Raw genomic sequence first — 57,671 nt, forward strand, 5'->3', positions numbered from 1 at the left:
GTCCAAGTTTTTTTTCAAGTAAAAAGGACCTTATGCTTTAAGGTCCTATAACACCTATTATTTTCTTAACCTTCTCCATACAAATATAATACTAATTGCTAGGATCAGGAAAGCGAAACCAACCCACAGCACAGCTTTCGATTCTTCTACCTCAAGATTTACTATTTCATCTGGCAACTCACCTTCACCTAGAATAACCAAGTCCTCTTCGGCCTCACTTAATTGTTTGGTTCCGTCACAGTGAATCGTAACTAGTCCATTGTTTCCTCCGTACATCGAGGACGGGTGCGCATAGACCAAATAGTTGTTACCTTGCTGAAAACGATAGCCACAATCGCCACCACCAATTCCAGTTGTAATATATACTTGTGATCGAGAAACACCTTTCCACGTTTCTGTCACCTTAAATAATACCTGCTTTGAACTAGGATTTTCTGTGATTTTAACAACCTCACCAGAAAACACTGCCGTCGCTCGCTTAAACTCTGCTTCCACAGGGTTAGGATCCGCACAGGAACAAGCATAACTTGTGGATGGAATGATCGTCATGCCCATAAAACTTAAAGCAACACTTAATAAGATTGTGATACATATAATTTTTTTCACTGGCTACCTCCATCTTGAGTTGCACCTTTTACAAATAGACGTAGGCTGCCTATTAAACGTCACAAAATTTCATAGAACAAAAGCGGTTGGCGCCGGTTAGCGACGTACGGACTGGACAGAACCGGAGGAGATAAAGGAAACATGCCCCCGCAAAGGGGGTATGTCGACGTTGGACGACAAGTCCGCTTTTAGTCGACCTTCCATAAAACCTGAACCGATGTTGACTTATCGTGTCATGAGGTGAGGGAAGTCTCTCTAGTCGCTGGCTCTCGGAGCTGGCCGTGGCTAATGCTTAATGTTATCCTCAATTAGTATATTTTATAATTTCCTGCAACCAAAAAGCTCTAACAAACATTCGGAATGATTGTTAGAGCAATATTCTTAAAACTCTTCATACACCGCAGGATCCTGATCATTTATCCTACCATCTGCTTGAGTTAATCCGGAAATCAAGCTCATTTCCGCTTCATCCAGTGAAAAATCAAAGATCGATATATTGTCACGCTGTCTTTCTGGTGATGCCGATTTAGGAATAATCACTGAGCCGAGTTGATAATGCCAACGCAGCACCACTTGTGGAATCGACTTACCATGATTGCTAGCAATCTTTTTAAGCGTGTCATTGTGCAAGATGTCCTTTGCTTTGGCTAATGGACTCCATGATTGTGTTTGGATATCATTGGTTTTGTGCCACTTCACTTGCTCTGCTTGATTAAAAAATGGATGCAGTTCAATTTGATTAATGCTCGGCTTCACACCTGTTTCCTTTTCAAGACGTTCTAGGTGCTCTGGTAAAAAGTTACATACACCAATTGAGCGGATGAGCCCCTGCTTTTTGGCATCGATTAACGCTTGCCAAGCTTCCACATAATTATCCTGGATCGGATTTGGCCAATGCACGAGATACAAATCATAATAGTCCAAGTTCGCGCGATACAAAGATTCTTGCACAGTCGTAATTGCTTTATCGTATTGCTGATAACGCCCCGGTAATTTAGAGGCGATGCGTAGGTCTTCTCTCGCTACCCTACTACGCCTAATCGCTTCCCCAACTGTTCCTTCGTTTTCGTAATTGTAGGCAGAATCAATTAATCGGTATCCTGTATCATCAATTGCACTCCTGATTGATTCCGCACCTTGATTCCCTTTCAGTTGATACGTACCCAAGCCCAAAACAGGCAAAGTAGTACCATCATTCAATGTTATTTCCGGAACTGGTTTTACCATAGCAAATCACTCCTTTTTGTTACTTTTAGGTTAGCATAATTGTGGGTATTTTTCATAAATTTGGATTTACGCATTCCTATTTATAATGACATACTCATCGTAATTGTTCTATTTTCAAACCCCAAACTTTCATATATGCTAATTGCTTGATTTCCTGCAAATACATTTAAACGAACTTCGGTATATCCCGCTTGTTTTAGTTGGTCAACACCTGTTTTAATTAATTGTCTTGAGATACCTTTACCTCTATATTCATCTAACACAAATAATTCATATATAAATCCGATTTTCTTATCTGAAAACTGGTCTTTACTACCTCCTATAAGAATCCAACCCGCTAATACATTGTTTTCTGTCGATATCAAATAATAACTGCCCTTCTCTAAAAGTGGTCTTACCAGTTGTTTGGCTTTCTGGGATGTTGGTTCTACTTCACCTAAAGTTCCCTCAAAGATCGCTTGCGGGGAATGTGTTAATATTTGTTCAATTTCTAACTGATTTGGTTTTCTTATTTCCATATTAGTAAATCAATCCTTCCAATAACATTCCATACACTTTAATTAAGTAAGTATAAAATCCATTTTTGTACTACCTCGTTCACAAAATTCCCATCTTCATAGCAATCATCATGTTGATAATAGTTGTCATTATATCACTTAGGTCGTGATTTTTAAGCTTATAAAAGATAAAAAAAAGACCAAATCATATGCGATTTAGTCTGCTAATTAGAATGCTATTTCTTTAAGCTAAACGGCACTACTTAATCTAAAAAGGATGGAGCTCATTTTTCTAGGCTCTCTGCCTCCGCGTCATAACGTCAAAGATAACCGCTAGTGCTAGTACTCCACCACGAATCATATATTGGGGAGCGATCCCAACACCCATCAAGTTCATCCCATTTGTTAAAGTCGCCATAACGACCGCACCAATGACAGCACCAGTTACTTTACCAACACCACCAGCAGCGGATACACCACCAACGAAGGCCGCGGCAATCGCGTCAAGTTCGAATAATGTACCTGCAGTTGTTGTTGCTGATTGCAAACGCGCTGTAAACAAAATACCGGATAGTCCGGAGAGCATCCCCATCGAACCGAATACGAGGAAGGTTATTTTACTCACACTGATTCCACTTAAATGGGCTGCTTCGGGATTACTACCGACGGCGTAGATGTGTCTTCCTATTACTGTCTTCGTAGTAACAAAATGATAAATCATAACAACTAAAAGAATAATCACCACTGTCCATGACAACCCATTATAACCAGCCAGTAGCCAAGTAACATAAGCAATAATAACGGAGACAAAAATTAATTGAATCACAAACATCGGTGTGGAAACGACTTTAAAATTATATTTTATTTTATTTCTACGATTAGATAGTGCACTAATAATGTAAAATAAAATACCTACTGCTCCAACAAGCAAAGAAAGCAAATGTAATCCACCAATTTCCATGATTGAAGGAATGTATCCATTACCTATCGCATTAAAAGCTTCATTGTCTACATTAATAGTTCCTGATTTTTCGGTTACTAAGAGGATTGCACCTCGGTAAATCAGCCATCCAGCTAGTGTCGCCACAAAGGCTGGGATTCCAACTTTAGCTACTAAGAAACCTGTAATTGAACCAGCAAGCATGCCTAGTATAAGTACAATCGGAATCACAATATATACCGGTATCCCCTGCAAAAGTAAGATTGCCGCAATCGCACCAAGAAAACCAGCTAAAAATCCAATCGATAAGTCAATATGACGGATAACGATAACGAGCATGACCCCGACAGCCAGCACTGCAATATAACCAGCTGAATCTAGTAAATTACTTATATTTCGTGACGTCATAAATAATCCATCTGTTAGAATTGTAAATGTGATCATAATGATAATTAAAGCAATATACATCCCATAGTCACGAATGTTATGCTTGATTACGCCCAGCGCTTCCCTTAACAATTTCATACGTTCTACCTCCTATTGCGTCGCAAGCTGCATTATCTTTTCTTGACTCGCATCTTCTGATGACAATTCCCCTTGCATCTCACCTTCTGCCATCACATAAATACGGTCGCTCATCCCCAGAATCTCACCAAGCTCTGATGAAATCATAATAATGCTCATACCTTTATCTATTAATTCATTCATAACGTTATAAATTTCAAATTTAGCACCAACATCAATACCACGAGTCGGTTCATCTAAGATCAATAATTTCGGACTTACAAAAAGCCACTTTCCTAAGGAAACTTTCTGTTGATTACCACCACTCAAATTACCTACGAGTTGCTGAATCGATGGTGATTTGATACCTAATGATTGTCGATATTCTTCCGCGACTATAATCTCTTCGTTTTCATTCAATATTCCTCTGGAGGAAATACCATTTAAATTCCCAGCAGAAATATTACTTTTTATATCCTGTAATAAAAATAAACCGTTACCTTTCCTGTCTTCTGTTACATAGGCAATTCCAGCCTTAATTGCATAACTGGTATGTTTTAAAATGACAGGCATACCATCAACAAACAAATCACCTTGCAATTTGTATTTTCTTGCATTGCCAAAAATACTTTGCGCAAGCTCCGTCCTTCCGGCACCCATTAAGCCGGCTATTCCGACGATTTCACCTTGTCGCACATAAAGGTCGACATTTTTCGCAACTTGGCGACCTAACTGTGCATCATATGCAGACCAGTTTGATAGTTCAAGAATCTTATCACCAATTTTTTTATTCGGCCTTTTCGGATAAATATCATTTATTTCTCGACCAACCATATTTTTAATAATCGCAGCCTCGGTAACTTCCCCTTTAGAAGCTTCCAATGTACAAATCGTCTCACCATCCCGGAGTACCGTCGCCTTATCTGCAATCGCAATGATTTCTTTTAGCTTGTGAGAAATCATTATGCAGGTGATTCCTTGCTTTCTTAACTCGCGTAATAATTCCAATAGATTTTCACTATCATTCTCGTTAAGAGCAGCGGTCGGTTCGTCCAAAATGAGTAGCTTTACGTCCTTGCTTAACGCCTTTGCAATTTCGACTAATTGCTGTTTACCCACGCCTAATTCTTTTATTAACGTTTCTGGATTTACTTTCAACTTTACTTTTTCGAGTAATTGCTTTGATTCGACAATTGCTTTATTCCAATCTAAAACTCCACCATTCTGAATCTCATTATTTATGAATATATTTTCATAAACAGCAAGATCAGGGAATAATGCCAACTCCTGATAAATAATTGCGATACCAACTTCTACACTGTCTTTTATTTTATTAAACCTTTGGACCTCGCCATTGTATACGATATCGCCTTGATAATTTCCATAAGGATAAACACCGCTAAGCACCTTCATAAGTGTCGACTTACCAGCGCCATTTTCTCCAACTAAACAGTGAATTTCTCCTCTTTCGACTTTGAAATTGACATTAGAGAGCGCCTTCACACCTGTAAACTCTTTCGATATTTGGTTCATCTCTAAAATATAATCGCTCATCGTTATGCCTCCTTAACCAGACAACTTAACAATTACGGAATAGTGATAGATAAATCTATCACTATTCCGTTGAAAAATTATTACTTATTCTAAGCCAGTAAATTCACTAGCTTCATAGTAGCCAGAATCAACAATTTCTGCTTTTACATTAGCTTTATCTACGCTAATAACATCCGATTGTTTTGCTGGTACTTCAATCGATCCGTTATCGTAAGAACCAGTTGTTTCAGGTGTTTCTTCGTCTAGAATTGTAAGTGCCATACCCATTGCATCAGAAACTAAAGTACGAACATCTTTAAACACTGTCATCGATTGTTTATCATCGATAATATATTGTATTGAAGCTTTTGTAGCATCTTGACCAGAGATCACATAGCTAGTAATTGCACTATCTTGAGAGAAAACGTCAGCAATTGCACGAGCAGTGTCATCATTTGGACCAAGTATCGCGATATCACCCTTCATGTCAGCACCTGCTGCAGTTAAGTGTGTTTCCGCTTTGTTTTTAGCTTCTGCTGGATCCCAGCTCGTTGTAATTTGACTAATAATGCCACTCATTTCCTCACGTGTTAATTCCGCTTTATCTTGTAAAGCTTCAGCTTCGCTTGAGTTAGCAATTACAAATGTTCCATCTGCGATTTTAGGTTGAAGCACATTCCATGCACCTTCGAAGAACAAGAACGCATTGTTATCAGTTGCTGCACCAGCATACAAGTATAACGGTATGTCAGATCCTTCTGAATGATCGACTAAATATTGTGCTTGTGCCGCACCTACTGCAACACTGTCAAATGTTACATAATAATCAACAGCTTCTGAATTTGTAATGAGACGGTCATAAGAAATAACTTTAATTCCTTCTTCTTTAGCAGCTTCAACTGCACCACCAGCTGAATCACCATCAACAGGGGTTATAATTAGCACATCAATACCTTTACTAATTAATGTTTCTACGTTTTCTTTTTCCTTAGCAGAAGAGCCTTGACTGAACAAAATTTCAGCAGAGTAATCGGATTCGTCGATTGCTGCTTTAAATCTTTCTTCATCTTGTACCCATCTTTGTTCATCTTTTGTAGGTAATACAATCCCTACACTCACTCCACCATCATTGTTACAACCAGAAACAATAAGTACGATAAAAATTGCAAGTAATAAAACCGGAATAAACTTAAACTTTTCTCTCATCTTGAAACCCCTTTCAAATTTAAAAATCCATATACGTTTTCTGCTAACAAGTTAAATATAGCACCCGTATCCGGCAGTGAAAACGCTTTATAATAGTACTATTTTGGTATTACCTGTACTTTTTTATCCTTTGTGAAAAGTTATCAAAAAAAATCTACCCAATCCCGTTATGGAGACTAGATAGCATTTGTGATTTAACAATAATAACTGTTATAGATCAACTATATGGGATGTGAATTACTGAAAATAAGTATTATGAAATTGTCTAAATTGAGTGATTTTGTTAAGTTGAGTATCTATGTTTCTCAACATTGAATGGACAAATACGTTAATATAATATTAGAAAATAAAGTACGTTGACAATGGTGTTAAGTAAAAAGTTAACACGATGTGATAAACAGGAGAGAGTTGTAGTACATATAGAAAGGTGGACAATTAATGATATTAGAAGCTGTCATGTTACAAGTTAAACAAGGTATGGAAGTCGAATATGAAAAAGCATTTCGCGCGGTATCAGAAATTATCTCTTCCATGAAAGGGTACATATGTCATGAATTGCAGCGTTGTATCGAGGTTGAGGGAAAATACTTACTATTAGTAAAGTGGGAAACCCTAGAGGACCATACAGTTGGATTTAGACAATCTAGCGAGTATCAAGAATGGAAAAGGCAACTACATCATTTTTATGACCCCTTTCCAATAGTAGAACATTTTGAGCATGTCGATTTATCTTAGTTGTGTGGGTCCGTGCATTTGAAACTGTGTTAGGAAAATAGCTGAAAAATATTCAAGAGAAAAGGAGAGCTGAATATCATGAAAAAGACGAGCTTCATCTCAGGGCTAGTGATGATCGGATTAAGTGGGATAATATTTACTTGGGAAAGATTTTTATCATTATATTTATTTGGAATTATCATTTCCGACGACAAAAGAGGTTCTTATCCGAGCGAACCTTCGATGCCGAATATTTTTGAAAATATTTTTGTTTGTCTTTTACTAGTGATCGGCATTGTTTTAGTTTTATTTTCTCTTAGCAAATTCAGAAAGAGTGCCTAACATGCTCTCTTTTTCAAGGACTTCAACCAATACTTACTGGAGGGATCGATAATGATATTTCGTTTTATCGATATTATAGCAGGGACAATCTATGACACGATAAATTTCTTTGCAAAGCCTTTTAGCTATCTGATCGCAGGGGGAATTATTGTAGCCATTCCAGTTTATCTGATTGTTTGGATCTTTGGATTATTTCAGTGATTGATTACGCGGACAAGAAAACCTTATTTATGGAATTTAGGCGATTTTTTCATCTAGCCGGACACGAGATCCCTATTCCCCTCTTACCATGATATAGGCAATACCATGTCCGCTTCACTGTTAAACATTATTTCATAAGACCTGTATCCACAAAACTCTACAACATCCATACTATTCACCCATGTACACCTCTTGCTCCGAATGAAAGCCATCTGCAATGATTGTGTCATCAATATTCGATTTCTCAACGGCAATTGGGGACAGTAGCACAGATGGTACTTCGACTTTCCCATTGTTAACTTCTCGTAAGACATCGATACTTTTCCCTTTTGCAAGCTCAACCGCTAACGTAGCTGCTTTCTCGGTTAGCGCTTGGATCGGTTTGTACACGGTCATCGTCTGTGTTCCTTAAACAATTCTTTGCACAGCAGCAAGCTCAGCATCTTGGCCAGCTACTGGTATTTTTCCTGCCAATCCTTGTGCTTTAAGCGCTTGAATGACAGCACCTGCCGTCGCATCATTAGCCGCAATAACTGCATCAATTTGATTGTTGTTCGCTTGTAATGCGATGTCCATGTTGGCTTTAGCATTTTCCGGCACCCAGTCCTTCGTCCATTGATCAAATACAACAGTAATGTCACCTCGGTCGATCAATGGCTGTAACACGTTGAATACTCCTTTTTTAAACAAATGCGCATTGTTATCGGTAACCGCACCTCCGATGTAAACATATTTGCCTTTTGGCACCAGTCTTGTAATTGCCTTCGCTTGGAGCTCACCTACCTTTTCGTTGTCATAGGAAACGTACAAATCAATTTCAGAATTTTTGACGAGACGATCGTAGGAAAGCACCTTGACATCGGCTGAGTGTGCCTTCTTCACGATTGCTGCCGTAGATTCTGCGTTGTGCGGAACGACTACAAGAACGTCAATACCTCGACCAATCAGCGTTTCCGCTTGTGAAATCTGCACTCCATCATCACCATTTGCAGCCATAATATCAACTTCGGCCCCTAAAGCTTCAACCGCTTGTTTGAATAAATCTCTGTCACGTAGCCAGCGCTCTTCTTCTAATGTATCCATCGAAAAACCAATTTTAATTTTATCATCAGCATCGACTTCCCCCCCACCCCGCTCAGGCTTATTAGGAGACGATGTTGTATCACTAGAAGAAGCTGTCTGCTCACATGCTGACACAAGCACAAGAGCGAGCATCAGTATACATACTTGTAAAAATAACCGCTTCATAAGTCCCGCTCCAATTCCGGTTAAGTTTTAAAGCTTATAATTCCTTTGTTAGTTAACAAGTTCTTGCGATACTTTGTTGGTGATTCTCCACACATTCGCTTAAATACTTTACTAAAATAGTTGGGATCATGATAACCTACTTCAAAAGTAATTTCCTTTAAACTTCGATCAGGGTCCATCATCAACTTCTTCGCTTTATCAATACGACATTCGGTTAAAAAATTAATATAATTGATGCCAAGCTGCTCTTTAAACATTTTACTTATATAAATGGGACTTAAGCCCACCTTCTTAGCAATCATATCGAGTGAGATATCTTGATTGGAATTGTCAATGATATATTGCTTGATCTGATGAATGATGTCATCCTCTAATTGGTCATAATATGCTGCAGATGACTGTTTCAATTTCTCCAACAAATGACTTGTCTCTGCACGTAGCTGTCTATAATTCATAATTTGATAAGGATATATTGGTGTGTCCGACTCAATCCCCATCTCGCCCAACACCCTTGAAGCGATCCAGAGAAACTCGAGCGCGTGCTGCTGTGCTTGATTGATGTTTACGTCTGCACTTTCATAGCGCTTGATTAAATCCATCAAGTTAGCATAAACAAGCTCCCATTGACCGCTGTGGATTTGATCAAAAAAATCCTTTTCCCGCTCTTTCATTAGCTGCTCATCAGATTGGGGATCGATGGCAGGCAGGTCGGAATAAAAGCGATATTTAACCGGAAGCATTGTATCCTTTGTCGCGATCAGCGATTCCTGATATGATTTCCGAATATCATTCAACGTGCTATAAACATTACCAATACCAATAAAGCAGCCTTTACTAACGTCATCGTTCACTACTGAAAGAATTTCCCGTGCGAGGAAAATTGCTTGCGATCGAAATGTTGTATCAGGCTTTCGGAACATGATGATGGGAAGCTGACGACCATACAACGCACCAACCCAACCACTTCCCGACTCCCTCACTTTATTTTTGACAGCTGGATAGCAATTTTCTGAACCTATCGGCACCACAAGGCTCATCACAAATACTTCATTTGTCGACCGAACATCTAGCAAACGAACTAACTCATCTAATTGAAGTTCGTGAACATGATCAAACAACAGTTGCGTAACAACATCTGTTTCGACTACAGACATTGCTTTTTCTAGCTTTTCCTGCTGATCTAGGTTCGTCTCTAACGACTTGTGCTCTTCTTCAATCGATTGCAAAACCTTACCAACTGTTTCGACAATTTCACTCGCTTTGCTCGGCTTCAGAATATAATCGATCACACCATGTTTCATCGCTAGCTTTGCATAATCGAATTTGGCATAAGCGGTTACCATGACGAATTTGCTGTTAGCATTTGTTGCTTTGACTTGTTCCACAACATCAAAGCCATTCATACCCGGCATCTTAATATCTACTAAAATCAAATCTGGCAGGAATTTTTGTGCCATTTCAACAGCAATTCTTCCATTTTTAGCTTGCTCTATGGCCAGAGTTGGAAAAGCTTTCTGCAAAATTGCTTGCAATCCTTCCCGCTCGATTTGCTCATCATCAACGATTAGTAGTTTTATCATACGTGTCGACTCCTTTTTGTTTAGGAATATTCAAGACAACTTTTGTGCCATGCCCGATCCGACTCTCAATATGAATAACATCATCATAGTTGTAAAATAAACGCAGACGCTTAACGACATTGCTGATGCCAATACCCGTTGAACGTCCTTCTGTTTCATCAGGAGCCTCCTCGAGAATTCGCTTAATTTTCTCGTTTGTCATGCCGGGGCCATTATCTTCAATTTCAATTGTAACCTGCTCTATTCCATCAATCACCCGAAACCAAACGGTACCGCCATCCTCCTCCGGTTCAACAGCATAGATCACAGCATTTTCTACAATTGGCTGTAGTGTTAATCCTGGAATCTGCACATCAAGACACGCTTCCTCTACTTCCATCTGAAAATGTAATCGATCGGTAAACCTAGCTTTTTGAATATTTATATACTGCTGCAGCACACGAACTTCTTCAGCAAGTGTAATCGATTTATCTAGACGTCTTAGATTGTGACGAAGCAAACCTGCCACACTTACGAGTAAATCACTCGTTTCTTCTGAACCCTCTAAATACGCCTTTTTCGATAGCGTGTTTAGTGTATTAAACAAAAAATGCGGATTAATCTGGCTTTGCAGACTTCGAAGCTGACTTTCCTGCAAAAGTAGCTTATTTTGCTGCAGCTCATTTTCAAGCTGTGCATTATAATGAATTTCGGATATCAAATTATTAATATTAATGCGCATCCGGTCAAACATCTTCGCTAAAAAGGCAATTTCATCATTAGAATCTACCTCTATTTTTAAATCAAATCTTCCTTTGGAAAGCTCATTCGCTGCTTGTGATAGCTTTAGCACTGGTTTAGTAATTCTTAGCGAAAACCAATAGGCAAATAACAATAACAGCAATGTAATTAATAAAAACAACCAAATTCCCAGCTTGTTTAATTCAACTGATTGATCAATAATCCCTCGATAAAAACGGTCGTATGTGCGTAATTCTGTATCAATCAACGTTAACGTCATGTCAGAGATATAGTTAGAAATCCTAGTCGCTTCAGCAAACGCTTTCATCGCATTTGCTGTTTCTCGCTCTGTATGAAACATTAGTGATCGATCGGTAGTTTCAGTTAAACTGTCTACTAGATTGACATAGTTTGTTAATGCAAATTGATTTTCCTTATTCATAAATTCAGAAACGTCAGATTTTAATTTCTGGATTTTATCTTTATCCGTATACAACACATCAAGTGTGTCCGGAGAAGGCTCAAGTAAATAATTGTTCAGTGCCGTAATCATTTCCTGACTCGCACTTGACACTTCATTCATAAGCAAATAACGCTCCAAAATGTTGTTATATTGGTTTTGCATTTTATGATTATAGTAGGTGAGTGAAATCCAAATCACCGCCATAATCGACAAGACAACCATTACGAGAATCCATATTTTCTTTTGAATGCTACTGTTCATTGGACATCCATCGCCTTTACCATTCGAATGTCAGTGAGGTAACCATCCATATCAAGCGGCACATGATCATTTCTCAGCCAATTGTTCATCAGGTTCACACTCGTCTCCCCCATCATCCTCGGGGATTGCTCAATCATACCGTCGAGTTTTCCTTCTTCTAATAGTGATAATGATTCTGGATCGTCGTCAAATGAATATATATGATAAGGATCTATTTGGGAGCGGCTACCTATTTCTTGAATCATATCTCCTGCGAAATTAGCATTAATCGCGATGAAAGCATCCAACTCAGGAATCTGATTGAGAATTTGTTTTGTTGTAGCGGTTACCTGTTCCCTCGTATCTTGGGTTTCTGCATCAATAGTTTGGATGTTTGGATAGTCCTTAAGTACATCTTTTATGCCGTCCAACCGTTGTCTTTGATAATATTCTTGCCGGCTATCAAATAATAGCACAACTTCTCCAGTCTCCCCCATATCAGCAAGCAACTCGTTCGCAATTAACTCCCCTGCTCGGTACTGATTAGATCCGACATACGTTCGTCGGAGACTCTCTTCCATCGGCACATCATTGGCCACAGTAATAATTGGGATCCCGTAAGAAGCAGCTTTAATCTTCGTTAAATCCTTAAACTCATCGGTATCCAAGCCTTGAACGATAATACCGTCCACTTTCGAATAAATGGCAATTTCAATTTTTTTCAAAAAATCCTCTTGGTTGTTGCCATAACTTCCCCATACTTCTAACTCTACCCCGCTTTTCTGGGCTTGTTCAATTGCACCGGCGCTCACTTGATCCCAGAAAGGTGTTTCTAGTTCTTGGGTAATCAGCACAATTCTATATTTCATCTGTTCATGCTCCGTTGCCCGAGGCAATTGCCAATCGGCACTAAACACCTTTACGGTCGATTCGAAAGTCAAATAAAAAAGGAAGATACATATGATAACGGTTACAATTGTGGCGATTTTTCGCAAGGGCGCTAACTCCTTTTTCGCTAGTAAACTAGGTTCATTATAGCATACACTGCTTTCTATCAACTACCTGAATTTGGTAGATACATAAGTCCTTTTTTAATTACCTTACACAACCATCTGCCACATATCATTTGGAATGGGGAATAGGTCGCGATATGAATGGCTAAAAATAAGGATGAAAGTCGACGAACATAGATTGGGGTTGATTTTATTTTTACCTAATGAATATAATTAAGCTAACAATGTAAGCGCTTCTAAATATTATGTTTGTGCAGGGGGAAAACATGAAAAAGCTTAATAAACGATTCCTTATTATTAGTTTAGTTAGTATTCTAGTGATTGCGATTTTAGTAATTGGAATTCCAAAGCTATTGTCTCCAGCAGAAGGGATACTATCGATTGAAGAGATAGATGGACAACAAACAATCGTGGATGATCACGGCGATATCGTCCAATTACGTGGGATGAGTACACACGGTTTGCAATGGTACTCTAGCATTTTAAATAACAATGCATTCGCAGCTCTTAAAAATGACTGGCAGGCAAATGTCGTGCGTCTCGCTGTTTATGTAAATGAAAACGGATATAACAAGCACCCAGAAGCAATGATGGAAAAAGTAACAAGAGGAATTGATCTTGCCATTGCTAATGATCTATATGTGATCGTCGATTGGCACGTGCATTATCCAGGTGATCCAAACGATGAAACATATGCAGGAGCGATGGATTTTTTCAATGAAGTTTCCTCCCTTTATCCGAACAATAAACATATCATTTATGAGATCGCCAACGAACCAAATGACCGCGATGAAGAAGGTATTACGAACGATATGGATGGCTGGAGAAGAGTTAAGGCATATGCCGAGCCCATCATTGCGATGCTTCGGGAAACTGACAATGAAAACCTAGTAATAGTTGGTACACCAAGCTGGAGTCAGCGGCCTGATTTAGCTGCCGAGGAACCAATTGAAGATAACAATACTGCTTATACCGTGCACTTTTACAGTGGCACACATAACGATGGATATGTGATGGGTAACGCCAAGAAAGCATTGAAAAATGACGTTGCTATCTTTGTAACCGAATTTGGAACGAGTGAGGCCGGTGGCTATAATGGGCCATATTTAGAGGAAACAGATGAATGGTTAAACTTCTTGGATGAAAACCATGTGAGCTGGGTAAACTGGTCAGCGTCTATTAAACAGGAAGCTTCTGCTGCATTTATCCCTTATACTAATCTCGACCCAGGTGAAAGCCAGGCATGGGGCGAAGATGTGTTAACAGAGTCCGGCATGTATATTCGTGATCGGCTTAGAAGTTATAAGTAGAGGGGGAAATTCTATACTATAAGTAAGTAGCGTGTAGGGCATCTATTCTCTACACGCTTTTTCATTTCCTCGCTCACATTCCACTTGCTCTTCAATAAACACACTAATTGAATTACACACTTGTTCAAGCAGAAGCGATGATTCATTGAATAATGCATGTCTGCCGTTGTTAATATGCACCACTTTTAAGAACGGAAATTTTTGTTTGATAAAGTTAATATTGTATTTCCAATCTACGGTCGTATCTTGATTTCCTTGGATAATACACGTTTGTGTGTGCACTGCCGGAAATGTTTGAATAGCTTCGTTCCACTGAATAAGCACCGTCAGCCAATCGATTGGAATTTCTTCTGACTGCAATGGATCTTGACGGGTAAACGTCAAATAACGCTTGTTAGAAGAATTATTGCGAAACTTCCGCTTCACCTTGCGAATAATTGGAAACATGTTATTGATGAAAAAACCGATCTTCGTTAGAAACCAAAACCTAGACCGAATAACCGGCGCTACTAATACTACCTTATCAAAAGCGTGATCCGGAAATCTAAGCACATAATCCATTACAATCGCTGCCCCTGTACTATGACCAACAGCAAAATACGGACCTGGCAACTCGTGCTTAGCTATCTCAATCAGCTTTTCCAATGTGATAACATAGTCGCTAAACTGCTGAATGGAGGCCGTCTTCCCTTCCGATAGCCCATGCCCCTGTAAATCATAGGTAAGCACTGTATAGCTATGTTCATTAAGATGGCGAATGATATGATTCAAATGCCCCACATGATCCAAATAGCCGTGCAGAAGCACAACGGTCCCTCTGCTTCGCTTGGGCTTAAAAACTTGGACAACAATCGCCGTATTGTTGATTGTCAGCTTGCCGAAATGAAATTCAAGACCACTCTGGTTTAAGCCATAATAGTCGAGGTATTTGCTAATATCACCACCAATTTCAATTGGTTTATGAAAATCTAACAGATCATTGGTGTTTGTTAATCGTTCAAGCACGCTTTTTATATCCGCTGTCTTTTCCATCACACATGCCCCTTATTCTTTAATCGCGATATTCATGATGATCATCGAGTTCAAATTCCAAGCTGTATAGTATTCAAATTTTCTTTCCTCATGATGCCTTTCTCCATAACCCCATATTACATCGTTGTCTGCTTTTCTTTCATCGTAATTATTTTCCAACGACCGGCTAGTCTAACGTGGTTGGATACGATGATAAAATCTCATTTTTTTCAACTGTTCATCATGTCGCATTATTTCATCTGGGTCGTATACCGAATGTTCTAACGTCATATTGTTAACAGAAAGCCGAGAAGTTATCCTGTCCTTAGCTGAGCTTACAAAATCATTTCTAATATCTCGCTTACGTTTTTTTTCAATTTTCGTCTTTACCTTTTTAAATTCCACACTTAGTTTTGTATGATCTTCCTTTACATGCTGGATTTGCTGCTTGCAGTGTAAGCTAAAAAAATGACTGATAGCAGTGATCAATCCGATCCATAACAAAGGTTGGATTGGGATTATGGTCATGGTCATGCTCCTGTACCTATCCAACTAAACAACAGAAATAATTGGGCGTTTGCTCTTCTCCTTTCCCATGTTAATTTGCCATCCAAACACTGGTTAAGGCCTGCAAGCAGTTGCTGTTCGGTAACTTTATAGCTATCTATTTTTTTCATTGTTCATGCACGATTACTAACTCCATTGTTGTATGTAGCATTGCACGTCCTCCAGAATTCATTAAATAAGCATATTTCCCTCTATTATAATTATAGCATTATCACAATAAGTCGGTGTCTATACCAAAACAATGCTTACATTTGGTGAAGCGTCCTATGCTATAATTTTCCTATCTAATACAGATGAGGAGTTACCAGAATGATACACTTACAGGATGTTCTCGAACTCGATTTTGCCTTTTTAGAAACCTTTACAAAACGTATCAACACACCTTGGGGTGCACTCTTTTTCAATAATGAGCAGCCTACCCATTACGATTCCAACCATGCTCACATCAGTGAATCCAGTGAAGACCCAGCAGTCGTCATAGATGAAGTAATTAATTTTTATCAGTCAAGAAAAGTCATTCCAAGATTTTATATTTACAATATAGATAAGCAGCAAAAACTGCTTACTGCACTTTCGAAAACAGGCTTCCAATATGAAGAATTAATTAGTCCGGTTCAGTTATGGAATAACCAAATCGCGAAACGCCTGAGTAGTGACGATATAACCATAGAAAAAGTGACATCAGAGAACTATCAAGCAGCTTTTGAGATCGAATGCAGCATCACAGAATTCGGCGGTAAGGAAGCAGGTGAGCAAGTTTTTGAAACACAATTCCATCATCCAGCTTTCACTCATTATTTGCTAAAATACAAGGGTGTTGCCAGTTCCACAGCGTGTGTTTTCACAGATGGTAACCAAGCACGGTTAGAAAGTGTTGCTACACTAGAGGCTTTTCGAGGAAAAGGCTTAGTTGGAGAATTGATCCACTATATCCAAAACGAAGTGTCTAAACAAGGTGTTAGCAAACTTTGGGTGTTTCCGATTAACGAATCGATTGAAAAAGTTTATCAAAAATATGGATTCGAAACGGTTCAAAAATTAACGATGGGCCACGCCTTTTTAGGCGGAAAGAGTATTAAAGAAATCCAAGGCAAATAGTTCTGTAATGCACTCCTACATCTTCCCTTAAGACGATTATATAGATGAATCGATACTAGTCTTCGTATACGAAAACAATACCGAAAAAGAGGAGATGAATGGAATGAGTAAAGTACTAGTTGCTTTTCTTGACGATGGTCACGGAGAAGAAACAGCAGGGAAACGGACTCCTTACATGAAAGCCTTAGGTCGTAGCATAAAGGAAAATGAGTTTAACAAACCGGTCGTTGCGTTACTTCAAACAGAATTAGAGCGATGTGGTGTTAACGTCGTTCTGGTAGCACCGGAAGATCGTGATACACCGCTCAAAACTCGTACTGATCGCGCAAACAAAACGAAAGCAGCATATGATAAAAAGTACGGAAAGAATCAAGTTGACTTTATTTATGTTTCGATTCATTTTAATGCTTATGATGGATCGTTTACTGGTGCGAATCCTAGTGGCATTAGCCTACACGTCTATCTAGGCAATAAAAAGTATCGAAGTGGTGAGCTTGCAGGATCGATTGCCAAATACGTAAAGCAGGGAACAAAACAAGAATATCGCGGCGTGAAAGAAAATAATTTTCATGTGTTAAGAGAAACGAAAAATATTCCAGCTGTGTTATCAGAAAACGGCTTTATGGACAACCCAGCAGAAGCGAATCTGATGCTAAATAAAAAGTTCCAAAAAGAAGTAGCCGTCGAGCATGCCAAAGGGATTTGTGATTATTTCGGCATAGCTTATCAAGGTGGAACAAACGAAGATAATGCGGGCGACATCCACCGAATTTTCGTAGATGAAAAACAAGTGATTGCCCTTCGTAACGATGATAGCGTGTTGCAGCAAGTCGAAAAATACTTAGCTAATGCTAAGGAAATTAAAATACAAAAGGTTTAGACTGATAAGTAACATTGCCAGGCTTCTAATGTGGAAGCATATCCACGGATAGGGACCTGGCACTTTCATTTATAAGTAACAACTATTCCAGTCTATACAATGTTAAAATATTGGTATATTAGCATTTTCATTACAAATATAACACCAAACCAATTTAATGCAATTAATGATCACGTATTTAGTGTAGATTGTTCAGATCAAGTTAACAATACAGATGATACTTGGGGTTATGAATGTCCCGTTGAGATTACTGATCAAACAACATTGGAAAGTCAGAGCGGAAATAAATTGGATATTGACAACTTTCGTAAAGGTAGCGTCGTAAAGGTAACCCTGGTTTCTACCACAGACCTTATTAATGATAGCAAACCATTTCGAGCAGAAAAAGTTATAAAAGCAACTGAAAGTGAGTAGCAGCGCGTTAGATCAGAGGCTAACAGTAGAGTTCAAGAATATGCTCTGTTACACTCATACTAAATCAAAATTCATATTGGAGTGAACGCAATGTTAGTCGGTCATATAAAAGAAATTGTTCGTCACCCGGTAAAATCTTTTCGAGGAGAAAGTATTCCTCAAACTAAAATAATGGATTATGGGCTATATGGGGACCGTAGCCATGCTTATGTAGACGAATCAAAAAATGGAAATTTCTTAACGATCTCACAATTCCAAGATATGGTTCGATATCAAGCAAGGTTTGTGGGAGAAGAATCAATGGAAACCTATCCTAAAGTCGAGGTAATTACGCCTGAAGGTAAGACTTGTGATTGGGAAGATCCAGCATTAATTAAAGAGATGGAAACCAAATCGAAACGAACTATTTCTACTAAACAATACGCTCCCGCACATGTACCTATTGGACCAATTGCAGTAGAACATGTTTTACTTGCAACAGATGCTTCATTAGATAAGTTGACCGAGCTATGGGATAAAGACGACGTAGATTTGAGACGGTTTCGTCCTAACTTATTTATTTCATTAAAGGACAAGCAACCTTTTGTAGAAGAAGAATGGATGGGGCGACGGATAAGAATAGGAAATCAAGTAGAAATGGAATTTGTAGGACATTGTGTAAGATGCATGATTATCACTGTCGATCCTGAAAATGCCGAACGAGATTCGAGTTTACATAAAACGATTATAAAAGAAAATAACAATAATTTTGGTGTCTATGCTTCTGTGATAAAAACAGGAGACGTTCATGTAGATGATGAAGTTCATTTGCTTGATTGAGTTTTTTTATAATTTTTAGACGTTTCTTCCAAAACACAAATTTCCAAGCATCAATGTTGTCATATATACATATTTTTCAACCTTCAGGTTAAAATCATCTTACTAAAATTGTTTATATATAAGACGCTCAGATTTTTTAAAAATCTGAGCGTCTTTATCAAATGCAGTGTTAATCAATTTAATAATCGTCTTGATATTCGCTATCTAAATACTATTTGCAACTCAAAGCTGACCTACTTAAACATCATTCCTCAACAGGATGTGTCGCTTCAAATAATAGTTGATCTAACTCCTCTGTATACTCTTGTACTTGTTCATCTGTCCAGCCAAATACGTTGGCCATGTAGCGAATGACTGGTGTTTTATGCGCATGAACCCAGTCAATCGCAAAGAACATTGCTCCTGTTCGTCGAATGAAAAAGTCTACCGGTTTATAAGTTAGCTCATACTCGATCGCATACTGCAATCGCGCATAGACAAGTAAATCGAGCCCTGCATCTTTTGCGGTTGTTTCACCAGTCCTATAAATGGTTAGCAGTTTGTCGATATTGGATCCGTAAGTTTGGACGAGTTGTTTTGCATTTTCTAAGGATATTCCGATTTGTACAGCTTCCTCTACTTTATCATTGCTAAATTGCACAAAACCTTTTGATCCCCCAACGTCTCCACCAGATAGTGGCATATGCTTCGTATCAGCATCAGAATAAATAATACCCTCTTCTTTAAGCTTACTAGTGACCGTATTCACAACACTTTCAGCCATTTTTCTGTAACCAGTTAATTTGCCACCTGCAATCGAAATTAGGTTCGAATCTGAAATGAAAATCTCATCCTTACGTGAAATCTCTGATGGATCCTTGCCTTCTTCATGAATTAACGGTCGTAACCCTGCCCAGCTAGACTCAACATCAGCAGCAGAAATGTTTACATCTGGGAACATAAAATCAATCGCGCTAAGCACATAGTCTCTATCCGCCGTTGTCATCGTTGGATGAGCAATATCTCCTGTATAAACAGTGTCCGTTGTACCGACATACGTTTTTCCATCTCGGGGAATCGCAAATACCATTCGTCCATCTGGCGTATCAAAATAAATCGCCTGTTGCAGCGGAAATCTTTCACCGTCAAAGACGAGGTGAATCCCTTTCGTTAATTGCAGCGTTTTTCCTTTTTTAGAATTGTCTTTTTCTCTTATTGTATCCACCCATGGTCCAGCTGCATTGACGATTGTTTTGGCATAAATATCATGCTGCGTACCATCAATTTGATCCTCTACTTTAACACCAATCACTTTACCATCAGCGTAGAGTAAATCAATTACCTTCGTATAGTTAAGCGCTTGTGCACCTTTTTCAACTGCTTTTTTTATGACTTCAATCGTTAAGCGCGCATCATCTGTTTTATACTCAACATAGTAGCCCGCCCCTTTGATTCCCTCTTTCTTGAGTAACGGCTCTCGTTTCAGCGCCTCATCAACACCGAACATTTTCCTTCGTTCACTCTTTTTCACTCCAGCCAGAAAATCGTAAACTCTTAGCCCAACGTTAGTCGTGAACGGGCCAAATGTTCCACCCTGATAAAACGGAAGTAACATCCATTCCGGAGTTGTGACATGTGGGGCATTTTCATAAACAATCGCTCGCTCTTTGCCTACCTCTGCGACTACGCCAATTTCGAATTGTTTCAAATAACGAAGGCCGCCATGCACTAATTTGGTTGACCGGCTTGATGTTCCAGCGGCAAAATCTTGCATTTCAACAACAGCTACATTCAGTCCCCTAGCTACCGCATCAAGCGCAATACCTGCACCAGTTATGCCTCCCCCGATTACGAGAACATCATTTGAAGTGTTTTTTATTTTTGTAAATGTATCATTTCGCTTTAAACTAGAAAATAACATCCCTACTCGCTCCTCTATATATATCGATTCAACTTAGACGGAAGTACAAAAAAAGACCACAAATCTACTTAAGCATAGGCTTAAGTCATTTGCGGTCTCTCGAATTCTCCGTCCTAGCTATTAACTTGTGATTATTATAACACATTTCTAACTAAATTACTTAAAAACTCGCGTTGCTTCGACTGCTTTTTTCCAACCTGCATACAATTTCTCACGGTCGTTTTCAGCCATTTTAGGCTTAAACGTTTCTTGAACCTTCCACTGTTTGGCAATCTGCTCGGTGCTTTCCCAGAACCCAACGGCCAATCCAGCCAAATAAGCGGCTCCTAATGCTGTTGTTTCCTTAATGACAGGTAAATCAACCGTATCTCCGATCATATCGCTTTGGAATTGGACGAGAAAATTGTTGTTTGTTGCACCACCATCAACCCGCAGCGTTTTCAAATCTAGACCAGAATCGGTAATCATTGCTTCTAATACATCTCTCGTTTGATAAGCGAGCGACTCTAGTGTAGCTCGAATAAAGTGTTCCTTAGTCGTGCCGCGGGTAATCCCAAACATCGCACCACGTGCATCACTGTCCCAGTACGGTGTCCCAAGGCCGACAAAGGCAGGTACCATATACATACCTTCCGTAGAAGCTACTCTGTTTGCATATCTCTCCGTTTCAGATGCATCTTTAATCATGCGTAAGCCATCACGAAGCCATTGCAGTGCGGAGCCGGCAACGAAAATACTACCTTCAAGTGCATATTCAACCTTGCCATCAATTCCCCATGCAATCGTCGTTAAGAGCCCATGATCCGATGTTACAGCCTTACCCGTATTCATCAGCATAAAGCAACCAGTGCCATACGTATTTTTCGCCATCCCTTTTTCAAAGCATGCCTGACCAAACAGCGCAGCTTGCTGATCACCGGCAATACCAGCGATTGGAATTTGTTGACCGAAGAAGTGATAGTCGACTGTTTTTGCATACACTTCTGAAGAAGGACGAACTTCTGGAAGCATGCTTTTCGGCACCGTTAAAATATCTAACAGTTCATCATCCCATTTTAATTCATGAATGTTATACATTAGCGTACGGGATGCATTGGAATAGTCTGTCACATGTGTCTTTTTACCTGATAATTTATAGACGAGCCATGCATCAATCGTTCCAAATAACAGATCACCATTTTCCGCTTGCTCACGCGCACCTTCGACATTGTCCAAGATCCACTTTACTTTTGTACCACTAAAATATGGATCAATCAAAAGCCCAGTTTTTTGCCTGAATAGCTCGTTATGGCCTTGCTCGCGTAGCCCTTTACAAATCTCTTCTGTTTGACGAGATTGCCAGACGATTGCTTTGTAAATTGGCTTACCTGTATGCTTGTTCCAAACTACTGCTGTTTCCCGTTGATTGGTAATGCCAATTCCGGCAATCTGGTAGGCTTCAATGTCGGATTTGCGCAGCACCTCAGCAATACACGCTAAAACAGATGTCCATATTTCATTTGCATCATGTTCCACCCATCCTGGCTTTTGAAAAAACTGCTCAAATTCATGGTGCGCCGTCTCGACAATCTCACCATTTTCATTAAAAATAATCGCACGAGAACTCGTTGTTCCCTGATCAATAGAAAGAATAAATGTTTCGCTCACTTTTGCTCCCCATCCTCTTATAAAAAAATTAACACATGCTGCAGATAGCACAGCATGTGTTTTTTAAAATTACATATGCATAACTTGACCTGCAACAATATACCAAGTGATTAAGATTGCATTTACGAATGCTCCCGCCCAAATCGTTCCTGTTTTGCGGAACAGATACGTGGACACTAGTGCCGCAATAAAGTTAACAACGACAAATTGGAAAGCAATAATCGTAATCAATGCTTTATCCCATAATAACGCACCACTGCCAAACAATACACTATATTGAATCACAAGCAACACGATAATTCCAAGTGCATTGATTAGGAAGTTCGCTCCAAACCACTTGAATGCAGTCTTCGTTTCTGTACTTGACTCTTTCATACGAAGTTGACCATGTAAAACGATGCCATTGACAATAAAGAACAATAGGAATGGAAGCACATACGTTAATACAAGGTAAAACTGTGATGCATTGATTGCTTTAAATGCCATTACCCATATACGGAAATCGACATTAAATAATCCACCAACCGCAACCGTTACAGCGTACATCACACCTACGGAGGCAAGTGCAAGTAAGATAGTTCTACCGATTACTTTAAGATCAAATGTTACTCCGTAATTAGCAATAGTTGCGCCATTTTTCTTGTTCGTATAGTGGAATATAACTAAAAGCACTGCTGCGATTACCGCATTTAGAACTGCCCACACCGCGAGTCCTGTCGTTATATTCTGACGAAGGAATGATCCTGCTGGGAACCATGCCTGGCCCCATTCCTGGAATTTGATAAATGTAGCAGCTGGAATTGCTGTTGCAACTAAACTACTAACAATCCACACCCATTTATTCGATACCGCTTTTGATTCCGGTAATTCTCTTACAACACTTGAAAAGTAATTTGTACTTAATAAATTACCCAATACAGCAATTAATAACATAATTGCACCAATGAAACCGACAAATGTGGCAATTTCTTTTGTTTTCCATGACTGTTGATCTGCGTCAATTGGATTCGGTGCTGGAATTGCATCATTTAAGAAATCAACAACTGTTCCGATTGATTCTGTTGACCAGTGTGTGCCTGGATGAATTACAGGCGGAGAAAAGTACACACGCGCTGATTGTTCCTCAAAGGAACCATATAACTTCCCTTCTTCTACAGGCTCATCTGTACCAAATACTTTCATCATTTTTTCTGATTCATTTGCATTAACTGCTTTCTCTACTCCCCACATAAGTGGAGCAAATTCATCATATTTACTGAAGACGATACCATAGTTAAAAGGTGTTTCCGCTGTTACTTCACCAGAACCGTAAGTCTCTGTGGATGATGAAACCTGAATGACGGTGTTAACTAAATCTGGATTGTCCGTAGCTGCCTTCAGGACAGACCAACCACCCATAGAGTGACCTTCAACCGCAACTTGGTCGTCATCAATAAACGGTAAATTATGAATATAGTTTAACCCTGATGTGACACCGCGGCTTAAATCAGCTGGGAATTGTTCCGAATATCCGTGGCCAGTCATGTCCATAGAAAGTACAACGTAGCCACGCTTTGCAAATTCAATACTAAACGGCTCTTGTACTTCTCTAGAGTTAATATAGCCGTGCATCGAAACAACTGCTGGATGTTGTTCTTCTAAATTCATATCACTCGGCATGTACATTAAAGCACTGTGCACAATCCCATTATCCCCAACAAAGCGGATATCCTTAACTTCTACATCTCCACCACTAGTTTGCACATTGTGTGCAATGATACTACTAATTAAAATAACGACTAAAGAAACAATAATTGCTAACGGTCTAGAAAAAAAGCGTTTGTTATTGCTACTCATTTTCATTTCCCCCTTTGTTATTCCTGCTCGGAAACAAGTTAGACCCCGTGATCCACTTAAATTAACCCACAGAAAAAGACCTCACTAATAAATCACACTTTCCCCAAAGTAGATTCATAGTGAAGGTCTCCAATCTCCCATCACGTGCTTTAACTTGTTATTTTATAATTTAAACCTTTTTGTAAGCGTTGTCAATACTTTTCGTACAATTAAATTTTGAAAGTAAGCACAATTGCTAATCCAACATTAGAGTTCCCACAATTCCGCTCTCGATGTGGTGATCGCTACGGCACCACCATCTAATGCTTGTTGGACATCTTCCTTCGTTTTAATTAATCCACCAGCAATTACCGGCAGGCTTGTTGTTTCAGCAACCTCTTGGATAACAGCTGGAACGACACCTGGCAACACCTCAATATAATCCGGCCTTACCTTATTAATCATTTTAAGATTATGATTTAAAGCATGGCTATCCAAAGCGAATAACCGCTGAATCGCGATGATTTTATTCTTTTTGGCGATTGAAATTGCTGCTCCTCGTGTACTAATGATTCCATCCACATGGACGTTGCGAATTAAAAATTCAACACCATACTCGTCTGCTTTTAATCCTTGAATTAAATCCGCATGCACGAGTACTTTTTTATTTGCACGTTTCGCGTAGGCTACTAAATCTCCTATTTGTGATAACCTTGACTCTAAAAACACAATGTATTCGTGTTCACTTTTTAAAAGCTTTTCAAAATTTTTCATATTTTTAACTGCAGGTAATATTCCGTTAAGCATCCAGATCGACCTCTCTTATTGTTACACCTACTATACCAACATTTGCAGAAGGAAAACAATGATATAGAAAACATGCCATGTACTAACTGCGTTTTTTACGACAGTTAGTACATGGCACGTTGATTCCATCTATTTAGCTTTTACAATCGTTATTTTTCTTACAAACAGGAAGGTAAACGCATATAACACAAGCCCGATAACAAATAGCTGCAAGAAGTAGGTGATGTTAATATCTGTGAACAGATTTGATAAGAAATCAAACACCCAACCCTTCGCAATTCCAAGTAACAGGGCGAGCACGATTACTCCAGCCACAATACCTCCACCAGCTAAGCCAGTTTGATAAAATAATAAGCCGAAGAAAAATAACAAAACGAGCAGGACAAACGTAATAGCAGCATCAATCGCTACCCTATTTAACCATGTATCCTCAAGAAAACTTGAGAGATGCAAAAAATTAAACGTTGTTATATCAGTTGCTTCTGTAAAGCTCAAGGTTAGTGAATGCAATGTATTACCTATTAAAGATTGAACTATTGCTAAACCTAGAAAAAGTAATCCGATGCCTAAGAATAAGTTTTTTCTCGTCGCTCCTATTTTGATCGAAAATGGGATAGCCTCTTTCACTGTCTTAAAGCCATAAATTGCGCTATAAATGTAGATTGGGAAACTTAACGAAAAATAAAATGAGCCCTCTTCGACACTAAGTAAAAAATAAGCAAAGCAAAGGGAAACGACAAGCACCCCTAATAAAATACTCCAGAAAATCATAAATGAATAACGCATATCTGTTACAAAGAAATACAATAATCCTTTTAGCTGTCTCGCCATCTGTTATGCCCCCTTCTTTCGTTCCGTTAGATGAATCATTAATTCTTGGATTGGTACTCCTTCAACACGGAGCCCACTTTTACGCGCTTCCTCCACACTTCCGTATAGATAAGCGGTCATCATTCCAGCTAATTGTTTTTTCTGAATCACTTCTTTGCCTTGAATGAAGCTTTCTACATCCTCGATTCTTCCCGATACAGCACATGTGGTGTCGCGAAGTACTTCCGCATCTTGCTTCATGACCAATGCACCGTCACTTAGAATCATCACTTCCTCAAACAACAAGCTCACTTCATCTATAAGGTGCGTCGATAAAATAATCGTACGTTTTTCTTCTTCATAACTTTCAAGTAAAAGCTCATAGAATTTTTTTCTCGAAGGTGCATCAAGTCCAATGTACGGTTCATCAAAGATGGTAATTGGTGCTTTACTCGCTAACCCAACGATAATCCCTAAAGCTGATTCCATCCCTTTTGACAATGTTTTTACTCTGGCATTGCGATCAAGATTATATTCGACAACCAGTTCATCCGCTAATTGCCAGTCCCATGATGGATAAAAATACGAATAAATCTTTAATACGTTTTTCACCTTTAAATCTCTTTTAAAATTATCGCCTTCTTTAATTAAGCAAACTGACTCTGTTAATCGTTGATTATCGAAAGGCTCTTCACCATCGATTAAAATTTGCCCACTACTCGCTAAAATATGGCCAGCCAAAATATTCATGAACGTCGTTTTACCTGCACCATTTCGTCCGAGCAAGCCATAAATTTTCGGTTCCTCTAAGGTAAATGAAATATTGTTCAATGCAGCTTTATTTTTGTACCGCTTCGATAGATTCTTCACTTCAATTTTCATCGATATCCTCCCTTTGCACCATTTCAATTAAATGATCCTTATGAATACGAAGCTTCTCCGCTTCCTTCTTTAAAGGAAGCATATAACTTTCATAAAATGATTTCTTCCGCTTTTCAATTAAAATCTCTCTCGCATCCTCCGCTACAAACATCCCGACACCTCTTCGTTTATAAAGTATCTGTTCCGAAACGAGCTCATTAATCCCTTTTGCGGCTGTGGCTGGATTAATTTTATAATAATTAGCTATCTCATTAGTTGATGGGGCTCGCTCTCCTGCATTTAGATTTTCATTAAGGATCGAATCCTCAATCTGTTCCTTAATTTGCAAGAATATTGGTTTACTTTCATCCAGATTATCTTTCATATTGGTTCCCTTCCGTTATATGGTTAACTACTTATGTAACTAACCATATAACAATGCGTTTTTAAAGTCAACTCTTTTTGGAAAAAATTAATTTCAAACACGAATGATTTGATAAATTATCAATCGTGTTATCTTCGTTACTTTTGCGTGATACAATACAAGTAGATATTTTAAGATTTAAAAGCAGGATCTTCTTGAACGAATCAGTAGAGTACGAATAAAACGAAATGCTAAAAGGAGGAAAATAATATGGCAAAGAATAGTAGAGAGTGGTCTCTAGACCAACGTGAAGAACTATTGAAAACTTTGGAATTACGATTTGAGAAAAACACGAACAGACATAAGGGCCTTGCATGGGATAAAGTACAAGCTAAACTTGAGGCTAATCCTGAAAAACTGTGGTCGCTCCATGAGATGGAAGCTTCTCTCGGTGAACCGGATGTTGTTGGTTACGATGATCAGACAGACGAATACATATTTTATGATTGTTCAGCGGAAAGTCCTAAAGGCCGCAGAAGTATTTGTTATGACCGCGAAGCGCTAGAATCAAGGAAAAAACACAAGCCTGAAAATAGCGCCATGGATATGGCAGCAAATATGGGCATTGAAATTTTAACGGAAGAACAGTACCGCGAGTTGCAGACACTTGGAACTTTTGATCTAAAGACGTCAAGCTGGATCCAAACACCTGAAAATATTAGAAAACTTGGTGGAGCAATCTTTTGTGATCGTCGCTATGATACTGTGTTTGTGTACCATAATGGAGCAGATTCATACTATGGTGCGCGGGGTTTCCGTGGATCATTAAGGGTATAAGTAACAGTTTAATAAGTAACTAACAGAAAGCTCTTTTATGAAAATTAAGTCTGGGAATTAGATACTAACTAAAGCATACCAATTTTCCCCGTTTATTTTCGCATCATAAATTACCACAATATGGATATTTATGTTAAAATAGTATTTTGTAACCATACAACTAAATTTATAAAGCGATTAGGGGAGGAATACTATGATATCAAAAAACTATGCGGGTTTTGGAAAAAGATTATTAGCGACCTTTTTAGACGTTAGCATTATTACTATTTTTATTGGTTTGTTAACCTACATCTTTGTAGGCGAATATTCTACTAATTGGACAAGTGGATATACATGGGACATCGTTTACACCATATACTTAGTTATTACACCTGTGCTTTGGGCGGGTTACATTATTGGCAAACGCATCTGCAAAATTAAATTAATTCGAACAGACGGCAACGATGTTAAATTTTCCAATACTATTTTAAGAGAGTTTGTCGGGTTCCACCTTATAGGAATTATTACGCTCGGCATTTCCTTAATCATAAGTGTTTTTATGGTAATATTTCGCGAAGATAAAAGAGCAATTCACGATATTATAGGTGGAACTTATGTTGTTGAAAAGTGATTACTAAGGAGAAGGCCAGATGAATATGGATGAATTCATCACACAATTCCATAAAAGATACCCTGAAGTTGACCGGTTTAATGTTGCGACAGATGATATGGTCAAAAGATATGAAAAAAAATTGGGATACCGACTGCCCTTTTCGTTTGTGGAATTTCTAAAGAAATTTTCCAATGGGATTTTCCTATTAGATTATGAACCTATTGGCGGTGTAAGCGAAGATTCTCCATGTAGTGATATTCAAAATGTTAATACTATACTCCCTAACATTCCAGATGAGGTCTTTATCGTTGAAACGAACGAGCATATAGCGTCTAGTCGGCTTATCTCCTTTACAATGTTTGATGCTGGTGACCATTCAGGCAATCACTGGGTATTTTTATGCGAAGATGGCGTATCAGATTATCGTGTTGGGTTTGTCAGTCAATCCTCATTAAAAATTGTAAAAGTTTTAAATAGTTTCGAAGAGTGGTTAACGATTTTATGGAAAAATGATGATGAGGATGTGCCTGCAAGTCCCGTATTCAACATTCTTTTTCCTTCATATGAAAAGAGAGATAATATTCTTTTTGACTAGTGGATTTAATATTATTGCAACAATGTCAATCATCATTTCTCTTCTCCAATAGATAGCTGGACACATCTGCACTTATTTAAATAGAATCAGCAAAATATAGTTGTCCTTGCACGTTAAATTTGAAAGTCCACAATCGTTAATAAGCGCACTGGTGACCAGCATCCATACACTGTTAATCCTTCTCCAAAGCCGGTCCCTTCTTAGCAATGGTAGCTTTTTACCAAACATAACCGAAATAACAACAATCACTGCTATCACAACTGTTAAAAATGTAATTGACTCGTCTAGGAAAACTGTTGCGAACAGTATCATCAAAAATGGTTGTAAATATTGAATCTGACTCACTCTTGCTATTCCTCCCATAGCCATTCCACTGTACCATGCAACATAAGCTAGAAATTGGCTAACAATTGCGAGGTACAGGAAGCTGATCCATGCATATATTGGGGCATCTAGCATGTCAGTTGAGAGATTTAACGCAACTGGAATAATAAAAAATGGAGCGCCGATTATAATTGCCCATGCGATCACTTGCCAGCTTCCTAATTCTTTCGATAATTTCCCTCCCTCTGCGTAACTTAATCCGAGTATGAGCACCGCTGCCAGTAATGCTAAATCAGCAAATTGCAATTGACCGAAACCAAGATGAAGTGCATACACAACCACAGCGAGTGAACCGATTATGCTTGAAATCCAAAATTTGAATGAAGGAATTTCACCTGCTCTTACCATTGCAAATCCAGCTGTTGCTAATGGTAGCAACGCTAATTCCACCGCCCCATGGGAGACAGGCAAAGATTCCATTGCCCAAGATGTTAGCAGTGGAAATCCTAACACTGCACCAACCGCAACAATAAGTAAACTCCTGAATTGCTGAAGAGAAGGTAGTTTTTCTTTTCGAACAATCAAAATTACAGCTACCAAAATAGCGGCAACAACCGTTCTCCCTAAACCAACGATTGTAGTGCCAAAATACGCTACCGCAATGCTTGTTGCAGGGAGTGTTAAGCTAAAACAAATCACACCTATGAATCCCAATATTAATCCAAGTTTCTCTCTGCCTTCACTTTGCACGTTAAACCCTCCTCTATCTGTACCATTTTTACTTTTCATAAAAAACGATTCTGCTATAATCAACATAATAATAGGTACACTTGGTCAGTTAAACCCTTTTTATAGCCATCTGTCATGGTACAGATAAAGGAGAATCTACAAATGAGCACTAAATATAATAAGATCATGGAAGCAATTAAGCGGCAGCTAGAAGATGGGACGCTTGTTGCCGGGAGCAAACTACCTTCCGTTCGGCAGCTGTCTGAGCGTTTTTCATGTAGCAAAAATACGGTGATCAAAGCCTACGAGGAACTAGAAAAACAGCATCTGATCTATGCTGTTCCTAAAAGTGGCTACTTTGTTGTGCATGAATTTCAAAAGGTGACGCATGAAAATGATGTGATTGACTTTTTGTCTGCTGGTCCAGATAAAAGCGTTATGCCATATATTGAATTTCAGCATTGCATTAACCAAGCAATTGAATTATACAAAGAAGCGCTTTTTACATACGCTGATCAGCAGGGGCTTTCTTCATTACGAGTACAAGTAGTGAAGTATTTGCAAAATTTACAAGTATTCACGCAACCTGAACGAGTAGTCGTTGTCTCTGGTTCGCAGCAAGCTCTAAATTTATTCGTATCTATGCCGTTTCCAAATGGCAAAAAAACTATTCTAATTGAGCAGCCTACTTATTTCGGCTTCATTGAATCTATTAATCTACAACAAGCGAATGTACTTGGAATCGAGTTAACGATGGAAGGAATTGACCTTGATCGTCTGGAATACCTGTTTCGGAATAATGATATAAAATTTTTCTACATGATCCCTAGATTTCATAATCCACTTGGCCACAGTTACTCTAACAGTGAAAAGAAAAAAATCGTTGAGTTAGCAGAAAAATACGATGTATATATCGTCGAGGATGATTTTTTAGGAGATCTTGATTCGGATGCAAAATCAGACCCTTTATTTTCATTTGATCCATCTGGGAGAGTCATTTATATCAAAAGCTTTTCGAAAATTTTCCTTCCAGGCTTAAGGATTGCGACAGTAATTCTGCCAACAATAATGATAAGCAACTTTTTACGTTATAAATTCAGTTCAGATTTTAACAGTTCAGCACTTTCTCAAGGTGCACTTGAAATCTATTTAAAAAGCGGGATGTTTGATAGTCATCTCAAAAAAATAAAAGAGATATACCATAATAAAATGCAACTGCTGCAAGAATCCTGTGAACGTTTGCTACCAGCTAATACTGATTTTTCAAAACCAACTTCAGGATTTTATCTGTCGATCAGTCTGCCAGAGCATGTATCAGCAAAACAAATCGTACACTTACTGAATGAACAAAACGTCTTCGTCGATGATGCCTCTAGAATGTTTTTGCCAGCATATAAAAAAGACAATCTGATTCGATTGAGCATTTCTCAAGTCGATGAAAGCAAAATTAAACTAGGAGTAGAGCGGTTGGCAGAATGTATTGCTAGCATTGATAGTCGAAGGAATAAATTTGCTTCACACAACTTTTTACGTTTTTAGCCTAGGTGTTGGATTATTTCCAACTATATAAACACCCCTCTCTGGCCCATGTTGGAGAGGGGTGTTTATGCTGATTACGTCTTCTCATCAGTAACAAAAAATGGCGTAAAAAATGATCCTATAATTGAACAAACTACCTATTCCAAAGTTCTTTTACACAATCATAGACAACACTCAAAAACAGATAAATAGTTAACAGCAACAATAAATCCATTACAATGAACTCATATATGTATTGAATGTGCACACCAATGTATGGTAATTCATGTAGAATAGGTAATTGATAATTCCCTATTTCGTTGACACTGAATACTAAGATGATAATGATGACCAATTTGACTAGATTCTCGTACAACGTATTCATCATAATCCCCCCTCGTCTGTTATTCTATATTAATACCAATTTATGTTTCCTATTTTCAACAAAAAAGCCCTCACAGCTGTAAAGACTACTTTTATTTAAACGGCATTTTCCGGAGTTGCTGCTTACTTTTCGGACAAGTGGTACAACATTTTCCCTCCTCGTTTGCCGCGTAGTAAAAACAACACGTACGGCGGCGTCGAACTTCATCTGGTTGTTGCTCTGATTTATAATATTGTCCGAGTGGATTGCGTGTCTGGCCAAACGCAGAAGCCGGTGCAGTTTCAATTAAATAGTGGAAATCCTCTGCTCGATTCGGTACCGCAGCTTCGATTCTTGTTTCATATAACCAGTACACGTACACCGCAACATTTTCCCATAAAATCGGCTTTGGCACGCCTATAGCTGATGACACTGTTACAATGATGTCAGCGACAGATGCAAACAAATCGTTAACTACTTGCTCTCGCCATGCCTCTCTATCTAGGTCACCCTTCTGACCAACGGACCGATCATGCAACAACAACTCTGGCAACCAAAGGTCACCTCTAAATTTGCTCACGATTGCACCGTTCGATAAATGCAGATTGAGCTGTTTATCATACATCGTCATTGCATAAAGAGCCGGGACGGTAAGCATAAAACCAAGCCGCTTCATCAACAGTGACGCTGCTGCAAATTGATAGTCTGTACCTAAAACTGATTTTGTCTGCTCTACATAAGCTTGAACAAATTCAACGTCTAGTAATTGCGTTAGTTCAGTAACATCTTCATCCCTCGCACTAACTGCTAGACGGAAATTTTCGATTAAAAATTGCTGCTCACTGCTCGTTAGCTTGGTCATCGCTCTACCTCCTTCGTCATGTTACATGTTTCGATTTTTGTATAATAAATAAATGAAAAACGGTGCCCCGATACCTGATGTGAACACACCTGCGGGGATATCCATAGGTAAAAACGCTGTGCGCGCGACAACATCTGCAACCATGACGATCACACCACCGATCATTGCTGTGATTAAAATCAATCCAGCAAACGAACGACCAACGAGCATTCTCGCGATATGTGGTGCAATCAATCCAACGAATCCGATTCCACCAGCAAATGCAACCGCTGATCCAGCTAGCGCGACACTGATAAATAATAGCATCATCCGATACAGCTGTACTTTTACCCCTAAAGCTGTGGCAACCTCATCACCTAGCTCCTTTGCATTAACGACGTTAGAAAATAAAAATGTAAGCGGAATGAAGATGATTAGCCACGGTAGCATCGACAATACATCCTGCCATTTAGCTGCATAAAGACTACCCGTTAACCATAAGTAAGCAGCACTTGTTGAATATGTATCACTAAGAACAATCATCAGCGTCGTAAATGCTTTCATCGCCGCCGCAATACCGATACCAATCAGTACGAGCCGTATTGGTGTCACACCATTTTTCCATGATAATCCGTAGGTTATGATTGCAACAATTCCCGCGCCTAATAATGCAGCAAACGGTAGCCATTGAATATTAACTGCCCCCATAAAGCTAACGATAAAAATAATTGCACCAACCGAAGCCCCACCTGTAATTCCAATAATATCAGGGGACGCAAGCGGATTGCGAATAATCCCTTGTAAAATTAAACCGGAGACACCAAGTGCCGCTCCAACCATAAATCCAAGTAACACGCGTGGCAAGCGCAGCGTATTAATGACGAATTCCTGTTCCGCTGACATGCCAAAGATATGTTGGATAACGGTTATTGGATCAATAAAATCACTACCAATCGATAAGCACAGCATAAATACGAGCAACGTCACAAGCAGGAGCACGAGAAATACAATGATTGTTTTTATATTGACCTGCATCGAAAAACTATCAGATTTATTGCGATATGAGTATTGTTTAGCCATTTTTTACAAGCCCCCTACGTGCAATGTAGATAAAAAACGGCACACCTAATAGTGCAGTAACTACACCGATTGGAACTTCCTGTGGCATAATTACTAATCTCGCAACAACGTCCGCTAAAAGTAGAAGACTCGCGCCAATTAATGCACTAAGCGGGATTATCCATCGGTAATCTGAACCAACAATGCCCCGCACCATATGTGGCACGATTAAGCCAACAAAACCAACTGAACCAGCAATCGCTACCGAACCACCCGCGAGCAATACCACAATTACACCCATTGTGATTTTAATCAGTACTGTTTTCTGCCCTAAGCTTTTGGCAACATCTTCCCCGGACATAAAAATATTAATTGATCCTCCAAGGAATAAAGCAACAAGTATTGCCGGAACAATGAACGGAAGGACCGGCAATAACATATCAAGGGAACGACCCGCAACAGAGCCGGCTAGCCAAAACAACACACTTTGTAGTCCCTGTTCATCGACTACCAACAGACCTTGTGTAAACGATACAAACAGTGCAGAAATTGCTGCACCTGCGAGCACAATTTTCAGTGGCGATAAGCCATCTCTTCCTAAAGAACCAAGAAAATAAACGAGCGCCGCCGAAATAGCCGCACCGATAAACGCAATCCACATGTAGTGCGTGAGCGAGCTAACCGAGAAAAAAGTAGAAGCGACAACGATAAAAAAGATTGCACCTGCATTAATACCGAGAATATCGGGCGCTGCTAATGGATTTTTCGTTAACGCCTGCATAAATGCACCCGCTACCGCTAAACTCGCACCGATTACAGCCGCAATTAGTGCCCGTGAAAGCCTGGAAGTCATAATAATCATATGCTCAGTCACTTCAGCATCATAGTGAAAAAAAGCATTATATGTAGTTTGAAATGGAATCGAGGTTTGACCAAGACTTACACTTAATACAAAGGAGAATATGCATAATAGTAAACTAGCTATGATTGCAACAATTCGGTAAGTTGTCCTCGAAATTGAGAGTTTCATATACGTCCTCTTTCGTCACTTTTTATATAGATTACAGATAATCGTCAATTTTCATAATCCTGTTTTTTAGCCATTCATTCACCAACCACATGCAGTAGTGTATTAAGAAGTTCCTATTTAAATGTGAATGCAAGGTAATTATGAGGTTGATTCACAAAGGAAAAAGGAGAAGAAACTATCCTTCTCCGCATCCCTTTCTATAATTATACTATTGTTCTAATCCAAAGCGGTCATAAATATCGTCAAGCATTAAATTTGCTGCAAGGATTCCGCCAGCCATATTCCAAGTAACTTCATCTACCATATACACCTGGTCATTTTTAACAGCATCAAGGTTTGCCCAAAGCGGATGACTCTGCCACTCTTCAAACGTTTTTGCTACAGCTGGATCATCCTCATTAAAGATATAAAAAACATCTGCGTTCATGCTAGGAATTGCTTCTTTATCAGGCAACTGTATGCCCCACTCATCACTTTGCTGACTTTCTGGTCTTGTAAAACCAAGCTCCGCTAAAATTGAACCAGCAAAACCAGTGTAATAAATACGTGCATGATCAGCTCTGAAATTTAAGACGGATACATTCACTGGCCATTCATCGCCAAGCTCTGCTGCAACCTTTTCTTTAAAATCAGCTACTCGCTCATCCCAAGCTGTTAATAGCTCAGTTGCCTTGTCTTCTTGATTCATCGCTTGCCCCATTAATTCTACTGTTCCTTTGAAATCAAAGACTGTTTCATGTGCTACTGTTGGCGCAATTTGCGCTAGCTGATCATAAATTTCTTCATGACGCATTTTGGAAGCAATGATTAAATCTGGATCAAGCTTCGCAATTTCCTCTAAATTCGGTTGTGTTTCCGTCCCTACAATAGTGACACCTTCTAAATCATCACGCAAATACTCATATGTAGGCTGCTGCACCCAAGACTCTACCGCACCAACTGGTGTCACGCCAAATGCGACTATCGCATCAGTTGCACCTTGATAAAGCGTAACAATTTTCATTGGTGTACCTTCTATCGGCGTTGTACCCATCGCGTGCGTAACTTCACGAGCATCGGACGTGGCATTCTCATCTGTTTCTTCGTCGGCACCATTTTGATCCTGCTGTTCTTGATCTTCCTCTGTATCTTCAGACGTTCCTTCCTGTCCACCACAAGCAGCTAAAAGTACGAGTGATGCAAGGATTAACGTAATCATCCACACTAATTTACGATTTGCAAATACTGACATAAAACTAACCTCCACTTAATTGATAATGATTCTCATTATTACTATCAATAGCATATATGGACTAAGTTAAAAATGCAAGCGTTTTTTGAAACTGCCATAAAAAAAAGCTTAGCCAATTTCATATACTGATTTTCAGCTATCCACAGTTGAATTAACCGTCTCCTAACTATATATAGATACAGATAGCTGTATAAGGTTGTTATGAAATTGACTCCGCTATTTAATGATTGGTAAATTATACATCTATGAATCAATCATTATACTAAACACATCAAATCCCTTATAATACAATACAATGGTTAAGGTGGTGATTTTTATGAAACAAGATAAACAAGATTCAATCGTACATAGTCCAACAGGTAAACAGCGCCTTGGGTTAGCCCTGCTTCTCGGTATGCTGTGTGCTTTAGGACCATTCAATATTGATATGTATTTACCAAGTTTGCCGCAAATTGCGGATGATTTTGAAACTCACGCCTCATTCGTACAGCTAAGCTTAACTGCTTGCTTATTCGGCCTTGCGATTGGGCAAATCATCGTTGGCCCGATTAGTGATGCAGTGGGGAGAAGAAAACCGATATTAATATTCATTTCCTTATTCGCGTTAGCATCGCTGCTTTGTGCATTCGCACCAAATATTATCGTATTAGTAATAGCTCGATTTTTACAAGGCTTCACGGCATCCGCAGGTATTGTACTGTCTCGTGCTGTTGTGCGAGATGTTTTTAATGGAAAAGAATTAACGAAGTTTTTTGCCCTCTTAATGGTAATTAATGCAACAGGTCCGATGATTGCACCAATATCAGGTGGCGCAATTTTGCTGTTGCCATTTGCGACGTGGCATACTATTTTTATGTTTCTATTTTTATTCGGCATCATCATTGTGACAATTGTTGCTTTTAAATTGAAAGAAACATTGCCTGAAAGTAAACGAGTCCCGGCCTCGATTGGTCAGTCCATACGTACGATGGGAAGCCTGTTGAAAGATCGTACCTTTATCGGTTACGCGATCGTCGTTGGCTTCGTGCAGGGTGGTACGTTTGCCTATGTTGCCGGCACGCCTTTTGTATACCAGGATATTTATAACGTATCTCCGCAGATGTTCAGTATTTTATTTGGTATTAATGGTTTAGCAATTATTTCGGGTAGTTTCTTAGTAGGACGATTAAGTGGCATTATCCACGAAAGAACGTTGCTTCGCACAGGCGTGATCGTTTCCTTATGTGCGAACACAACGTTACTTGTGATGACGATTATCCAAGGACCAATAGCAATGCTAGTAATCCCAATCTTCATCCACTTGCTTTCGATCGGAATCATCTTAACGAGTAGCTTTTCTCTAGCAATGGAACACCAGAGCAAACGCGCCGGAAGTGCAAGCGCCTTATTAGGCATGCTTCCATTATTAGTAGGATCAATGATCGCACCACTTATTGGCATTAACGAAACAACAGCCATACCAATGGGCGCATCATTATTTACAACATCCGCAATCGGCGCAATCGCCTTTTTCACATTAACAAGGCAAAGAAAAAATCAAACACAGCAGACCGAAGTCGTTGTCGAAGGATAACAAAATAGCGGAACAAGGGGTCAGTTCTCTTGTTCCGCTATTCATATTTAAAGATAAAACCTCAGCAGTATAACCATTTTTCATTTCTATAAAAACCATTCACTACTGATCAACCGATTTCTTCCTTTTCCTAACCATAATGAAAATTACAAACGCGGTAATAGCTGCGATTAAAATAATTGTAATAGCGATATACATCGGATCTTCATTAATTTCACTAGGGATGAAGCGATTAGTAATTGGGCCAATGGCTATAATAAGCGGGATAATAATCGTAAACCATGTTTTCGTATAGAAAGCAGCGCCTATAAATATTAAAACACATACAGCTGCAATGATATGATTCTGGAATGGTGTCGCTACAAAGGTTGCTTCAAAGTTTTGTTCTTGGTACCAAAGTAACAGCAAAACACCTAGCCCTGTAACGATAATGTTTGTTAAACTAACAGCCACGATAAATGCCCATTTTTTATGAAAAAGTTTTGGTAAACCTTTATACAAGAATAAGGTATAAATACTCATACATACTAACGCTGCGACTACCGCTATAACAATAATAATTGCGGAGACAGCAAACTCACCTGAAAGTGCCGGCACAAAGCCCAAATAAGCAGCTAACAATACGATTAATAACGGAATTAATCCAGCAAGCTCCCGAAAATCAGTATCCATCGACTTTCCAATGCTTTTCATATATTGCTTTGGACTTTCACCAATAATATGTTTAATATCCTTCCCTGCAGCCTCTGCTTCTAATAGATGATCTTCAAGTTCTTCTGTAATCTGATTAATCTCTTCATCATTCTTACCTTTTGATATCAAATACATCCGAAGCTCAATCAAAAACTGTTCTGACTGTTTCGAAATCATACATTCTCCCCTCTCTCCTTTTGCAATACGCTGTTAACGGTTGTGCTCAACTGTTCCCAACGCTTCACAAATAATTGCAATTCATGTTCCCCTTTTTCTGTTAATGCGTAATATTTTCGTTTCGGCCCAGCTGTTGATTTTCGTAATGTGGTGCTTACTAGATTGTCTTTTTGCATTCGAAGTAATAATGGATAGATGGTGCCTTCACTAAAATTCTGAAATCCATACGATTCCAGTCTATTCGCCAGCTCATATCCATAAATTTCCCCATCCTTAATGATCGATAACAAACAGCCATCTAATATTCCTTTTAACATTTGAGTAGTATCTGCCATCCAGATTACTCCTTTCATTACCTTGTATTACAATACATACGCATAAATAAAATTACCTTGCATTACAAGATATACATTGAATATATATTAATTTGTCTTGTATTGCAAGGTATTAATAAGATATATCTTTAAAGTAACATCACCTTTTACGGAAGGCTGCTTTCTAAAAGATTGTTGTTAGTGCACAAAACAACTAGAATCCGACATAGCACTAAACAGGCGCTGTAGAGGAGGCATGTACTGTAGTCGATGAGACGATGACGGCCACCACAGCGCTTATCTGTGACAAATGAGGCATTATTAGAATTGCGCGGCCACCAGTGCACTTATTTGGGTGAATTTGTTGTTTCAACGAGTTGATATCATAAATAAGTGCTGTGGTGGCCGTCAAATCATCGAAACTGAAAAACCAAGCGAAATAAGCGCTTATATGGCCGCTCAATCTGGTTAGCCACTCTGCTGTTGGAATAGCTAGACGCGTGACCCAAAAATCAAGAGTACTACAACGGATTTGACGTATAAAGCAACAAACTCTCCGAAAAAAGCCTTACCTAAAAACATCTCCACTATTCGTCACCAAAATCTATTGAAATACACTTGAAAATGGATATTTATGTTAAAATGCTGGTAGGTATAGATAGTATAAAAGTATTTGGTCACAGATTGCTCGCGCACAAACAATCCTATATTTTTTTTTGAGGCTTAACATGATTATCGGTACATTATTTTTGTGTCTTGTATGTAGCTATTTTTTTGTTTCATTCTTAATAAAGGCATTTCATGACGACAGTGACCCTTTACACAAAGTGTTAGCAAGTGTCTTTTTCACTTTATGGACAATAACTATGCTTGAAGTTATCGCTAATATTATTGGACGAAGTTTATTAGAGATTTTTTACATTTAATGAAGTAAGAATTGAACAGGTTGATGTGGTTGATTAATTATCAAAAAGGAGAGGTGGATGGTTTTGAATAGACTAGAATTTATAGGAGCTAGCTTACTACTATCTGGAGCAGTTCTGTTTGGTTTTATGCATCTTGCTATAGCAAATTATGTTCCAAATATGGGAGGATGGAGTGATCCTCCCGGGAAATTTAATCAGGTACTCCGTGATACTATGATTACTTTTCCATACTACTTAGGTCTTATTTTAATTTTGACAGGGCTAGTTCTCTTATTTTTAAAGGATATTATAAAAGTAATGAACTTTTTGATAGGTAAATAATCATACAGCACCTTGTAAGAATTACGCAATACAACGGAGGCAAGCGATGCCAATTATTAAACATAAGCAATTTATACACGCACCGGTCGAATTATGCTTTGACCTGGCACGAAACGTAGATGTACATATTCAAACAACTGCCAAAACAAAGGAAAGAGCAGTGAGCGGGGTTACGCAGGGATTACTAGAAGAAGGTGATACTGTCACTTGGGAAGCTATTCACCTTGGTATTAAACAAAGACTAACTGCTAAAGTAACGCACATCGACTATCCAATTGAATTTGTTGATATCATGGTAAAAGGAGCATTCCATTCTTTTACGCATACCCATCAATTTGTGGAAGAGAATGATGGCACCATCATGATTGATCTATTTGATTATCGGTCGCCTTTCGGTTTAATTGGAAGATTAGCAGACAAATTGTTTCTTGAGAAATATATGACACGATTTATAATGAGCAGAGCAAAAGAACTAAAAAGGATTGCTGAAAGTATTGATTAGGTGGTTTATATAAAAAATGGTGGATTCAGGCTTTTTTGAAGTTATATACTAACTAGCAGAATAGCTTAAAGGTAATCCACTTCAATAATCACATGTATAAAAAATTCCAATCTGAAAGAAACTAAACCAATTAATTATTTGTTTCAAGGGAAGGAATTTAAATGAACATCCATTTAGAGAATGCGTGGAAGACAAGGAAAGTACAAGATACCCTCTCTCAACTCGAACTTGAACAGTGGGTTGAGTATCAGCTGTTTTCATGGAATTGGTGGGTTCTTCTTGCATTTGTTATTACACCATGGATTGTTTGGATCAAGTTTTTCGATCGAAAAAGATTAATTGAACTTTTGTTAGTAGGTTGTTTAGTAGCTATTCCCATTATTTTGTTAGATGCAATAGGCAGCTTTTATAAATTTTGGATGTATCCTATAGAACTAGTTCCGTTTACAATAGGTTCTATAACTTTTGATTCTTCCATTGTAACCGTTACATTCATGTTGCTATATCAATATTTTAAATCTTGGAAATCCTATAGCATCGTATTAGTTACAATGGCACTCGTTTTTTCTTTTATAGGTGAACCATTAGCCCATTTTTTTAAGTGGGTGTATTATATTAATTGGAACTATTTATATTCCTTTATTATTTACATTGTTCTTGGTATGATCTTAAAATTTGCTGTCGATAACTTTAAAAGGATAAGTTCTTAGTAAATCCAACTACCTTTAGAGTTGTTCAAGAATTCAAATCAATGATCAACCCACTCAGGCTCAGAACAATGATAGTTAACACTACTTTCTTCTATCTCAATATCAGCCAGAGTAAAATTGTATCATCGCTCTCTTGTTCTCATTTCACGAGGACACCAAAAAAGTTCTCGATCTGGCTGATTTCATCACATTGGAAACATACAACCGCCATTTTTCACTAATGCGGGATCTATTTTATCTGTGTGAAATCAGGTAAAAGGAAAATCTGAGTTTCTGTTTCCATACTCATAGAACATTATGAATAGATGTTTAGCAATTCGGCCAGGTCCTGCGGCTTATTTGAATGAACACTATTTTTTCCTTTAAAATCCTACTTAAAATGTTCACCATAACTATCTATTCCTACGACATTTCCCACACCGCCTCGGATGCTGAAAACCCTTTTGTTTGAAAAACTGCTGCTCTCCTACGGTGAAAGTAAAACGATTGCCACATTCCATACATTTTATAAGTAAATCCTGGGGTTCCATTCCGACCAATGCCTCTTGAATGGATTTTTCTCTATCACGAATCGTCTGTTGATTAACAGGTTCATCCGACCCCAGGAATCTAATTGTATCGCCAATTTCCGCTCTTACCTTCTTATACTCAATTTTCTCCCACGCTTGTAAAAAAGGGATGTATCGCTGATCTTTTGTTTCTCTTATCCGCTCAAGAAAGGATAAAATCATGCCACGATTACGATCCTTTAAATAATACATATCTGGGACAGACTTGCCCTGCTCTAACCACAAATTCCATTCCTGTAAAAATTCTTCCACTCGTTGCTCCGATTCTATCATCCATCCTCGTTCCGTAAAAACTAACATCGGTAATTTACCACGATAACTTATATCTAGAAAATCATGATCAATCATCCAGTCTATCTTAGCCATAACATAATCTAGTTTTTCTGCTCGGAAATAGCCGTACACCGGGCACGCGTCCAATCCAAGCTCTAAAATTTTCTTTTCGCGAGATCCTTTTAAAATCTTGGCTAAGAGTGTTCGGCCACCTTGTGCAATCAGTTCATCAGCGGCGCGCAGAATGGCGCGAATATCGGATTCCGACAATACAAGTTGGTTCGTATTCATTTTATTGCAGCACCTTTCCAAATTTATTTTCATATAAATCCCGGACCCACACTTTTACAGTTGCTTTCCATTGCTGGTTCGATGATGGAATATTTTTCAGTAGGCTTTTCGGTGTCATGCCTAACTCTTTTGCCATCTGTATATCAGCTTGATTCAACCGACAACGCTTTTTCGCCACAGCCCATGTTGCTTGCTGCTTTCCCATTTGTTTCATCCTTTCCGTTTAATCTAAATTTCACATAATCAACTTCATAATAATGATTTCATCAATTCACATCCGCATATAGTTGTCTCGAAACTTTATACGGATATGAATTACTATGAAAGGTAATTATGAGATTGCCTTTATTATTTTTTTCCCTAAAAACATTATACTTTGAATCTATTTTTGGTCAAAACATAGAATTTCTTATAATTTATCCATCTTCACGGACAAACTTTAGAATAATTGCTATTATAAGTTTAGGTGGTAAGGAAATGGTAATCCAGTTGTTATCAGCTTATTAGACGAGCAACCAGTACACTAACGTATTAATCTGCTAGATAGAAAAGCAAGAAGATAGATTATTCAATAGAAGACGTCACAGTGGGAAGCAAAGTTGTTTTCAATTTACGATGTTGTAGCATTTGGGGCAGTACTTTTGGTATTGTATATTATTATTGATTTTATTCGGCATAAGACGAGGAGAATTATACCGAGAATCATCTTCTATAGTTTCATTTTCTATATGCTAAACGTTGTACAACTCACAACTGGAGGTATCATAATCCCTCCTCAAAGAGATTTTTCACCAAGTATGCAGGTAGTACCATTTTATTTCGTTGAGGATTTATTCAGTATGTATCGTACAAATGGTCTGGATTGGTTCTTTTGGAACTCTCTTCGGTTAACATTTTTCAACTTCATTATGCTAATGCCTCTTGGTATTTATTTATCATTATTTAAACTAAAAGGCAGGTTTAAAGCATTTCTAGTTGTATTTCTTGTAAGTTTATCGATTGAAATAATGCAGCTTACTTTTGCTCACATGGGATTAGTTAGGGGGAGAGGACTAAGTATAAATCCAATCACGCTGCCCAATGTGTTTACAATTAGGTCATCAACTATTTGATTTTATCAAGCGTGTAATTAATGACCGTAGCGTATCGAAAACTTATCAGTAATCGGAAACCGATAACAACAAGGAGGAAGAAAAATTTGTTTGAACATAAGATTGATGAAGATGTATCTTTAAGATTGTTTACAGAAGATGATGCTGAAGAATTTTACCAGTTTACGATCCGTTCAAAAGCTTATTTAAGAGAGTGGCTTGGATGGCTTGATTATATCGAAAGTGCAGAAGATTCGGCAAATAATATTAAATCCAGGCTTAAAGGAATGGTAGAAAACGGTGGGTACCCTAAATCATTCGCTATTATCTACAAAGGCAAAATTGCAGGTACGATCGGGTTTAATGACATACATAAAACAAACAGAATTGGTGTTGTTGGTTATTGGCTTGGTGAGGAGTTTCAAGGGAAAGGTATCATGTCAAAAGCCTTTGAATCACTGATAAACTATGGGTTTAAAGAGCTAAATTTAAATCGCATTGAGGTTTCTGTAGCAGTAGAAAATGCAAAAAGCAGAGCACTCCCTGAACGGTTTGGATTTACAGAAGAAGGGACAATCAGACAAGCTGAATGGCTTTATGACCATTTTGTGGATCATGTTATATATGGGCTATTGGCTGACGAATGGCTCGGATGAAAAAATTCTTATTCAACAAACGGTTTCTGTTGGCCAGATCTGATCAAATTTAATAAGTTAATTTGCAGGCAAATAAGGTGACTGTTCGCGTTATTGCTGCTAGCTAATCCCCCCAAAAGTTATTGCCTTCTATGTCCAAAGCTTCTCCAGCCATTTCTTGGTCAAAATCCGTTTGAGCAATAACTTCTTGCCGTGTTATGGTAATCAATTTCTAACACCGCATCCTGAATACCTAAAAACTATTCCACACTGTTGAAAAGTATCATCAACAAAAAGATGCCCCCATATAAATTTACGGAGGCATCCTAATGGAATTGGTATTTTATATTTTAATATTCAAAAATCACCATATCCCAATACTTTAATTGTGGAAGATTAAACGTAACCTCGCCATCTTTCTGTTCAAAATCTAGTTCTACAGCTGCACCACCATTTACGTCTGGTGAAGCCATCCAAACTTTTGATATTTGCTCATCAGCATTTACTGTGATAGATAGATCTCGTTTCGTTTCTGGCTCCACCTGGGTTCCTTGGTTATCTTTCCATTCCATAGTAGTAGCATCAGTGAAATTAATAAAATGTACTATCTCTCGATTATCTTTTTGTTTTGCAAAACTCCAAATAGAACCTTTCTTGGCTTGACCGCTAATTGAAACTTTGTCAATTGAACTTACCGTTTTTTCAATTTCAACTGCTCCATCACGTAAAAGGTTTTGATAAGCGACAGAGAAATCATAGTAACTAATCAATTGTTCCTTTAATTCGTCTGTTATCTTTAGTGATTTATTGGGAAAATATTCTTTTGCAAGCATATTCTCACCAAGTTCAATATGAGCACCACCTGCAGCGAAAATAACAGCATCCGTCATTAATACACCAGGAGCATTAAACTCACCTTGAGAATCAGCAAGGTCATAGTTCATATAAGCAGCCAATACTGTATTTAGTTCTCCATTACTTAACCTATGGTTCTGATCAATCAATTCTTTTAACTGTCCATAATAAGGGTGTTCCCAAGACTCTGTATATAAAAATTCTACCGGTGATTGTGCAATCTGTGCTTGGCCATATTGAGATACAGCGTTTAATACTAAATCAACTTGTAGTGCTTCTTTAGCATTTTTCATGAAAGGGCCATATGTTGATGGAAGATTTACTTTTTCTCCATTCCAGTTCCAAACATCCCCTCGATACCCCAATTGGTCCACATGCCAACCATCAAAATCTAAATTATCAAAAACTTGCTTTTCTTGTTGGAAAATAAACTCTTGCCATCCTTGATTCGAAGGGTCAAACAGGAAGATGTCCGTTTTCCATTGTTCAGGAAGCGGATGGTAATCTTGTGACTGTCCGTTGCTATCTTTATAAAGACCCCATTCTTTTTCTACGCCTATTTCTTCAAATTTGCTGTTTCCACCAAACAATAAATTATAATTCATTGCTTTCATATTACTTTCATGCGCAAGTTCAATATACGATTCAACCGTTTCTTTAGATACCTGTCGATTCGCTATATCCTTCCATTCAGTAGCTACTTCACCATTGTCAATTTTTATTGGTTGATCATGTCTATCCTGCCAATCGTAAAATTGAATTCCATTAATATGATACCTTTTCAAATTGTCAATAACAGCACGCTGCTCTTCTTCGCCCATCGCATAAAAGTCCGCTAGATAACCATAACGAGGAAACTTACTCCAATCAGAAGACACATCTACGGCGATTGTTTTATAATCCAACTTATGATCGTCCTCTAACAAATCAACTTCGACCATAAACCCTTTAAAATCTTGTTCTCCTGGTGTCCACTCCCATGCAATGGTTTGTTCTCCATTTAATTTAATTGTTGTTTCTTCAATCAGCTTATCCAGGTGCATATACTTCACATGGATGCTCTTATTAGAAACGTCTTCTTGTAAAGTAAGCCCAAAGTTCACTGTATCACCAGGTTTATATGCAGCAAGATCAGTCGTTATTTGTCCTAGCAAATGCCCTTGTTTTTGCGCTTCACTGCTATTTTCTGGTTGCGACTCAGCTCCTGCAATTGCATTGGAATTTTCATTATTATGCTCTTTACTGTTATTAGTACAACCAGACAATACTAGCCCTCCAATAATCAAAGCTAAAAATAGTAACTTACATTTATATTTATACATGTTGAATCTCCCATTATAATTAGTAGAAAACTTGATGCTTCAGATTCATATGTTACTAGAAACTATGTGGGTATATTATGCTCACCTGCACATGCATGATATACAATTTTGCTATCTTTAAAAACTGATACCCGAGCTATAATCCAAAACAAGCAACATAATCATTTAATAGTACTATTTTATTAAATACACTCTGGCTTCATAAGGTTTTAACTTTATTGATGATACATCTTTCTTATCCTGATGTTCATAATTACCAATTAGCAGTTGAGCTGAATCATAATTGATATGTTCAGGTGTTACAAAATCTACAGTTTCTGCTGTAAAGTTACAGATTACTAACAGTCTTTCATCACCTAAAGTACGAGTATACGCATAAATCTTCTCATCATCCGCTAATAAGAGATCATAGTTACCATAGACAATTATGTCATGTTCTTTTCTTAATTGAATTAGCTTTTTATAATAATGAAAAATAGAATCTTCATTTTCTACTGCTTCTTTAGCGTTGATTGTTTTGTAATTTGGGTTCACCTTCAACCATGGTGTTCCTGTTGTGAATCCTGCATTTTTACTATCATCCCACTGAACCGGAGTACGAGCGTTGTCACGGCCTTTCACATATATTGCTTCCATTACTTTTTGATGATCATCTCCGCCTTCGATTACTTTTTCACGGTACATATTTTGAATCTCAATGTCGTTATATTCTTCAATCGACTCGAATTGAACATTCGTCATCCCGAGCTCTTCCCCTTGATAAATGTAAGGCGTTCCTTGCATCATATGAAGAAATGTCCCTAGCATCTTTGCTGATTGATCATGATATTCCTTATCATTCCCAAAACGTGACACCATTCTCGGCTGATCATGGTTGTTTAGATACAAGCTATTCCAGCCTTCTCCTTCCAATTCCTTTTGCCACTTTGTCATAACTTCTTTCAGGTCTGCAAGCTTCCAAGGTTTTACATCCCATTTTCCACCTGGACCTGAATCAATATCCATATGTTCAAACGTAAATATCATATTTAATTCTGTATCATCATAATTAGCGTATTTTTTTGCATCTTCTGTTGATGCACCAGGACTCTCACCTACGGTCATCATGTCATACTTGGATAGTACTTCACGATTCATTTCCTGCAGGTATTCATGTACGCGAGGGCCATTCATGAAGAAATCGCCACCCCAGTCATACCTTTTTCCTCCTGGAGCACTTGGAAGTCCATCCGCTTTTGAGATCAAATTAATCACATCCATACGGAAGCCATCAACACCTTTATCTAACCACCATTTCATCATGTCATAAACTTCTTGTCTTAATTTCGGGTTTTCCCAATTAAGATCAGGCTGCTTTTTACTGAATAAGTGAAGGAAATACTCATCTGTTGCCTTATCATATTGCCAAGCCGATCCACCGAAGAAAGATGTCCAGTTATTCGGTTCTTGATTATCATTACCTTTGCGCCAAATATAATAATCTCTGTATGGGTTATCTTTTGATTTTCTTGATTCCACAAACCAGTTGTGCTCATCAGAAGAGTGGTTTACTACGAGATCCATCATTAGCTTCATTTCACGCTGATGCAGTCCTTCGAGCAACTCTTCCAAATCTTCCATCGTTCCAAAGTCATCCATGACCGCTTGATAATCACTAATATCATAACCGTTATCATCATTTGGTGACTTGTACACAGGAGATAACCAGATAACATCAACACCTAAGTTTTGCAAGTAATCAAGTTTAGATGTAATCCCCTTCAAATCACCAATTCCGTCTCCATTGCTGTCTTTAAAGCTTCTTGGGTATACTTGATATACAACACTTTCTTTCCACCATTTTTTCTCCATTTTTATCTTCCTTTCTCTTTTTGCAATATTTCATCCATTTCTTTTGCGGCTTTTGAAAGACCAAGTTCGACGCTGATTTTCTCAGTCAATATTTGTTTTAAATAATTAATATAGATTTCTTGAATTTGACTCCACTCTGCAAGAGGAGGACGTGGCATGGCTTCATCCATACCTGCCACATAAGCCTCATAATAAGGGTATTTTTCATGAAATAGAGATAAATCAACATTCTTATTGGATGGTATTAACCCTGTATTCGCCAGATAAGTTTGCGGTGTAATGCTTGTCATCCAGTTTACAAAAGTCCATGATGCTTCCAGGTGCTCCGTACCTTTTGTGATTACTAAGCTTTCGCCACCCAATACGGCCCTTTTACCATCTGTTATTGGGAAAGGCGATGACATTGTCAGTTCATTGATAAAGTTAATTTTTTCTAACGTGTTTACACTGTAGAACCATGGACCTTCGTCAATCATGAAATAGGTTTTATCCAGCACACCTTCCCAAGTGTTCGGATTGTCGAAAAGATTCGGGGTGAAATTCCCATTTTTATAAAGACTTAAGAACTTTTTTACAGCCTTTATACTTGCATCACTATCCAAATATCCACTAGCTCTAGTATTCGTTGGGTCAAGCAGTACGCCACCTAGCCCGTTGAAATAATGGTAAGTTTCCCATGGACTTAGATCATCTACTCCAATAACAAAATCGTTTTTTACAACTATATCGATCAGTTCTTCCATCGTTTCTGGAAGTTCCTTTATATTCGCTGTTTCAAGCAGCTTTTTATTATAAAGTGCTACTTTCGTATTCGTGTTCAAAGGAACACCATAGTACTTTCCTTGATAAAGGTTGGCTTGTAGAGGACCATCATATAAATTGTCCTTAATGTTATTAAATTCATTAAGGCTACTGACTGGATACAATAAATCTAGTTGAGCGAATTTAGGTAGCCAGGCAATATCCATACGAACAACATCGGGCGGGTTGTTCGTTGATGCCCTTGCAATTATTGCTGACCTTAACTCCTCGTTATACGCCTGACGAACTGGTGTCACCTCAATCGATGAAAACTCTTTCTCAAAGGCAGGAATAATATAATTATTAAATATATTCGTTTCTTCTTCACTAAACGTATGCCAGATGATAACTTCTTCTTTCACATCCGGATTATCCGATAACCTCATTGGCTTTCCGTCAATAATGGACTGATCCTTACAACTTGTTATTGAAAAGAGAGAAAACACCAACAAAATTAATATACCTAATCTTACATGTCCCATATTATCCCTACCTATTTTTGATATTCCGTTCGATAATCAACTGGCGTGTATCCTGTTACTTTTTTGAACAACTTGCTAAAATATTTCACGTCATTAAAGCCAGATTCTCTCGCAACTTCATATACTTTTAACGATGTACGAGCCAATAACTCTTCAGCTTTTTTTATTCGAAGGTCGATGACATAATCAATAAAGTTCACATCACTAAAACGTTTAAACAAAATACTAAAGTAATTTCGACTTATATGAATGTGATCAGCAACCATTTGTAAAGTAAGTGCTTGCGTGTACTTCTGATGAATATACTCCATAGCTTGATCCATCAAATCATTATCCACATATGGTTTATTATTCTGATTAACAATTAACTGTTCACAATCCGCAATATGAACTAATAGTGAGGAATATAACCTCTCAAGTGTTTCTGTTTTTTTAAGGTCAGTGCATTTATCTAGCACTAAAGACGGCTCCAGTTTATTGTAGAACAAGTTAGATAAGATATCTGTTGCTTCCTGCTGAATATGAGCGGGTTCCATCATTTCCTGCTTCCACTGCTCATACCTTGCTTTAATAAACTCTTTTACTTTTTTCTGATCATACGGAATTAAAAATTGTTTTAACTGTTTTGCATCTAACCGTTTAAAGCTTCGCTCATTATCCGATTCATATTTAAAAATGTTTTGTTCCGGATGGAAAAATCGCTTCTTAAATGCTGTCAGACATAGTTGATAACCCTTTGTTATTTCATTTAACTGAGAAATGAAAGTATAACTGAAAGAAATATTTAAATTCACTTCCTTCATTACATGTTTTTCCAGCCGGCCAATCTCCTTCTCGATATCCTCAACGGACTTTAATAAAAAGAGAATTTCCGTTTCACCAATAATTAAGCAAACACCTTCCGCATATCCTTTATAAAATCGTTCTTGAATCTCCTCTAGAACAAAGTTTTTATACAGGCCACCAAAGTCTTCTTCTGCTTCCTCGACATCAATGACCTTGGCATAGATTACTGTAAAGGAGCCTGACATCCAACTATCTATCAGTTCTAAGTCCTCTGTACCGTGGAGAATAACCTTTTTTAATTTTTGTTCTAAGTTTTTTCTGTTTAGTGCATCCTCTGTTTGATCAAAAAGTGATAATTTTGTATGAATATCTTTCTCTTCATTTATTTTCTTTACACACTTTCTAATTAATTGCAAAAATTCTTCAGGCTCTAATGTCGGCTTCAACACGTAGTCCATTGCCCCGTGGCGCAAGCCCTCTTGAACATATTGAAAATCATTGTAACTGCTAACTATTATAACCTTTAAATTCGGAAGCCTTTCTAAGGCCTTCTTCATTAATGTTATTCCATCCATAATTGGCATTTTGATATCTGTGATTAAAATATCTATATGGTTTTCTTCGATAACTTTTAAAGCTTCCTCGCCGTTTGGATAATCACCTAATAAATGCAAACCTTCTTCATCCCAATTTACGGAGGCTTTTAAACCAAATCTTATGACAGGCTCATCATCAACAATGATCACATTACTCATGGTCCCACCTCTGTTTTTTTGGTATCAAAATAATCTTTACCATTGTTCCACCAGCGTTACTGTAAATATTAACCGTGGAGTCTGGAGAATAATAAAGGTCGATTGACTCAAACACATGTAATAACCCTATTCCCACTATAGATTTATCCTGTTTTGACTCTGTTATGATTTGCTCAATTCGTTCTTCTTTCATTCCAATTCCATTATCATAAACCGACAACTCTATACCCTCTGCTAATTGTCGTCCATATATTTCAATCTTACCTGTGTTGGCTGTTGGAACTATTCCATGAAAAATCGCATTCTCAACTATTGGCTGCAGTAACATTTGCGGGATTTTATAATCTGCAACACCAGCATCTATTTTCACATTTAGATGAAAAGATTGTTCATAGCGTATTTCTAATAGCTCAATGAACTTTTTCACAAAATCAATTTCTTCATCAACTGTTACAAATGTTCCTTTTTTACCCATGTTGGCTTCAAGTAAACGGCTTAATGCAACTAATGCTGAGTTTGCACGGTCATATTGGTTAAATTTAACGAGCCATCGAATTGTACTCAGAGAATTAAACAGAAAGTGCGGATTAATACGATGCTTAACTGCACGCAAATCTGCATCTCTTTTTTGTATTTGTTCTTTTTTAACTTGATCCATTAACTGCTCTACTTGCTGCGTCATAACATTAAATTGATTACTCATCATGCCAATTTCATCTGAAGTATCGACACTTGTTCGTGCTTTAAAATTACCTTCCCCCACAAGCTTCATCTGGTTAGTCAGCACTTTAATTGGCTTGGTTACTCGTGTTGCGACAACAAATCCGATGATTATTACTATCGCAGCGAGTATTGTAGAAGTGAAAACCGATGTTCTTTGAATTTTTGATAACTCACCAGTAATTTCATCAACCGGAACTACTCCTATAATCGTCCACCCATTTGTAAGCGGTTGTTTTACTCCATAGTGCTTAATCCCTTTTTCCTCGTATTCGAATTCCAATGCGTCACTATTTAATACGTATTGAGACAATGCAGGATTAGAGATGGTTTTGTTGATATTTTCAATTACAGGGTCAATCATAATTTCACCTTGATTATTTACAACAAAAAACCTTCCTGTTTTCCCAAGTGTAATAGTTTTTATTTTTTCAAGGATAGCATTTCCATCAAGATATACTTGGATATAGGAAAGGTCACTTAAATCATCGAAATCCTGCATGGTTCTAGTTATTGGCAATACGTACTCTGTTGCCTCACCCGCTCCACTAAAGCGCTCAAATTGAAGCCCTTCCCAAACTAATTTGCCATCTTGTTCTTTAGCTCCAGCTACCCAACTTAAATTTTCAAACTTGTATTGAGAAAGCTTATGTTCAGAAAAAGTTCCGCTTCCCCAGCTCTTACCACTTTCTCTTAAAATGTATATATAACGCACAAAAGAGTTGGAATATACTGTGGAATTTAATAAGGAGGTTATATAGTCATTATTTTGTTCTCTGGATGCATAAGATGCTTCTCCTTCTATGTCCTGCTCAACAATGTCCTGAATCGTTTCGTTACTGTATACAAGATTTGAAGTGTCACTACCAACCGAAAATATATAAGAAAGGGAATCTGCTGCTTGTCTTGCAATTTGCAGCGATGATTCTCTTACATTTTCTTTAATCACGTTCGATGATGAAACATAATAAAAAATACTATTAAAAATACTCGGGATTAAACTGACAATTAAAATAACTAATACAATTTTGGTAGCAAATCGATTACCTAATAGTTTTTTCATTGTTGTTTAATCCCCTTTTATACACTGTATTACAGCTCTTTCTTTTTAAAATTCCATCTTATTATTTGTACTCTATTACAACCATATTCCAATATTTTAATGATGGTAAGTTAAATGATACACTATTTCCTTCTTGCTCGAAGTCGAGTGCAACGCTTGAGCCATTGTAACCATCTGGAGTTGCCATCCATACGTTAGCAACTTCTTTGTCAGTTGACATAGTAACTGAAATGTTTTCCAACAACTCTGGTTCAGGTTGTGTTCCGTTCGTATCTTTCCACTCCATTGAATTCACATCTGAATAGTTTAAAAAGTGTAAAATCTCTTTATTATCTTTTTGCTTTGCGAAATACCATACCGCACCTTGCTGCGCTTCATTTGTAAAGGTTACCATACTGTCCGATGTTACTTCTTTTTCTATTTCTACTGCACCATCACGAAGTAAGTTTTGGTAAGCAACCATAAAATCATAATAACGAATCAACTCCGCACGAAGCTCATCTGTAATCTCTAATGTTTTATGAGGGAAATATTCTTTAGAAAGCATATTTTCACCTAATTCTAAGTGTGCGCCTCCTGCAGCAAAGATCGTTGCATTCGTATATAAAATACCTGGTGTATTAAAATACCCTCTTGAATCAGATAAATCATAGTTCATATATGCAGCGAGTACAGTATTTAGCTCGCCATTACTGTATTCCCAGTTATTATCAATCACATGTTTTAAATCTTGATACAAAGGTTCATCCCATGATTCTGTATATAAAAACTCTACAGGAGATTTTGCAATTTCCTGTTGACCATACTGTGACACAGCATTAAGGACTAGGTCAACATCTAGTGTTTCTTTTGCATTTTCTAAGAATGGACGATATGTTTGAGCCAGATTAATAGGTGTACCGTTAGCCGTCCATAAAGGCGAACGATCTCCTAATTGGTCTACATGCCAACCATCGAACCCTAACTTATCAAATACTTCTTTTTGTGATTCAAAAATTGCCTCTTGCCAATTCGCGTTTCCTGGGTTAAACAATTGAATGTCATAAGCCCATAAAGTCGGAAGGGGATGGACATCTTGTTGATTTCCATTTTGATCCTTGAATAAGCCCCACTCTTTTTTGATTCCATACTGTTCATAATCCTCACTTGCGCCAAACAATAAATTGTAATTCATAGCTTTCATGTTTTTTTCATGCGCAAGATTAATATAATTTTGCACTGTATCTCGATATACAATACGATTAGCAATATCTTTCCACTCTGAAGCTACTTCACCATTTTCAGTTTTCACTGGTTTTTCATGATACCATTGCCAGTCATAAAACTGAATTCCATTGATGTGGAAACGATTTAAATTATCGATAACAGCTTTTTGTTCGGCCTCATCTTGCACATAATAATCAGCTAAATAACCGTACCTAGGGAATTTCCCCCAATCTGATGACACGTCGACACCTATGTTCAAATGGTCAACTACTTCATTCGATTTTACTAGAAATACCTCAGCCAAATAGCCTGTAAAATCATCTTCTCCAGGTGTCCATTTCCATGTAATTTCATTTTGATTTTTGAGTTCCACATTTTGTTCAGCTACTACTTCGTTTAAATGCTTGTACTGTACAAATACTTTCCCTTTTACTTCTTCTGTTAGAGAAAGCGTAAAATTCACTGTGTCTCCAGGTTCGTATTTTGCTAAATCAGTTGTAACTTCACCTAGCCACTTACCCTGTTCAATAGTATCCGCCGTAACTGATAACTCTACGTCTTCGGCTTCTGTACAACCAACTAGTAGAAAAAATACAAATAGCGATCCAATTATGAATATATGTTGCCTGATATTTTTCATCTCCTTGCTCCTTCTCTTTTATTTCTATCCTTTTAATGCTCCGTCTGATCCACCACTTTGAACAAAACGTTTCTGGAATATAATATAAATTACAACAACTGGTAGAATTGCAATTAGTGATGCCGCAAATACTAATGCCCAGTTACTAGCGTGTTGTCCTTGGAACATCATCAACTGTATCGGAAGCGTACGTAATGCTTCCTCTTTTATTATTGTTAATGCTACAAAGTATTCATCCCATGTCCCCTGGAACGAAAAAATCGCCATTGTAGCAAGTGCTGGTTTGGAGAGTGGTAAATAAATATGCCAAAAAATTCTCCAGTTTCCACCACCATCAATGATTACTGATTCTTCTAAATCTTTTGGCACAGTTTCAAAGAATCCACGTAAGAAAAAGGTTGAACCTACAACCCCTCCACCGATATAAATTAACCACAGACCCAGATAGGTATTGACCAAACCAAGATTTTGAATAACGGTAAACTGTGGAACAATCGCTAATACGAGTGGAATCATCATCGTAAACAAAAACGCTCTAAATAAAAATTCTTTCCCCGGAAATTCAAAGCGAACAAAAGCATATGCTGTCAAAGATCCAAGAAATAAACCACCTACCATAGCTACACCGGCAACAAGGACACTATTTAAGAAGTATCGGTAAAAGTGATACTCGTTCCATACCAGGTCATAATTTTCTAAGTTAGGTGTTACAGAGAATACCTCGCCTGGTTTCGGTAGTACATATGCACTCGTAAAAAATGTAGTTAGAATCATATAAATAAACGGAAAGATAAAGATGACTACTCCTAAAATCAAGATGGCGTAAACAACTATTTTCCAAAAAATATCTGACTTTTTATTCATTTGTCTCCCTCCTTTTTAACTGAATTTTAATAAAATCTCTGCTTTCCAATCTTCTTCTGTTGCGACCATGTTAAGGCAAATATTGCAAGCCCCATCATCACACCTAATGCAGATGAATAGCCAAAATTAAAGTTATCAAATGCTTGCGTATAAATCATACTTTGTAGCACTTCCGTTTGATTCATCGGTCCACCGCCAGTTACGAAGTATACTTGCGGGAAGATATTAAATGCACCCATAACCAACTGAATAATTACGAAAATGGAAATAGGTGTTACCATTGGGATGGTGATGTGGCGGAATAACTGTATGCCTGTTGCCCCATCAATCTCAGCCGCTTCATACAAAGACTTTGGTATACCTTGTAATGCGGCCAAGTAAATTATCACTGCCCAACCGACTGTTTTCCAAATGTGCAACGTCCAGATCACAAACATGGCCGTCCATTGATTACCTAACCAGTTTATCGGCTCTTCAATGACACCTAGCTTTGAGAATAGTAAATAGTTAATGAAACCAGCATCACCTGATGCAAATAAATAACGAAACAAGAACGCTACTACAATCCATGAAGTAATAATCGGTACATAATACAAAGTTCGGAATGTAATCTTAAACTTGATGAATTTTAAATTAATTAACACTGCGAAAAATAAACCTAAAAACCAATTAATTGGCACCGTAACAATTGTATTTAAAATGGTATTTCGCACCGCATATCTGAACTGTTCTTCTTCAAACGCCTTCAAATAGTTTTCAAACCCAACCCAAGGACTCTCTGCTCCCGGCATAATGTTGTAGTCTTGAAAACTCATTATTACACCTTTAAATAAAGGATATATAACGAATATACCAGTTCCAATCAAACCTAATATTAAGAATGGAAATACCTCTTTCCATTGCTTCAATCCTTTTTTAAAACCGACTTTATCTTTTCTGACTTTCGGCTTTTTTTCTTTTGAGTGATTACTAGGTTTACTCATGCGCTTCACTCCTTTGACTTTAGTGGTCATTAGTAGGAAAGAACACTCCCGATAGTTGTGAAGTGTTCTTTCCTCTTTTAGCTGTAAGGATTTTAATTAATCTTGTAATATTTCGTCGGCTTCTTGAGCTGCAATATCTAAAGCTTCTTGCACACCTAGTTCACCACGGAATATTTTTTCAATATTTAACGAGATAGTCCGGTCAATCTCTGACCAACCTGGTAAAGATGGTCGTGGTAAAGCAGTTTCCAACTGATTTACAAATTCCTGTGCATAAGGTAGCTCTAAGAATTGTTCATCTTGAGCAGCAATTGTATTGGTTGGAATTAGACCAGTACCTCTAGCCATAATTTCCTGTGCTTTTTCACCAGTCATCCATTTAGCGAATTCCCAAGCACCTTCTTGGTTCTCTGCACCATTGAAAATTACTAAGTTTTCTCCCCCAATTACAGAGTGACTTCCGCCTTCTCCTTCAGGAATTGTACTCCATACTGTGTAATCAAGTGGATTCGGTTTACTTGCATCATTTGCTAAAATACTGAAATACCAAGGGCCATCATCAATTGCAAGGTACTCACCCGTCTCAATACCTTCCCAAGTTCCTGGTCTGCCGCCTAAAAGAGTTTCACTTATTAGACCTTCTTCGTACCAAGTGTATAAAGTTTCTATCGCTTTTACACTTTCTGCACTATTTAAGTAACCATCAAACTGAGTGATTTCATCGTCCGTTAACTTTCCACCTAAGCTCCAAAAGTATGGAAGGTAGTCCCAAGTCTTACCAACACCCATTACATTGATCGCGCCTTTAACA

At 38.0% G+C, this 57,671-nt stretch carries 57 protein-coding genes and 1 pseudogene (1 of these 58 running past the window's edge); 18 read left to right on the forward strand and 40 right to left on the reverse strand.

The annotated features are described in order from the left end of the window. Positions 1-57: 57 nt before the first annotated feature. The 6 genes from ACI6MV_RS14965 to ACI6MV_RS14990 form a co-directional block, all read right to left on the reverse strand. Positions 58-606: a hypothetical protein gene (locus ACI6MV_RS14965; protein ID WP_407271124.1), complete on the reverse strand. Its 549-nt coding sequence runs from the start codon at positions 604-606 to the stop codon at positions 58-60. 381 nt (positions 607-987) lie between these two features. Beyond that, positions 988-1,833 carry an aldo/keto reductase gene (locus ACI6MV_RS14970; protein ID WP_407271125.1) on the reverse strand — a complete coding sequence of 282 codons (846 nt, stop codon included), beginning with the start codon at positions 1,831-1,833 and terminating at the stop codon, positions 988-990. Positions 1,834-1,913: 80 nt separating this feature from the next. Continuing rightward, positions 1,914-2,351, reverse strand: a complete 438-nt coding sequence (locus ACI6MV_RS14975; RefSeq protein WP_407271126.1) for a GNAT family N-acetyltransferase — start codon at positions 2,349-2,351, stop codon at positions 1,914-1,916. A 271-nt stretch (positions 2,352-2,622) separates the two neighbouring features. Beyond that, the gene (locus tag ACI6MV_RS14980; protein ID WP_407271127.1) at positions 2,623-3,795 is read right to left on the reverse strand and encodes a sugar ABC transporter permease; all 1,173 of its coding nucleotides are present in this window, start codon (positions 3,793-3,795) and stop codon (positions 2,623-2,625) included. 12 nt (positions 3,796-3,807) lie between these two features. Further along, positions 3,808-5,328: an ATP-binding cassette domain-containing protein gene (locus ACI6MV_RS14985; RefSeq protein WP_407271128.1), complete on the reverse strand. Its 1,521-nt coding sequence runs from the start codon at positions 5,326-5,328 to the stop codon at positions 3,808-3,810. An 84-nt stretch (positions 5,329-5,412) separates the two neighbouring features. After that, positions 5,413-6,513 carry a sugar ABC transporter substrate-binding protein gene (locus ACI6MV_RS14990; protein WP_407271129.1) on the reverse strand — a complete coding sequence of 367 codons (1,101 nt, stop codon included), beginning with the start codon at positions 6,511-6,513 and terminating at the stop codon, positions 5,413-5,415. Positions 6,514-6,951: 438 nt separating this feature from the next. On the opposite strand from ACI6MV_RS14990, the gene ACI6MV_RS14995 reads away from it, so the two are divergent. From ACI6MV_RS14995 to ACI6MV_RS15005, 3 genes are all read left to right on the forward strand, one after another. Continuing rightward, a complete protein-coding gene (locus ACI6MV_RS14995) occupies positions 6,952-7,248 on the forward strand; it encodes an antibiotic biosynthesis monooxygenase family protein (protein WP_407271130.1) in 297 nt (98 codons plus the stop codon). A gap of 78 nt (positions 7,249-7,326) precedes the next feature. Beyond that, positions 7,327-7,569: a hypothetical protein gene (locus tag ACI6MV_RS15000; RefSeq protein WP_407271131.1), complete on the forward strand. Its 243-nt coding sequence runs from the start codon at positions 7,327-7,329 to the stop codon at positions 7,567-7,569. A gap of 51 nt (positions 7,570-7,620) precedes the next feature. Then, positions 7,621-7,770 carry a hypothetical protein gene (locus ACI6MV_RS15005; RefSeq protein ID WP_407271132.1) on the forward strand — a complete coding sequence of 50 codons (150 nt, stop codon included), beginning with the start codon at positions 7,621-7,623 and terminating at the stop codon, positions 7,768-7,770. A 171-nt stretch (positions 7,771-7,941) separates the two neighbouring features. Here the strand turns inward: ACI6MV_RS15005 and xylF are convergent. From xylF to ACI6MV_RS15025, 4 genes and pseudogenes are all read right to left on the reverse strand, one after another. Continuing rightward, positions 7,942-9,018 (reverse strand): annotated as a pseudogene (gene xylF, locus ACI6MV_RS15010) (D-xylose ABC transporter substrate-binding protein). A gap of 20 nt (positions 9,019-9,038) precedes the next feature. Continuing rightward, positions 9,039-10,598, reverse strand: coding sequence for a response regulator (locus tag ACI6MV_RS15015; protein ID WP_407271133.1), 1,560 nt, complete (start codon positions 10,596-10,598; stop codon positions 9,039-9,041). After that, positions 10,576-12,042: a sensor histidine kinase gene (locus ACI6MV_RS15020; RefSeq protein WP_407271134.1), complete on the reverse strand. Its 1,467-nt coding sequence runs from the start codon at positions 12,040-12,042 to the stop codon at positions 10,576-10,578. The genes ACI6MV_RS15015 and ACI6MV_RS15020 overlap by 23 nt, the downstream gene beginning before the upstream one ends. Then, a complete protein-coding gene (locus ACI6MV_RS15025; protein WP_407271135.1) occupies positions 12,039-13,016 on the reverse strand; it encodes a sugar ABC transporter substrate-binding protein in 978 nt (325 codons plus the stop codon). The genes ACI6MV_RS15020 and ACI6MV_RS15025 overlap by 4 nt, the downstream gene beginning before the upstream one ends. A 284-nt stretch (positions 13,017-13,300) precedes the next feature. Here ACI6MV_RS15025 and ACI6MV_RS15030 point away from each other — a divergent pair, with 284 nt between their 5' ends. Then, entirely contained in the window at positions 13,301-14,344 is a 1,044-nt protein-coding gene (locus ACI6MV_RS15030) for a glycoside hydrolase family 5 protein (protein ID WP_407271136.1), read from the forward strand. A 42-nt stretch (positions 14,345-14,386) separates the two neighbouring features. Here the strand turns inward: ACI6MV_RS15030 and ACI6MV_RS15035 are convergent, their stop codons facing one another. Genes ACI6MV_RS15035 through ACI6MV_RS15050 form a run of 4 tightly spaced genes read right to left on the reverse strand, consistent with a single transcriptional unit; the run spans position 14,387 to position 16,032 of the window. Next, on the reverse strand, positions 14,387-15,376 hold the full coding sequence (locus ACI6MV_RS15035) for an alpha/beta hydrolase (protein WP_407271137.1): 990 nt from the start codon (positions 15,374-15,376) through the stop codon (positions 14,387-14,389). A gap of 12 nt (positions 15,377-15,388) precedes the next feature. After that, the gene (locus tag ACI6MV_RS15040; protein WP_407271138.1) at positions 15,389-15,535 is read right to left on the reverse strand and encodes a hypothetical protein; all 147 of its coding nucleotides are present in this window, start codon (positions 15,533-15,535) and stop codon (positions 15,389-15,391) included. Between the two features lie 12 nt (positions 15,536-15,547). Then, complete coding sequence (locus ACI6MV_RS15045) at positions 15,548-15,883, reverse strand: hypothetical protein (RefSeq protein WP_407271139.1); 336 nt, start codon at positions 15,881-15,883, stop codon at positions 15,548-15,550. A 2-nt stretch (positions 15,884-15,885) separates the two neighbouring features. Next, on the reverse strand, positions 15,886-16,032 hold the full coding sequence (locus tag ACI6MV_RS15050; protein WP_407271140.1) for a hypothetical protein: 147 nt from the start codon (positions 16,030-16,032) through the stop codon (positions 15,886-15,888). 199 nt (positions 16,033-16,231) lie between these two features. Here ACI6MV_RS15050 and ACI6MV_RS15055 point away from each other — a divergent pair, with 199 nt between their 5' ends. The 4 genes from ACI6MV_RS15055 (at position 16,232) to ACI6MV_RS15070 (ending at position 19,133) form a co-directional block, all read left to right on the forward strand. Beyond that, positions 16,232-17,020: a GNAT family N-acetyltransferase gene (locus ACI6MV_RS15055; protein WP_407271141.1), complete on the forward strand. Its 789-nt coding sequence runs from the start codon at positions 16,232-16,234 to the stop codon at positions 17,018-17,020. Positions 17,021-17,123: 103 nt separating this feature from the next. Beyond that, positions 17,124-17,900: an N-acetylmuramoyl-L-alanine amidase family protein gene (locus ACI6MV_RS15060; protein ID WP_407271142.1), complete on the forward strand. Its 777-nt coding sequence runs from the start codon at positions 17,124-17,126 to the stop codon at positions 17,898-17,900. Positions 17,901-17,999: 99 nt separating this feature from the next. Beyond that, positions 18,000-18,314, forward strand: coding sequence for a hypothetical protein (locus ACI6MV_RS15065; RefSeq protein ID WP_407271143.1), 315 nt, complete (start codon positions 18,000-18,002; stop codon positions 18,312-18,314). 90 nt (positions 18,315-18,404) lie between these two features. Continuing rightward, positions 18,405-19,133: an MOSC domain-containing protein gene (locus ACI6MV_RS15070; protein ID WP_407271144.1), complete on the forward strand. Its 729-nt coding sequence runs from the start codon at positions 18,405-18,407 to the stop codon at positions 19,131-19,133. 244 nt (positions 19,134-19,377) lie between these two features. Here the strand turns inward: ACI6MV_RS15070 and ACI6MV_RS15075 are convergent, their stop codons facing one another. The 7 genes from ACI6MV_RS15075 to ACI6MV_RS15105 all read right to left on the reverse strand — a co-directional run bounded on the left by ACI6MV_RS15075 (position 19,378) and on the right by ACI6MV_RS15105 (position 27,358). Then, positions 19,378-21,033, reverse strand: a complete 1,656-nt coding sequence (locus ACI6MV_RS15075) for a glycerol-3-phosphate dehydrogenase/oxidase (protein WP_407271145.1) — start codon at positions 21,031-21,033, stop codon at positions 19,378-19,380. Positions 21,034-21,189: 156 nt separating this feature from the next. Next, complete coding sequence (gene glpK / locus ACI6MV_RS15080) at positions 21,190-22,680, reverse strand: glycerol kinase GlpK (protein WP_407271146.1); 1,491 nt, start codon at positions 22,678-22,680, stop codon at positions 21,190-21,192. Positions 22,681-22,749: 69 nt separating this feature from the next. Then, positions 22,750-24,516 carry an alpha/beta hydrolase family protein gene (locus ACI6MV_RS15085; RefSeq protein ID WP_407271147.1) on the reverse strand — a complete coding sequence of 589 codons (1,767 nt, stop codon included), beginning with the start codon at positions 24,514-24,516 and terminating at the stop codon, positions 22,750-22,752. Positions 24,517-24,762: 246 nt separating this feature from the next. Beyond that, positions 24,763-25,302: a glycerol-3-phosphate responsive antiterminator gene (locus ACI6MV_RS15090; protein ID WP_407271148.1), complete on the reverse strand. Its 540-nt coding sequence runs from the start codon at positions 25,300-25,302 to the stop codon at positions 24,763-24,765. Between the two features lie 129 nt (positions 25,303-25,431). Then, positions 25,432-26,133, reverse strand: coding sequence for a hypothetical protein (locus ACI6MV_RS15095; protein ID WP_407271149.1), 702 nt, complete (start codon positions 26,131-26,133; stop codon positions 25,432-25,434). 3 nt (positions 26,134-26,136) lie between these two features. Further along, positions 26,137-26,994, reverse strand: a complete 858-nt coding sequence (locus tag ACI6MV_RS15100; protein WP_407271150.1) for an ATP-binding cassette domain-containing protein — start codon at positions 26,992-26,994, stop codon at positions 26,137-26,139. Further along, a complete protein-coding gene (locus ACI6MV_RS15105) occupies positions 26,984-27,358 on the reverse strand; it encodes a GntR family transcriptional regulator (RefSeq protein ID WP_407271151.1) in 375 nt (124 codons plus the stop codon). Before ACI6MV_RS15105 ends, ACI6MV_RS15100 begins: the two co-directional genes overlap by 11 nt. A gap of 249 nt (positions 27,359-27,607) precedes the next feature. On the opposite strand from ACI6MV_RS15105, the gene ACI6MV_RS15110 reads away from it, so the two are divergent. From ACI6MV_RS15110 to ACI6MV_RS15120, 3 genes are all read left to right on the forward strand, one after another. Then, on the forward strand, positions 27,608-28,174 hold the full coding sequence (locus ACI6MV_RS15110) for a DUF4256 domain-containing protein (RefSeq protein ID WP_407271152.1): 567 nt from the start codon (positions 27,608-27,610) through the stop codon (positions 28,172-28,174). A 193-nt stretch (positions 28,175-28,367) separates the two neighbouring features. After that, complete coding sequence (locus tag ACI6MV_RS15115) at positions 28,368-28,784, forward strand: RDD family protein (RefSeq protein WP_407271153.1); 417 nt, start codon at positions 28,368-28,370, stop codon at positions 28,782-28,784. 19 nt (positions 28,785-28,803) lie between these two features. After that, positions 28,804-29,361, forward strand: a complete 558-nt coding sequence (locus tag ACI6MV_RS15120) for an SMI1/KNR4 family protein (protein WP_407271154.1) — start codon at positions 28,804-28,806, stop codon at positions 29,359-29,361. 72 nt (positions 29,362-29,433) lie between these two features. Here ACI6MV_RS15120 and ACI6MV_RS15125 read toward each other — a convergent pair whose 3' ends face one another. Further along, on the reverse strand, positions 29,434-30,435 hold the full coding sequence (locus ACI6MV_RS15125; protein ID WP_407271185.1) for a DMT family transporter: 1,002 nt from the start codon (positions 30,433-30,435) through the stop codon (positions 29,434-29,436). 141 nt (positions 30,436-30,576) lie between these two features. On the opposite strand from ACI6MV_RS15125, the gene ACI6MV_RS15130 reads away from it, so the two are divergent. Beyond that, positions 30,577-31,953 carry an aminotransferase-like domain-containing protein gene (locus tag ACI6MV_RS15130; RefSeq protein ID WP_407271155.1) on the forward strand — a complete coding sequence of 459 codons (1,377 nt, stop codon included), beginning with the start codon at positions 30,577-30,579 and terminating at the stop codon, positions 31,951-31,953. Positions 31,954-32,086: 133 nt separating this feature from the next. On the opposite strand, the gene ACI6MV_RS15135 is transcribed toward ACI6MV_RS15130, so the two are convergent. The 5 genes from ACI6MV_RS15135 to ACI6MV_RS15155 all read right to left on the reverse strand — a co-directional run bounded on the left by ACI6MV_RS15135 (position 32,087) and on the right by ACI6MV_RS15155 (position 36,457). Next, positions 32,087-32,317, reverse strand: coding sequence for a hypothetical protein (locus tag ACI6MV_RS15135; RefSeq protein WP_407271156.1), 231 nt, complete (start codon positions 32,315-32,317; stop codon positions 32,087-32,089). A 91-nt stretch (positions 32,318-32,408) separates the two neighbouring features. After that, the gene (locus tag ACI6MV_RS15140; protein WP_407271157.1) at positions 32,409-33,158 is read right to left on the reverse strand and encodes an IucA/IucC family C-terminal-domain containing protein; all 750 of its coding nucleotides are present in this window, start codon (positions 33,156-33,158) and stop codon (positions 32,409-32,411) included. A 21-nt stretch (positions 33,159-33,179) separates the two neighbouring features. After that, positions 33,180-34,217 (reverse strand): FecCD family ABC transporter permease, encoded by a 1,038-nt coding sequence (locus ACI6MV_RS15145; RefSeq protein WP_407271158.1) that lies wholly within the window; start codon positions 34,215-34,217, stop codon positions 33,180-33,182. Beyond that, positions 34,210-35,226 carry a FecCD family ABC transporter permease gene (locus ACI6MV_RS15150; protein WP_407271159.1) on the reverse strand — a complete coding sequence of 339 codons (1,017 nt, stop codon included), beginning with the start codon at positions 35,224-35,226 and terminating at the stop codon, positions 34,210-34,212. The genes ACI6MV_RS15145 and ACI6MV_RS15150 overlap by 8 nt, the downstream gene beginning before the upstream one ends. A gap of 208 nt (positions 35,227-35,434) precedes the next feature. After that, on the reverse strand, positions 35,435-36,457 hold the full coding sequence (locus ACI6MV_RS15155) for an ABC transporter substrate-binding protein (protein WP_407271160.1): 1,023 nt from the start codon (positions 36,455-36,457) through the stop codon (positions 35,435-35,437). A 340-nt stretch (positions 36,458-36,797) separates the two neighbouring features. Between ACI6MV_RS15155 and ACI6MV_RS15160 the strand changes: the two genes are divergently transcribed. Beyond that, complete coding sequence (locus ACI6MV_RS15160; protein WP_407271186.1) at positions 36,798-38,030, forward strand: Bcr/CflA family efflux MFS transporter; 1,233 nt, start codon at positions 36,798-36,800, stop codon at positions 38,028-38,030. A gap of 102 nt (positions 38,031-38,132) precedes the next feature. On the opposite strand, the gene ACI6MV_RS15165 is transcribed toward ACI6MV_RS15160, so the two are convergent. Together ACI6MV_RS15165 and ACI6MV_RS15170 are read right to left on the reverse strand one after the other, a co-directional pair. Continuing rightward, a complete protein-coding gene (locus ACI6MV_RS15165; protein ID WP_407271161.1) occupies positions 38,133-38,900 on the reverse strand; it encodes a hypothetical protein in 768 nt (255 codons plus the stop codon). Then, entirely contained in the window at positions 38,897-39,235 is a 339-nt protein-coding gene (locus ACI6MV_RS15170; protein WP_407271162.1) for a PadR family transcriptional regulator, read from the reverse strand. Before ACI6MV_RS15170 ends, ACI6MV_RS15165 begins: the two co-directional genes overlap by 4 nt. A 968-nt stretch (positions 39,236-40,203) precedes the next feature. On the opposite strand from ACI6MV_RS15170, the gene ACI6MV_RS15175 reads away from it, so the two are divergent. The 3 genes from ACI6MV_RS15175 to ACI6MV_RS15185 all read left to right on the forward strand — a co-directional run bounded on the left by ACI6MV_RS15175 (position 40,204) and on the right by ACI6MV_RS15185 (position 41,673). Further along, complete coding sequence (locus ACI6MV_RS15175) at positions 40,204-40,461, forward strand: hypothetical protein (RefSeq protein ID WP_407271163.1); 258 nt, start codon at positions 40,204-40,206, stop codon at positions 40,459-40,461. A gap of 46 nt (positions 40,462-40,507) precedes the next feature. Continuing rightward, the gene (locus ACI6MV_RS15180) at positions 40,508-40,963 is read left to right on the forward strand and encodes an SRPBCC family protein (RefSeq protein ID WP_407271164.1); all 456 of its coding nucleotides are present in this window, start codon (positions 40,508-40,510) and stop codon (positions 40,961-40,963) included. Between the two features lie 161 nt (positions 40,964-41,124). Further along, the gene (locus ACI6MV_RS15185) at positions 41,125-41,673 is read left to right on the forward strand and encodes a CBO0543 family protein (RefSeq protein WP_407271165.1); all 549 of its coding nucleotides are present in this window, start codon (positions 41,125-41,127) and stop codon (positions 41,671-41,673) included. Positions 41,674-42,065: 392 nt separating this feature from the next. On the opposite strand, the gene ACI6MV_RS15190 is transcribed toward ACI6MV_RS15185, so the two are convergent. After that, entirely contained in the window at positions 42,066-42,806 is a 741-nt protein-coding gene (locus ACI6MV_RS15190; protein ID WP_407271166.1) for an RQC-minor-1 family DNA-binding protein, read from the reverse strand. 1 nt (position 42,807) lies between these two features. After that, the gene (locus ACI6MV_RS15195; RefSeq protein ID WP_407271167.1) at positions 42,808-43,011 is read right to left on the reverse strand and encodes a hypothetical protein; all 204 of its coding nucleotides are present in this window, start codon (positions 43,009-43,011) and stop codon (positions 42,808-42,810) included. 523 nt (positions 43,012-43,534) lie between these two features. On the opposite strand from ACI6MV_RS15195, the gene ACI6MV_RS15200 reads away from it, so the two are divergent. Further along, a complete protein-coding gene (locus ACI6MV_RS15200; protein WP_407271168.1) occupies positions 43,535-43,918 on the forward strand; it encodes a VanZ family protein in 384 nt (127 codons plus the stop codon). A gap of 86 nt (positions 43,919-44,004) precedes the next feature. Continuing rightward, entirely contained in the window at positions 44,005-44,553 is a 549-nt protein-coding gene (locus ACI6MV_RS15205; protein ID WP_407271169.1) for a GNAT family N-acetyltransferase, read from the forward strand. A gap of 329 nt (positions 44,554-44,882) precedes the next feature. Here ACI6MV_RS15205 and ACI6MV_RS15210 read toward each other — a convergent pair whose 3' ends face one another. From ACI6MV_RS15210 to ACI6MV_RS15250, 9 genes are all read right to left on the reverse strand, one after another. Continuing rightward, entirely contained in the window at positions 44,883-46,709 is a 1,827-nt protein-coding gene (locus ACI6MV_RS15210) for a glycoside hydrolase family 66 protein (RefSeq protein ID WP_407271170.1), read from the reverse strand. A gap of 174 nt (positions 46,710-46,883) precedes the next feature. Beyond that, the gene (locus ACI6MV_RS15215) at positions 46,884-48,560 is read right to left on the reverse strand and encodes a glycoside hydrolase family 13 protein (protein WP_407271171.1); all 1,677 of its coding nucleotides are present in this window, start codon (positions 48,558-48,560) and stop codon (positions 46,884-46,886) included. 2 nt (positions 48,561-48,562) lie between these two features. Beyond that, complete coding sequence (locus tag ACI6MV_RS15220) at positions 48,563-49,843, reverse strand: extracellular solute-binding protein (protein WP_407271172.1); 1,281 nt, start codon at positions 49,841-49,843, stop codon at positions 48,563-48,565. Between the two features lie 11 nt (positions 49,844-49,854). Further along, positions 49,855-51,384: a response regulator transcription factor gene (locus tag ACI6MV_RS15225; protein WP_407271173.1), complete on the reverse strand. Its 1,530-nt coding sequence runs from the start codon at positions 51,382-51,384 to the stop codon at positions 49,855-49,857. Next, on the reverse strand, positions 51,377-53,167 hold the full coding sequence (locus tag ACI6MV_RS15230) for a cache domain-containing sensor histidine kinase (protein WP_407271174.1): 1,791 nt from the start codon (positions 53,165-53,167) through the stop codon (positions 51,377-51,379). Before ACI6MV_RS15230 ends, ACI6MV_RS15225 begins: the two co-directional genes overlap by 8 nt. Positions 53,168-53,228: 61 nt before the next feature. After that, positions 53,229-55,013, reverse strand: coding sequence for a glycoside hydrolase family 66 protein (locus tag ACI6MV_RS15235; RefSeq protein ID WP_407271175.1), 1,785 nt, complete (start codon positions 55,011-55,013; stop codon positions 53,229-53,231). A gap of 24 nt (positions 55,014-55,037) precedes the next feature. After that, positions 55,038-55,877 (reverse strand): carbohydrate ABC transporter permease, encoded by an 840-nt coding sequence (locus ACI6MV_RS15240; protein WP_407271176.1) that lies wholly within the window; start codon positions 55,875-55,877, stop codon positions 55,038-55,040. Positions 55,878-55,903: 26 nt separating this feature from the next. After that, entirely contained in the window at positions 55,904-56,860 is a 957-nt protein-coding gene (locus ACI6MV_RS15245) for a carbohydrate ABC transporter permease (RefSeq protein ID WP_407271177.1), read from the reverse strand. Positions 56,861-56,956: 96 nt separating this feature from the next. Further along, positions 56,957-57,671, reverse strand: the 3' portion of a protein-coding gene (locus ACI6MV_RS15250; RefSeq protein WP_407271178.1) for an extracellular solute-binding protein. Its footprint extends 611 nt past the window's final position; the window shows 715 of its 1,326 coding nt (coding positions 612-1,326); the start codon falls outside the window, past its right edge — the gene reads right to left on this strand; it ends in the stop codon at positions 56,957-56,959.

Source organism: Radiobacillus sp. PE A8.2, from assembly GCF_045635475.1.
Lineage (GTDB): Bacteria > Bacillota > Bacilli > Bacillales > Amphibacillaceae > JBJGXI01.

What these genes read in the sequence shown, in the direction of transcription:
- ACI6MV_RS14970 (WP_407271125.1), bottom strand. Translation starts at nt 1,833, where the DNA reads ATGGTAAAACCAGTTCCGGAAATAACATTGAATGATGGTACTACTTTG.
- ACI6MV_RS14975 (WP_407271126.1), bottom strand. Translation starts at nt 2,351, where the DNA reads ATGGAAATAAGAAAACCAAATCAGTTAGAAATTGAACAAATATTAACA.
- ACI6MV_RS14980 (WP_407271127.1), bottom strand. Translation starts at nt 3,795, where the DNA reads ATGAAATTGTTAAGGGAAGCGCTGGGCGTAATCAAGCATAACATTCGT.
- ACI6MV_RS14985 (WP_407271128.1), bottom strand. Translation starts at nt 5,328, where the DNA reads ATGAGCGATTATATTTTAGAGATGAACCAAATATCGAAAGAGTTTACA.
- ACI6MV_RS14990 (WP_407271129.1), bottom strand. Translation starts at nt 6,513, where the DNA reads ATGAGAGAAAAGTTTAAGTTTATTCCGGTTTTATTACTTGCAATTTTT.
- ACI6MV_RS14995 (WP_407271130.1), top strand. Translation starts at nt 6,952, where the DNA reads ATGATATTAGAAGCTGTCATGTTACAAGTTAAACAAGGTATGGAAGTC.
- ACI6MV_RS15000 (WP_407271131.1), top strand. Translation starts at nt 7,327, where the DNA reads ATGAAAAAGACGAGCTTCATCTCAGGGCTAGTGATGATCGGATTAAGT.
- ACI6MV_RS15005 (WP_407271132.1), top strand. Translation starts at nt 7,621, where the DNA reads ATGATATTTCGTTTTATCGATATTATAGCAGGGACAATCTATGACACG.
- ACI6MV_RS15015 (WP_407271133.1), bottom strand. Translation starts at nt 10,598, where the DNA reads ATGATAAAACTACTAATCGTTGATGATGAGCAAATCGAGCGGGAAGGA.
- ACI6MV_RS15020 (WP_407271134.1), bottom strand. Translation starts at nt 12,042, where the DNA reads ATGAACAGTAGCATTCAAAAGAAAATATGGATTCTCGTAATGGTTGTC.
- ACI6MV_RS15030 (WP_407271136.1), top strand. Translation starts at nt 13,301, where the DNA reads ATGAAAAAGCTTAATAAACGATTCCTTATTATTAGTTTAGTTAGTATT.
- ACI6MV_RS15035 (WP_407271137.1), bottom strand. Translation starts at nt 15,376, where the DNA reads ATGGAAAAGACAGCGGATATAAAAAGCGTGCTTGAACGATTAACAAAC.
- ACI6MV_RS15045 (WP_407271139.1), bottom strand. Translation starts at nt 15,883, where the DNA reads ATGACCATAATCCCAATCCAACCTTTGTTATGGATCGGATTGATCACT.
- ACI6MV_RS15050 (WP_407271140.1), bottom strand. Translation starts at nt 16,032, where the DNA reads ATGAAAAAAATAGATAGCTATAAAGTTACCGAACAGCAACTGCTTGCA.
- ACI6MV_RS15055 (WP_407271141.1), top strand. Translation starts at nt 16,232, where the DNA reads ATGATACACTTACAGGATGTTCTCGAACTCGATTTTGCCTTTTTAGAA.
- ACI6MV_RS15060 (WP_407271142.1), top strand. Translation starts at nt 17,124, where the DNA reads ATGAGTAAAGTACTAGTTGCTTTTCTTGACGATGGTCACGGAGAAGAA.
- ACI6MV_RS15065 (WP_407271143.1), top strand. Translation starts at nt 18,000, where the DNA reads ATGTTAAAATATTGGTATATTAGCATTTTCATTACAAATATAACACCA.
- ACI6MV_RS15070 (WP_407271144.1), top strand. Translation starts at nt 18,405, where the DNA reads ATGTTAGTCGGTCATATAAAAGAAATTGTTCGTCACCCGGTAAAATCT.
- ACI6MV_RS15075 (WP_407271145.1), bottom strand. Translation starts at nt 21,033, where the DNA reads ATGTTATTTTCTAGTTTAAAGCGAAATGATACATTTACAAAAATAAAA.
- ACI6MV_RS15085 (WP_407271147.1), bottom strand. Translation starts at nt 24,516, where the DNA reads ATGAGTAGCAATAACAAACGCTTTTTTTCTAGACCGTTAGCAATTATT.
- ACI6MV_RS15090 (WP_407271148.1), bottom strand. Translation starts at nt 25,302, where the DNA reads ATGCTTAACGGAATATTACCTGCAGTTAAAAATATGAAAAATTTTGAA.
- ACI6MV_RS15095 (WP_407271149.1), bottom strand. Translation starts at nt 26,133, where the DNA reads ATGGCGAGACAGCTAAAAGGATTATTGTATTTCTTTGTAACAGATATG.
- ACI6MV_RS15100 (WP_407271150.1), bottom strand. Translation starts at nt 26,994, where the DNA reads ATGAAAATTGAAGTGAAGAATCTATCGAAGCGGTACAAAAATAAAGCT.
- ACI6MV_RS15105 (WP_407271151.1), bottom strand. Translation starts at nt 27,358, where the DNA reads ATGAAAGATAATCTGGATGAAAGTAAACCAATATTCTTGCAAATTAAG.
- ACI6MV_RS15110 (WP_407271152.1), top strand. Translation starts at nt 27,608, where the DNA reads ATGGCAAAGAATAGTAGAGAGTGGTCTCTAGACCAACGTGAAGAACTA.
- ACI6MV_RS15115 (WP_407271153.1), top strand. Translation starts at nt 28,368, where the DNA reads ATGATATCAAAAAACTATGCGGGTTTTGGAAAAAGATTATTAGCGACC.
- ACI6MV_RS15120 (WP_407271154.1), top strand. Translation starts at nt 28,804, where the DNA reads ATGAATATGGATGAATTCATCACACAATTCCATAAAAGATACCCTGAA.
- ACI6MV_RS15130 (WP_407271155.1), top strand. Translation starts at nt 30,577, where the DNA reads ATGAGCACTAAATATAATAAGATCATGGAAGCAATTAAGCGGCAGCTA.
- ACI6MV_RS15135 (WP_407271156.1), bottom strand. Translation starts at nt 32,317, where the DNA reads ATGAATACGTTGTACGAGAATCTAGTCAAATTGGTCATCATTATCATC.
- ACI6MV_RS15140 (WP_407271157.1), bottom strand. Translation starts at nt 33,158, where the DNA reads ATGACCAAGCTAACGAGCAGTGAGCAGCAATTTTTAATCGAAAATTTC.
- ACI6MV_RS15145 (WP_407271158.1), bottom strand. Translation starts at nt 34,217, where the DNA reads ATGGCTAAACAATACTCATATCGCAATAAATCTGATAGTTTTTCGATG.
- ACI6MV_RS15150 (WP_407271159.1), bottom strand. Translation starts at nt 35,226, where the DNA reads ATGAAACTCTCAATTTCGAGGACAACTTACCGAATTGTTGCAATCATA.
- ACI6MV_RS15155 (WP_407271160.1), bottom strand. Translation starts at nt 36,457, where the DNA reads ATGTCAGTATTTGCAAATCGTAAATTAGTGTGGATGATTACGTTAATC.
- ACI6MV_RS15165 (WP_407271161.1), bottom strand. Translation starts at nt 38,900, where the DNA reads ATGATTTCGAAACAGTCAGAACAGTTTTTGATTGAGCTTCGGATGTAT.
- ACI6MV_RS15170 (WP_407271162.1), bottom strand. Translation starts at nt 39,235, where the DNA reads ATGGCAGATACTACTCAAATGTTAAAAGGAATATTAGATGGCTGTTTG.
- ACI6MV_RS15180 (WP_407271164.1), top strand. Translation starts at nt 40,508, where the DNA reads ATGCCAATTATTAAACATAAGCAATTTATACACGCACCGGTCGAATTA.
- ACI6MV_RS15185 (WP_407271165.1), top strand. Translation starts at nt 41,125, where the DNA reads ATGAACATCCATTTAGAGAATGCGTGGAAGACAAGGAAAGTACAAGAT.
- ACI6MV_RS15190 (WP_407271166.1), bottom strand. Translation starts at nt 42,806, where the DNA reads ATGAATACGAACCAACTTGTATTGTCGGAATCCGATATTCGCGCCATT.
- ACI6MV_RS15195 (WP_407271167.1), bottom strand. Translation starts at nt 43,011, where the DNA reads ATGGGAAAGCAGCAAGCAACATGGGCTGTGGCGAAAAAGCGTTGTCGG.
- ACI6MV_RS15200 (WP_407271168.1), top strand. Translation starts at nt 43,535, where the DNA reads ATGCTAAACGTTGTACAACTCACAACTGGAGGTATCATAATCCCTCCT.
- ACI6MV_RS15210 (WP_407271170.1), bottom strand. Translation starts at nt 46,709, where the DNA reads ATGTATAAATATAAATGTAAGTTACTATTTTTAGCTTTGATTATTGGA.
- ACI6MV_RS15215 (WP_407271171.1), bottom strand. Translation starts at nt 48,560, where the DNA reads ATGGAGAAAAAATGGTGGAAAGAAAGTGTTGTATATCAAGTATACCCA.
- ACI6MV_RS15220 (WP_407271172.1), bottom strand. Translation starts at nt 49,843, where the DNA reads ATGGGACATGTAAGATTAGGTATATTAATTTTGTTGGTGTTTTCTCTC.
- ACI6MV_RS15225 (WP_407271173.1), bottom strand. Translation starts at nt 51,384, where the DNA reads ATGAGTAATGTGATCATTGTTGATGATGAGCCTGTCATAAGATTTGGT.
- ACI6MV_RS15230 (WP_407271174.1), bottom strand. Translation starts at nt 53,167, where the DNA reads ATGAAAAAACTATTAGGTAATCGATTTGCTACCAAAATTGTATTAGTT.
- ACI6MV_RS15235 (WP_407271175.1), bottom strand. Translation starts at nt 55,013, where the DNA reads ATGAAAAATATCAGGCAACATATATTCATAATTGGATCGCTATTTGTA.
- ACI6MV_RS15240 (WP_407271176.1), bottom strand. Translation starts at nt 55,877, where the DNA reads ATGAATAAAAAGTCAGATATTTTTTGGAAAATAGTTGTTTACGCCATC.
- ACI6MV_RS15245 (WP_407271177.1), bottom strand. Translation starts at nt 56,860, where the DNA reads ATGAGTAAACCTAGTAATCACTCAAAAGAAAAAAAGCCGAAAGTCAGA.